Raw genomic sequence first — 43919 nt, 5'->3', positions numbered from 1 at the left:
GTGTGGATCGGGGGGGGGGCGTGCTGCTCAGACGGGGCGGGTGTCTACGATCCGGGGTAGGACGTGATCTGCCTCCTATGGGTGGCATCACATCCCGGACCCTCCCGAGACCCCCGCGGCGCCCTCTTCGGGGACCCGGAGAAGACACCCGCCGAGCCACCCGTCCTCCCACTCGCTCTCCGCATCGGACCGCCCCGCTCAGCCCGACAGCGCCTCCAACGACCGGCCCCGCGTCGAGGTCGACAACGTGACCGTCACCAACACCCCACCGCCAGGACCGCGCAGATCAGGGTGAAGACGCCCGCGAAGTACAGCGAGGCGTACATCGTGCCGATGATCACGGGGCCGGTGATCCCGCCGATACGGCTGAACGCGTCGGAGGTGGCCGCGGCCATCGACCGCAGCCGGGTCGGACAGACCTCGGGCAGATACGTGTACAGCGGGGCGTACAGGCCGTTGAGGAAGAAACCCAGCAGCACGCTCAGGACGAGGACCGCCGCGTCGCTCTGAGCCTGGGAAGGTGCGGGAGCGAGCGCGCGGCTCGGGAACGTGACGGGGTGTGTTCGCCGGCACGCGGCTCAGGTAGGCGGCTCACGCACGCGGCTCAGGGGGTGGCAGGGATCGTGGGCCGGGTGTGCGGCTGCGGGCTGTAGCAGGAGCCGGGGCCGGGCGTGTGACTCAGGGGTGCGGCAGGCGCCGTGGACAGGCCTGTGACTCAGGAGCGGTGCTCAGGGATGTGGCCCGGGACGGGGGCCAGGCAGAGGGTCGGGTGTGCCGGTGGAGCACGTGGCCCGGGACGCGCTCAGGCGCGCAGGCCGAAGGCGGCGCCGTCCAGGCGCAGCAAAGGTTCGATACGGCGGGTCAGGGGACGCAGCACGGCCAGGGCGCCGGTCGGGGTGATCCGCTCGCGCGGACCGTGCACGCTGAGCGCGGCGACGGTCCTGCCGTCCTCCCGGCACAGGGGGACCGCCAGCGCGGCGACCCCGTCCTCGGCGTCGTCGGTCGACGTCGCCCAGCCGGTCGACCGGATCAGCGCCATGTCGTCCGCCGACGGCAGCGGCACACCACGCCGGGCCAGCGCCGCGACCGTCTCCTCGTCGCCCAGCGCGCACAGCAGCCGGCCGGTCGCACTGCTGCACAGGCCGAGCCGGTCACCCAGCAGCAGGGTGGCGTGCAGGGCACGGCCCGGCTCGGCGCGCTGCACCACGCGGGCGGTGTCGGCGTCGAGTACGGCGATGCTCACCACCTCACCGCAGGCGCGGGCGGCCTCGGCGAGCAACGGGGCGGTACGCTCCCCGACACCGGCCTGGCGCAGCGCGGTGTGCCCCAGATGGGCCGGGCGCAGGGTCAGGCGGTAGGCGCCGTCGGGCAACTGTTCCATCCAGCCGGCGGTCTCCAGCGTCACCAGCTGCCGGTGGACCTCGCCGCGCGAGGTCCCGACCGCCCGGGCGAGCGAGGAGACGCGGACGGGTTCGTCGAGGTCGGCGAGGAAGTCGAGGAGCGCCAGCGCTTTCAGTACGGTGCTCAACGGTCGGGTGGCACGGGGCGAGGACGCGTCCTCGCCGCCGCTTGTCACTATATGCATGACACTGTCCTTCTCTGCGAGACGCGGGAACTGTAGGCGTCCGTGCGCGGCGCGACAAGACACCTGCGGTCGATTTCTGCATCCACCGGCGGGCAGCTCCCTGCGCACGGAGTTTCCGATACACGCAGATCCCTGACGCCCGCTCACCCCTTCCGGAGACCACCTGCACCCCGCTCTTCGGCGTGGTGTTGCTTGACATGTGCTCTCCATGTTCGCGGTAGGGTGCAACCGTCCTGTTCAGCTCGAAGGGAGAGCAACCGATGGGAGCCGACGGTCGCATCGGACCGCCCCATTTCGGCAGTGAACGTGAGATGCTGCGAGCCTTCCTCGACTATCACCGGGCAACCCTGGCCATGAAGTGTGAGGGGCTCACCGACGAGCAGCTGCGCCGGCGGTCGATGCCGCCCTCGACGCTGTCGCTGCTGGGCCTGGTGCGCCACATGGCCGAGGTCGAACGGGCCTGGTTCCGCAGGGTGTTCGAGGACCACGACGCGCCGATGGTGTGGTCCGACCGCATCGACTTCCAGGCCGCGTACGACGCGAGCGAGTCGACCAGAGCGGAAGCGTTCGCCGCATGGGAGGCCGAGGTCGAAACCTCGCGCCGCATCGAGCGGGAGGCCGCATCCCTGGATGTGGCCGGGTACCAGCCACGGTGGGGCGAGCAGGTGTCGCTGCGCATGGTGCTGCTGCACGTGCTGCTCGAATACGGCCGTCACAACGGGCACGCGGATTTCCTGCGCGAAGGGGTCGACGGCACTGTGGGTGCCTGAGCCTGCCGCCACCGAGGACGTCGCGGTGGCCGGGTGGCGGTTCCCGCCGCCCCCTCGTCGCCCGGTTCCGTCACCGGTCCCGTCGCCCGGTTCCGTCATCGGTCTCCTCACCCGGTCGGGTGCGCGGGGCTGCCGGTGGAGTCGGGGACGGCCGTGGTCCTGCCCGGCCCGCTCTCCGCTGGTCCTGGGGCGGAGACGGCCGGTGTGCCGGGCGGTGGGCCATACGTGTGGCGGCGTGGACAGGCTCGCCGTGTCTGCCGGGCGGTTCTACTATGACGTGGTAGGCGCGTGACGCTCCGGGTCCCGACCTCTGGTCCTGGCCGGGGCGCACACAGAAGCCCGGCCCGATTACGGCGGGCCGGGATTCTGTGTCATGCCTCTGTTAGCAGGGCCCCGGCCCGATTACGGCGGGCCGGGGTTCTGCGTCACTCGTGTCGCGTCGGTCGGGTGGTGTCGCTGGTGTGATCAGTCGTCGTCCCGGTCGCCCTTGCCGCCCTTGTCGTCGCGGTCGTCGTGGTCGCGGTCGTGGACGATGCGGAGGCTGGCGAGGACGCCGTCCCTGACCTTGACGGCGTCGGTCTTGCCGGGCTTGACGCCGTTGCTGGTGCTCCAGGGGCCGACGGTGGCGATGGGGGCGCCGTTGTCGCAGGTGGCGCCGCGGAAGACCTCGACGGTCTTGCGGCTGTCGTTGCGGATGTTGAAGCTGTCGGAGCCCAGTCCGCTGATGACGGTGATGCAGCCGGTCGGGTGGGCGGAGTAGGAGCGCTCGTTGACGTGGATCCAGCCCTCCTCGCGGTGCTTGCGGCCGTGGTCGTTGCCGCGGTCGTTGCCGTGGTCGTTGCCGTGGTCGTTGCCGCCGTGGTCGTTGCCTTCGTTGCCCTTGCCGGCGCCGCCGTCCATGGGGGCCTGGGCGGGGACCTGCTGGACGGCCGCCGGGACCGTCCGGGCCTCGGGTGCGGAGGCGGCCGCGGCGTAGGTGATGCCGGTCGCGGTCAGTGCCGCGGCGGCCGCGATGCCCGCGGTGACAGCGTGGGAACGGGTCATGATCATGGCACTGTTTCTCCTGTCTCACAGAGAGGCCGGCTCGGCAGCCGACGTGAGACTGAACGTACATATGCCCATCGAGGCTGTCATTTCGGGCTTTTCGGAAGCGCTGAGGACAGGGGGCCGATCGGGGTATCGGGAGGCGTCGCCGACCGACCTGACGAGCTGTCAAAGTCGTCCGGGATTGTGCAGATTGACCGACAATTAGCCCTTCGAGGTGATTTCCTGACACCTGCTCACCCGGGGCCGCGGCGACCCCGGGGCTACTGTCGGCGCGTCGATGCTTGACACGTGCTGGTGCGGGTGCCCACGAGGGCGTGTGGCCGGTGGCGGTGCGCGGCGGGAGCCGGCGGAACCGGGTCGCCCCGGCCGCCGGCTCCCGCGTGGTCGCCCCAGGCCGTCAGTGTTTCGCCAGGAGGCCCTTGAGTGCGATGTTGAGGTCGAGGACGTTCACCCGGGGCTCCCCGATGAAGCCGAGCGTACGGCCCTCGGTGTGGTCCTCGACCAGCTGCTCGACCCGGGCGACGGGCAGGCCGTTCCTCGCGGCCACCCGATGCACCTGGAGCCGGGCGTACTGCCGCGAGATGTCCGGGTCCAGGCCCGAGCCGGAAGAAGTCACCGCGTCGGCGGGAACCCGCGAGGGCTCGACCGTGCACCCGGGCACCGAGTTGTCCCTCGCCACGGCCGCCTTGGCGGCCTCGACCCGCTGGATGAGCACCTTGTTGTCGGCGGCGAGGTTCGTCGCCCCCGACACCAGCAGGTGGTACCGGGTGTTCACGCTGTTGCCGCTCAGACCGGCCGCCGGCCGCCCCTGGAACCACCGCAGATCGGGTTCGGGTGTCTGCTGACCCTTCTTCGACGGCAGGTCGTACGACTGCCCGATCAGCGAGGAACCGACGACCCGGCCGCCCGCCCTGACCTCGGACCCGTTGGCCTTCGCCGGGAACAGGCCCTGGGCGATGCCGGTGACGGCCAGCGGGTACAGGACGCCGGTCACCAGGGTCAGCACGAGAAGGGCGCGCAGGCCCGCCCCGAGCAATCGGGCGGTGTTCGTGACGGAGTTGTTCATGGCGATCAGCACGCCTTTCAGGAATTACAGCCCGGGGACGAGGGAGACGAGCAGGTCGATGAGCTTGATGCCGGCGAAGGGCGCGACCAGGCCGCCGAGGCCGTAGACCGCGAGGTTGCGGCGCAGCATCCGGTCGGCGCTCCGCGGCTTGTAGCGCACGCCCCGCAGGGCGAGCGGCACCAGCGCGATGATGATCAGCGCGTTGAAGACGACGGCCGACAGGATCGCCGAGTGGGGCGAGGACAGGTGCATGATGTTCAGCCGGTCCAGGCCCGGGTAGACCGACGCGAACAGCGCCGGGATGATCGCGAAGTACTTGGCGACGTCGTTGGCGATCGAGAACGTGGTCAGCGCACCGCGTGTGATCAGCAGCTGCTTGCCGATCTCGACGATGTCGATGAGCTTGGTCGGGTCGGAGTCCAGGTCGACCATGTTGCCGGCCTCCTTGGCGGCCGACGTGCCGGTGTTCATGGCCACGCCCACGTCCGCCTGTGCCAGGGCGGGTGCGTCGTTGGTGCCGTCGCCGGTCATCGCGACCAGCTTGCCGCCCGCCTGCTCCCGCTTGATCAGCCCCATCTTGTCCTCGGGGGTGGCCTCGGCGAGGAAGTCGTCGACGCCGGCCTCCTGAGCGATCGCCCGGGCGGTCAGCGGGTTGTCCCCGGTGATCATGACGGTCCTGATGCCCATGCGGCGCAGCTCCTCGAACCGCTCGCGCATACCGTGCTTGACGACGTCCTTGAGGTGGACGACGCCGAGCACCCGCGCGCCCCGGTCGTCCTCGACCGCGACGAGCAGCGGAGTGCCGCCGGCCGTGGAGACGCGCTCGGCGATCCGGGCCGCGTCCTTCGCGACCGTGCCGCCGCGCTCCTCCACCCAGGCGATGACCGCGCCGGCCGCGCCCTTGCGGATCCTGCGGCCGTCCACATCCACACCCGACATGCGGGTCTGCGCGGTGAAGGCGATCCACTCCGCGTCGGCCGCCTCTCCCTGGTGGCGTTCGCGCAGCCCGTACCTCTCCTTGGCCAGGACGACGATCGACCGGCCTTCGGGGGTCTCATCGGCCAACGAGGACATCTGTGCGGCGTCCGCCACCTCGGCCTCCGTGGCGCCGCGCACCGGGAGGAACTCGGCCGCCTGCCGGTTGCCGAGGGTGATCGTGCCGGTCTTGTCGAGCAGCAGCGTGGAGACGTCGCCGGCGGCCTCGACCGCGCGGCCGGACATGGCCAGGACGTTGCGCTGGACCAGGCGGTCCATGCCCGCGATGCCGATCGCGGACAGCAGCGCGCCGATCGTGGTCGGGATGAGACAGACCAGCAGCGCCACCAGCACGACCATCGTCAGGCGGGTGCCCGCGTAGTGCGCGAACGGCGGCAGTGTGGCGCACGCCAGGAGGAAGACGATCGTCAGCGAGGCGAGCAGGATGTTCAGCGCGACCTCGTTGGGTGTCTTCTGCCGGGCCGCGCCCTCGACGAGCCCGATCATCCGGTCGATGAAGGTTTCGCCGGGCCTCGTCGTGATCTTCACGAGGATCCGGTCGGAGAGCACCTTCGTCCCGCCGGTCACCGCGGACCGGTCGCCACCGGACTCGCGGATGACCGGCGCCGACTCACCGGTGATCGCGGACTCGTCGACGGAGGCGACGCCCTCGACCACATCCCCGTCGCCGGGTATGACGTCCCCTGCCTCGCAGACCACCAGGTCGCCGACGCGCAGTGCGGTGCCCGGCACCCGCTCCTCGCGTGTGCGGTCGGCGTCGAGCCGGCGGGCCACCGTGTCGGTCCTGGCCCTGCGCAGGGTGTCCGCCTGAGCCTTGCCGCGGCCCTCGGCCACGGCCTCCGCGAGGTTGGCGAACAGGACGGTCAGCCACAGCCAGGCGCTGATCGTCCAGCCGAACCAGTCGCCGGGGTCGGTGACGGAGAACACCGTGGTGAGCAGGGACCCGATCCACACCACGAACATCACCGGGGACTTCACCATCACCCGCGGGTCGAGTTTGCGGACGGCGTCCGGCAGGGACGACAGCATCTGCCGGGCGTCGAAGAGGCCCGTGCCGGCGCGGGCCTGGGCACGGCTGTGCCCGGTGGGTGCGTCGCGGTGCGGCGCCCGGGGAGGAGTGGCTGTGGACATGGGGTCCTCGTGCGGGTGGGGAGGTGGGGTGGTGGTGTCCGTGTGTCCGGTCATCAGGCCAGCCCTTCGGCCAGCGGGCCCAGCGCGAGGGCCGGGAAGTACGTCAGCCCGACGATGATCAGGATCGCGCCCGTCAGCAGGCCGGTGAACAGCGGTTTATCGGTGCGCAGGGTGCCCGCGGTGACCGGCACCGGCTGCTGCCGGGCGAGCGAGCCGGCCAGCGCCAGGACGAACACCATGGGCAGGAAGCGGCCCAGCAGCATCGCCAGGCCCGTGGTGGTGTTGAACCAGTCCGTGTTCGCGTTCAGGCCCGCGAAGGCCGAGCCGTTGTTGTTCGCGGCGGACGTGAAGGCGTACAGCACCTCCGAGAAGCCGTGCGCCCCCGGGTTGAGCACCGAGTGCGGGGGAGTGGGCAGGGCCATGGACAGCGCGGTGAGGACCAGCACCAGCGCCGGGGTGATCAGGATGTAGGCGGCGGCCGCCTTGATCTCGCGGGCGCCGATCTTCTTGCCCAGGTACTCGGGTGTGCGGCCGACCATCAGACCGGCGATGAACACCGCGACGACCGCCAGGACGAGGGTCCCGTAGAGGCCGGAGCCCACCCCGCCGGGCGCGATCTCCCCGAGCATCATGCCCAGCATGGTGATGCCGCCGCCCAGGCCGGTGTACGACGAGTGGAAGGAATCGACCGCGCCGGTGGAGGTGAGCGTGGTGGACACCGCGAAGAGCGACGAGCCGCCGACGCCGAAGCGGACCTCCTTGCCCTCCATCGCCCCGCCCGCGACCTGCAGCGCGCCCTCGTGGTGGGCGAACTCCGTCCCCATCATCAGCGCGACGAAGCCGACCCAGAGGGTGGCCATGGTGGCGAGGATCGCGTACCCCTGCCGCACGTTGCCGACCAGCACACCGAAGGTGCGGGTCAGGGAGAACGGGATCACCAGGATCAGGAAGATCTCGAAGAGGTTGGTGAAGGGGGTGGGGTGTTCTCGAAGGGGTGGGCGCTGTTGGCGTTGAAGTAGCCGCCGCCGTTGGTGCCCAGCTCCTTGATGGCCTCCTGGGAGGCCACCGCGCCGCCGTTCCACTGCTGCGTGCCGCCCAGGAACCGGCCGACCTCGTGGATGCCCGAGAAGTTCTGGATCACCCCGCAGGCCACGAGGACGACCGCGGCGACGGCGGCCAGCGGCACCAGCACACGGACCGTGCCGCGCACCAGGTCGGCCCAGAAGTTGCCCAGCTCACCGGTGCGCGTGGCGGCCCCGCCCGCAAGGGCGGAGGCGAACGTCCGGGAGGCGGCGAAACCCCGGACCAGCGCGATGGCGACGGCCATGCCGACGGCCGCGGAGACGAAGTTCTGCACGGCCAGGCCTGCGGTCTGCACGACGTGGCCCATGGCCTGCTCGCCGGCGTAGGACTGCCAGTTGGTGTTGGTCACGAAGGACGCGGCCGTGTTGAACGCCTGGGCCGGTGCGATGGAGGAGAAGCCGAGCGAGCCGGGCAGCACGCCCTGGATCCGCTGCAGCGCGTACAGGAACAGCACACCGATCGCGGAGAAGGCCAGCACGCCGCGCAGGTACGCGGGCCAGCGCATCTGCGCGTCGGGGTCGGCGCCGATGCCCTTGTAGATCCACTTCTCGATGCGCCAGTGCCGGTCGGCGCAGTAGACCCGGGCCATCCAGGTGCCGAGGGGAACGTGGACGAGCGCCAACGCCGCGACGAGGGCGATCAGTTGGAGGATGCCTGCGAGTACGGGACCCATGTCGCCCGCCGCAGAGGCAGCTGATGTCACCGTCAGAACCTCTCCGGGAAGATCAGGGCGAGGACGAGATACCCCAGCAGGGCGACGGCCACGATCAGGCCGACGACGTTCTCGGCGGTCACAGCTTCGTCACCCCCCGGGCGACGAGGGCCACCAGTGCGAAGACCGCGAGGGTGGTGGCGACGAAGGCCAGATCGGCCATCGTGAACTCCTGAAAGAGACTCGACAAGAACGGACGGTCAGAGCAAACCGCCTGTTCAGCCGTTTGCGACCGTCGTTGACGGGTCCCTTACTGCGGCACCCGGGGCTTTGACGGGTCTCTTACGCGCCGGCCCGCGAAAGGCGAGCCATGTGCCGGACGGAACGCCCGCTCCCACCGTCCTGACCTCGGCTTTCGTCGGTCGAAGTATCGGACGTGCGCGACTGGTTGACACCCCCGGGGCGCTTCCTATCATCAAAGGTCGTCCGGTCTTTCGTTCATTGTTCGATATAACGAACGTGCATGCTCGGGCGGAGGTGCTTGGCATGCGCATGGCATCAACAGGATCTCCGACCCCCCACTCGATGCGAGGAGATGACCGATGTCCCTGACCCCGACCCGCTCCCGGCGGGTCAGACCGCTCGCCCTGTTCGCGCCGGCGCTGGCCCTGGCCGCGGCCCTGTTCGGCGCCCCGGCGGCCGGCGGCGGCAGTGCCGCGGCCGCCGACGGCAGCGCCGCCGTCAGTGGCACGGCGGCCGCCGGCTCGCTTCCCTGCGACCTCTACGCCGCCGGCGGCACGCCCTGCGTGGCCGCGCACAGCACCACCCGCGCGCTGTACTCCGCGTACAACGGCCCCCTCTACCAGGTCAAACGTGCCTCGGACGGTGCCACCCGGGACATCGGCGTGCTCAGCACCGGCGGATACGCCGACGCCGCCGCGCAGGACGCGTTCTGCGCCCGGACCAGCTGCCTCATCACGGTCATCTACGACCAGTCCGGCCGCGGCAACCACCTCACCCCGGCACCCCCCGGAGGGTTCAACGGCCCCGCCGCCGGCGGCTACGACAACCTCGCCGAGGCCTCCGCCGCACCCGTCACCGTGGGCGGCCACAAGGCGTACGGCGTCTTCATCGCCCCCGGCACCGGCTACCGCAACAACAACACCCACGGCATCGCGACCGGGGACCAGCCCGAAGGCATGTACGCCGTCCTCGACGGCAGCCACTACAACGGCGGCTGCTGCTTCGACTACGGCAACGCCGAGACCAGCGGCCTCGACACCGGCAACGGCCACATGGAGGCCATCTACTTCGGCAACATCAAGGTCTGGGGCTACGGCACCGGCAACGGTCCCTGGGTCATGGCCGACCTGGAGAACGGCCTGTTCTCCGGAGTCAACGCCGGCTACAACGCGAACGACCCCAGCGTCAGCCACCGCTTCCTCACCGCCGTCGTCAAGGGCGGCCCCAACCAGTGGGCGATCCGGGCCGGCAACGCGCAGTCCGGCGGCCTGTCCACCTACTACAGCGGGCCGCGCCCCAACGTCTCGGGCTACAACCCGATGAAGAAGGAAGGGGCCATCATCCTCGGCATCGGCGGTGACAACAGCAACGGTTCCGCCGGCACCTTCTACGAAGGCGTCATGACGTCCGGTTACCCCTCGGACGCCACCGAGAACGCCGTGCAGGCGAACATCGACGCCGCCGGCTACACGGCACCGGCCCCTGCCGGCGGCCTCACCGTGGGATCGAAGGTCTCGCTGCGCGCGACCACCTCCTGCTGCACCAACGACTTCCTGCGGCACAACAGCGCCGACAGCAACGCCGTCATCGCGCCCGTCACCTCCTCCAGCCCGGCCGCCGACAAGGCCGCCGCGACCTGGACCGTGCGCGCGGGCCTGGGCGACGCCTCCTGCGTCTCCTTCGAGTCCGCCGACCGACCGGGGCAGTACCTGCGCCACTACGACTACCGGCTGCGTGTCGACAGCAACGACGGCAGCGCACTGTTCCGGCAGGACGCCACGTTCTGCCCGCAGGCCGGCCACAACGGCCAGGGTGTCTCGCTGAGGTCCGCCAACTACCCGAGCGACTTCGTGCGCCACTTCGACTACAACGCCTACATCGCCGGTGACGGCGGCTCCCACGACTGGGACAGCGCCACCGCATGGGCCGACGACACCAGCTGGGCCGTCGCCTCGCCCTGGGCCTGACCATCCCGCGCGACCCGCACCCCGGCCGTGCCACCGAACCCGGTGGCACGGCCGTCCGCGCGGGGTAACCGGTGTGCCATGGGAGACATACTCATCGGCACGTGTTCCTGGACGGATCCGGCGCTGGTCCGCAGTGGCTGGTACCCGCGCGGGCAGCGCGACGCGGAGGGACGGCTGCGGTACTACGCGCGCCGCTTCCCGCTCGTCGAGGCCGACTCCGGCTACTACGCCCTGCCGCAGGAGCGCACCAGCCGCCTGTGGGCCGAACGGACCCCGGACGGCTTCGTGTTCGACGTCAAGGCGTTCGCACCGCTCACCGGACACCCCGTCAGGCCACAGGCCCTCCCGCAGGACCTGCGGGGCGCCGAGCTGAAGGACCCCGGCGTGCTGGACGACCTGTGGGCACGGTTCGCGGACGGCATCGCACCGCTGCGCCGGGCCGGACGGCGCGGCAGCGTCCTGTTCCAGTTCCCGCCGTGGTTCCGGCCGGGACCGCGGGCGGAGGCCTTCCTGGCCGCGTGCGCGCGGCGCACCCAGGGGTGGCCCGTTGCCGTGGAGTTCCGGCACCCCGACTGGTGGCGGCCGGCACACCGGGAGGCCACCCGGGCACGCCTCGCCGACCACGGGTTCGCCGCCGTCGCCGTCGACATGGCGCAGTCGCCGCCGACCGCGATCCCGCCCATCACCCCGGTCACCACACCGTGCCGGTCCGTCGTGCGCTTCCACGGACGCAGTACGGCGTGGGGCACCGGAAGCAAGGAGGACCGCTTCCGGCACACCTACACCGAGGACGAACTGGCACAGTGGGTGCCGCGGCTGCGGGCGCTCGCCGACCGGGTCCGCTCGCTGCACGTGCTGTTCAACAACTGCTGCGCCGACGCCGCCGTACGCGCCGCGCAGACCATGGCCGACCTGCTTCAGGCTCCCGTCAGGCGAACAGCGACAGCAGCAGGGCCATCGCCAGCCCGAACACACTGACCAGGGTCTGCACGGCGGTCTGGGTCTTCGCGGCCTGCCCCAGATCCATCCCGAAGGACTCCTTGACCAGCCAGAAACCGGCGTGGTTCACATAGTTCAGACCGATGGAACCGGCGCCGATCGCGACCACGAGCAGGGACGCCCGCAGACCGCCGGCGGCACCGATCAGCGGGGCGACGATGCCGGTCGCGGAGACGATGCCCACCGTCGCCGAGCCGGTCGTCAGCGACAGCAGCAGCGACACCAGCCAGCCCAGCAGGATCACGTTGAGATGGGCGCCCCTGGCCGCGGCCGCGATCGCGTCACCGATCCCGGAGTCCTGCAGCACCTGCTTGAAGGCGCCGCCCCCGCCGATGATGAGCAGGATGCCGGCGACCGACTTCAGGCTGTCCGCCAGCGAGGTGCGGATCTCCTCACCCGGGCGGCGGCCCTGGGCCATCGTCAGGGCCAGGGCGAACAGCAGGCCCGCCAGCATGGCCACGAGCGGCTCGCCGGCGAAGGTGAGTGCCGCGCGCAGAGTGCTGCCGGAGTCCAGCAGCGTCTCGGCGAGGGGGCGCAGCAGCATCAGCGCGACCGGCACCAGGACCGAGGCCACGGCCAGGCCCACGGGCACACCCGTGCGCGACGCCGCCTCGGTGCGCGGCCGGGCGCCCGGCCCGGCGGAACCGGTCACGGCCGGGGCCGGCGCACCGCCGGTGAACTGGGCCACCAGCGCGGCGTCCGGGCGGACCTCGGGCAGCCGGGGCGCTATCCAGCGGGCGTAGACGGGTCCGGCGAGGATCACGGTGGGCACGGCGCAGACGAGGCCGACGACGAGGGTGAGGCCGAGGTCGGCGTGCAGGCCGGTCATGGCGGTCAGCGGACCGGGGTGGGGAGGCAGCATGCCGTGCAGCGTGGACAGCGAGGCGATGGCGGGCACACCGAGCAGGACGTAGGAGCTGCCCTTCGCGCCGCCCTGGGCGTCCAGCCGGCGGGCCACGCTGAAGATGAGGGGCAGCAGCACGATCAGGCCGACCTCGAAGAACATGGGGATGCCGATGACGAACGCGGCCGCGGCGACCAGCCACGGCAGTCTGCGCGGGGCCGCGCGGCCGACGAGGGCGTGCGCGAGGGCGTCGGTGGCGCCCGAGTCGGACAGCAGCCGGCCGAGCATGGCACCCAGGGCGAGGGTGAGGCCGACGTCGCCGAGCGTGCCGCCCGCGCCGTCCTCGATCGAACCGGTCAGGTCGGCGACCGGCTCACCGGCCGCGAGTCCGGTGCACACCGTGACGAGGATCAACGCGATGAACGGGTGCAGGCGCAGCCGCGAGTTGATGAGGAGGATCAGGGCTGCGATCGCCACCGCGACGATCAGGAGCAGCCACCAGCTGTGTGCGGTCATGTCTTCCTTTCCCTGACAAAGGGGGCATGGGGGCGAAGGACGCCCACGGGTGCGGCAGGCGTACGGGCGGCAAGGGGCGGACAGGCGTGGACGATCAGGCAGGCGAAGCGCGCCGCGCTGCGGAACGGCGCGCGCGGGCCCGCGGCACGGGCCGCGGTGCGGGAGGTCGGGCGGGGTGTGGGTCAGGTGAGCCGCAGGTGTGCGAGCAGAGCACTCACGGCCTTGTCCTGCCGGGCCAGATACGCGCCGAAGGCGTCGCCCGTGAGGAAGGCGTCCGTCCAGCCGTGCCGGGCCAGTTCGGCCCGCCACTGCGGGGAGGAGTGCACGGCGGTGCGCGCCCCGCCCCCCCCCCCCCCCCCCCCCCCCCCCCCCCCCTCCCCCTCCCCCCCCCCCCGCCCCCTCCCCCCCCCCCCCTCCCCCCCCCCCCCCCTCCCCCCCCCCCTCCCCCCCCCCTCCCCCCCCCCCCCCCCCCCCCCCCCCCCACACCCCCCCCCCCCCCCCGTCCTCCCCAAACCACCCAACCCACCCCCACCGTCGCTGGAACCGTCCGGGATACTGACCCGGCAGGCGGTCGGAGCGGCAGAGCGGCGTGCGCGTCGCCCCGCCAGGCACCGGCGGGCCGGCCGCCGCCGCCCCCGCCCCTCCCCCCGCGCCCGCGCCTGCGCGTGTGCCCGCGCCTGCGCCTGCGCCTGTGCCCGCGCGGCCCCGGGGCGTGAACGGCGTGTGACGGGGCGGGGGCCGTCTTGGGCCGGGCCCGGGATGCGAGGGAGGATGAGGGCACCACCGGCACCCGAGGTGGACCACCAGCACACAGCGGGAGGAACCAGCGTGAGCGAGACGGACACGGCCAGGGGCGTCACCGGCGAGGACGAGGTCGTGGACCTCTGCCGCGAGCTGATCCAGATCGACACCAGCAACTACGGAGACCACTCCGGGCCGGGCGAGCGCAAGGCCGCCGAGTACGTCGCCGAGAAGCTCGCCGAGGTGGGACTGGAACCGCAGATCTTCGAGTCGCACCCGGGCCGGGCCTCCACCGTGGCGCGCATCGAGGGCGAGGACCCCTCCCGGCCCGCGCTGCTGATCCACGGCCACACCGACGTCGTACCGGCCAACGCCGACGACTGGACCCACCACCCCTTCTCGGGGGAGATCGCGGACGGGTGCGTCTGGGGCCGCGGCGCGGTGGACATGAAGGACATGGACGCGATGACGCTGGCGGTGGTGCGCGACCGGCTGCGCAGCGGCCGCAGGCCCCCGCGGGACATCGTGCTGGCCTTCCTCGCCGACGAGGAGGCCGGCGGCACGTACGGCGCCCGGTACCTGGTGGACCACCACCCCGACCTGTTCGAGGGCGTCACCGAGGCGATCAGCGAGGTGGGCGGCTTCTCCTTCACCGTCAGTGAGCAGCGGCGGCTCTACCTGATCCAGACGGCCGAGAAGGGCATGCACTGGATGAAGCTCACCGTGGCCGGCACCGCCGGGCACGGCTCGATGATCCACCGGGACAACGCCATCACCGAGCTGTCGGAGGCCGTCGCCCGGCTCGGCCGCCACACCTTCCCGGTGCGGGTGACCAAGACCACCCGGGCCTTCCTCGACGAACTCGGCGACGCGCTGGGCACCGAGCTGGACCCGGAGAACATGGAGGGCACCATCGCCAAGCTCGGCGGCATCGCCAAGCTGATCGGCGCGACCCTCAGCAACACCGCCAACCCCACCCAGCTCGGCGCCGGTTACAAGGTCAACGTCATTCCGGGCGAGGCCACCGCGCACGTCGACGGCCGCTTCCTGCCCGGCCACGAGGAGGAGTTCCTCGCCGACCTGGACCGGATCCTCGGGCCGAAGGTCAAGCGCGAGGACGTGCACGCCGACAAGGCCGTCGAGACCACCTTCGACGGGCCGCTCGTGGCCGCCATGCAGTCCGCGCTGGTGGCCGAGGACCCGGCCGCGAAGGCCATCCCGTACATGCTCTCCGGCGGCACCGACGCCAAGTCCTTCGACGACCTCGGCATCCGCGGCTTCGGCTTCGCGCCGCTGAAGCTGCCGCCGGAGCTTGACTTCGCGGGCATGTTCCACGGGGTGGACGAGCGGGTGCCGGTGGACGGCCTGAAGTTCGGCGTCCGGGTGCTCGACCGGTTCATCGACGCCTCCTGAGGACGCCGGTCAACCCTGGCTTGACCTCGGTATTCGGCCGCGTGTGCGGGCGTGCCCGAGGGAGAGTGAAGGCGACCATAAGCTCGTATCCCCATTACTCCCTCCTCGTTACATCTCATGCGATCGGCAAGACGAGATCGCACGTGCCAACTAGGAGGAAGAATGCTCAAGAAGGTCGTCGCTGCCGCGGTTGCCACCGGTGGACTGGTTCTCGCGGGCGCGGGCCTGGCCGCTGCCGACTCCGGTGCTCAGGGTGCCGCCGTGCAGTCCCCGGGCGTCGTGTCCGGCAATGTCATCCAGGTGCCCGTGCACGTGCCGGTGAACGTCTGCGGCAACACGATCTCCGTGATCGGGCTGCTGAACCCCGCCTTCGGCAACACGTGCATCAACAAGTGACGTTGTGCCCCGCCCCGTGAGGGTCTGACTCCATCGACTCCGTGGGGGGTCTGAACCCGTCGGCCCCGGAGCGCGCGCCATGCGCTCCGGGGCCGACCGGTCTTTCCGCGCGGTCACGACGGCTCGCACGCCGTGCGCGACCGCGCGTTCCGGAAGGTTCCAGAAGGTCGAAGGCAGGGATTCAGTACATGCGACAGGTCACCCGCAAGGGCCTGATGACCGTGGCGGCGGCGACCGGAGTGATCGCCGCCGCGAGCGGTGCCGCCCACGCCGACGCGGGCGCGACCGGCGCCGCGTCCCGCTCGCCGGGCGTGCTGTCCGGCAACACGGTCCAGGTGCCGGTGCACGTGCCGGTGAACGTCTGCGGCAACACGGTCAACGTCGTCGGGGTGCTCAACCCGGTGATGGGCAACACGTGCGCCAACGGCGGCTCGTCCGGCGGAAAGGGCGGCCCGGGGCACGGTTCCGGGCACGGCGGACACGGCCACGGGGGCTCGGGCGGCGGTGCCCAGGCCGGCGGCCACACCGGCGGCTCGCCGGGTGTCGGCTCGGGCAACCACGTCCAGGTGCCGGTCGACGTGCCCGTCAACGTCTGCGGCAACAGCGTCGACGTGATCGGCGTCGGCAACGCGGCGCTGGGCAACCGGTGCGCGAACGAGGGCGGTTCCGGGAGCCACCACACGCCGCCCGGCGGCCACCAGAACCCGCCCGGCCACCCTGGTAACCCCGGCAACCCTGGTAACCCGGGCAACCCCGGGAATCCCGGTAACCCTGGGAATCCGGGCAACCCCGGGAACCCGGGCACCCCCGGGACGCCCGGCACTCCGGGCCACCCCGGTACGCCGACCACGCCGCCCACCCCGAGCGGGACGACGCCCGGCGGATCCGTGCACGTCAACCAGCCGGGTACGCAGACCGTCACCGCGCCGCGGGGCGGGGCACAGCTCGCCGAGACCGGCAGCGAGCTGCCGCTGGGCATCGTCCTGCCGGTGGGCGCGGGCGCGCTCCTCGCGGGCACCGTGCTCTACCGCAGGGCCCGGACCTCGGCCTGAGCCCCATCCGCCCCGGCGGCGTCCGGGCGCACGAGTGAGCGGGCCCCGCACCGGCGGGGCCCGCTCGCCTGAGCCGCCCGGGGCTCACCGTGTGGCGGGCGTGCTCACCAGGTGGCGCGAACCTGGCGGATGATCCGCCGACGCAACCGCACCCTGCGGCTGCCGTCCCGCATCAGGCTCAGGCGGTACAACTCCCAGTGTCCGTACTCGGCATGGTCGGTCAGCAGACGCGTCGCCTCCTTGCGGGAGACCCCGCGCGGCACGTACACGTCGACAAATTCGTATTCCGGCATCGCATCTATTGTGCGGGCTGGGGCCCGGTACGGATAGCGTCTGCAGTATGTCTGATGCTGCGCAGCCCACCGCCGCCGAGGTACGCGCCGCCGCCGAGGCGGTCAAGACCGCGCTCGACCGCCATCTCGCCGCGGTCGAACGCAGGTCGGGTGAGGACGACCCGGCCGTCTACGAGGCGTTCAACCAGCTGGCAGCCGCCGCCGAGGCGTACGACGAGCTGCTCTACGACCGCTACGACGAGGTCACCCCCTTCGAGATCCCCGGCGACGACTCGCTGCCGCCGTACACGGGACCGGAGGAACCGAACGCGATCAGCGTGCTGATCCGCCGCGACTACGCCGTCGCCGAACCACAGCGGCTGCTGTCCCAGGCCCAGCGGGTCGAGGCCGCGGACGTCGAGACCGGCACGGGCATCGGCCAGGGCGCCACCGGGTCGCTGCACGGGGCGCTCGGCATCCTGTTCGGCGAGTACGAGCCGGACGAGATCGCCTCCCGGCACAAGGAGTTCGGCCTGGAGGAGGGCGACTCCACCCTGTGGGTCACGGCCTCGGAGGAACCCGCCGACCCCGGCGAATGGCTGGAGGCACCCTTCGAGCACGTCGATCCGCAGCACGTGGTCTGCCGCTTCGACGTCAGCGCGGTCTTCGACGACGAACCGGACGACGAGGACGACGATCTCGGCGGGGACGACGGCCTGGACGAGGACGAGGACCTCGACGAGGACGACGACCTGGAGCCGCTGGACAGAGCCTGAGCACACCGGCCGCCCGGGGTGAGCGTGCCGTGCCCGGCGGCGCGCCCCCTCGGGCGCCCGGGGCTGCACGCGCCGCCGCGCCGGCTGTGTTCGCACCCGCACGGCGTGCGAGCCTCGGCCGGGCGGCGTTCAGGCCCGCGGACCTGCGGGTCTGCGGCGGGGCGGTGCGCGCGGTCAGGCCGCCTGCTGCTCCTGGGTGCGCAGCAGGACGGGCAGCCGGGTCGTGCGCGGCTTGGCCGGCACCTCGGCCACGGCCCGGGGCAGCGCCTGCTCGGCACCGTGCACCACGGACATGTGGCGGGTCGCCCGCCCGAACGCCGTGTAGACCCACGGCCGGGTCAGGGCCTGCGCGGCGTCACCGGGCAGTACCACGACCACCGCCGGCCACCGGCCGCCCACGGCCTGGTGCGCGGTCAGCGCCCACCCGTGCCGCACCCGGGTCTCCACCTGCTCCCTGGGGACGACCACGGGCGCGCCCGCACAGGACAGGTGCAGCCCGTCGGCGTCGGCCTTCACCACATGACCGGGCAGCGTACGGCCCGGGACGGGGGAGTAGGCGATCCGGTCGCCCGGGTCGAAGCCGCCGAAGCGGCCCGGGCCCGGGTTGAGGCGTTCCTTCAACGCCGCGTTCAGCACGCGCGTGCCCGCCGCGCCGCCGTGCCCCGGGGTGATGACCACGGTCTGCTCGGCCGGCACGCCGATCGCCCGCGGCACGGAGTCCGAGACGAGCTGGACGGTGCGGTGCACGGCCTCCCCGGCGTCCCGCACCGGCACGATCACGACCTCCTTGCCGGGCGCCTCCACCTGGTTCAGCTCGCCGATGCCGATACCGGAGACCAGCTCGCCCAGCGGCCCCGGGTCCGGCACCCGGGAGGCCACGTGCGGGCACACCCGGGCCGCCAGCAGATCCGCGAACACCCGGCCGGGGCCCACGGACCACAGCACCGCCGGATCCCCGGCCAGCACGAGCCGGGCCCCGTCCGGCAGCGACTCCACCAGCAGGGCCGCCGTCTCCACGTCGAGCTGCGGGGCGTCGAGCACGACGAGGAGATCCAGATCGAGCGTGCCGTCGGCGTCCCGGCCCGGCCCCTCGGCGCCCGATAGCAGCCCGGCCACCGTGGCCACGCCGCCCTCGGACGGTCCCTGCGCCCGTCCGCCCTCCTGCGGCGACTGCTGCCGCAGCAGCTCCGCGAACGCCTCCCGCCCGAGCGGGCTGTGCGTGGCGGCCCAGGCGTGCAGCCCGAGCGCGCGGGCCGCGCACAGCAGCCGCGCCGGGTCGACGCGGGACGCCTCCCCGCCCGTGTACAGCACCAGGCCGTGCGCCGCGACCGCGCGGATCAGCTCGGCGGCGGAGCCTCGGGCCGGGCCCGCGGCCTGCTCCCAGTCCTGCGCGGCGATCGTTCCGTCCGGTGCGGAGTTCACGAGCCGGGCGAGGCCGTCGGCCAGGCTCTCTTCGGCGAGCGCGTACCGCTCCAGGCCGACCAGGACGCGCACCGGGCGCGCGGCGTCCTCGTCCTCCTCGCCGTCCCCGCCGCCCTCGGTCCCGTCGTCGGAAGTGTCCTGGGCGTGGCCCCGGGCGGCCGGTGCGCCGGGCTCTTCCAGGGCGTCCTGGAACACCAGGGCCTCGCCCTCCGCGAGGGTTTCCTGCAGCGCCGCGTCCGGGTCGGGCACACCCCGCCGGGCCAGGGCCTCGACGAGGGCGGGAGCCTCCAGGCAGGTGTGCCCGGCCAGGGCCGCCTGCTCCAGCAGCCAGACGGTGAACGCCCGGCCGCGCCGCGGGTCGCCCGGGCCGCACTCGGCACCGAGCAGGGACCGCGCGAAACCGTCGGCCTGCTCGGGCCGCACCCCGGTCACGCGCAGCAGCTGCCACGGGTCCTCCCGCAGCCGCTCGTGCGCGCCCGGGCCGAGGGCCGCCGCGGCCGGCAGGGCGAGTGCCTCCGGCGCGCCGCCGCCGTCGGCCAGCACCTGCCGTACGGCCTGCACGGTCTGCGGGGCGGGGGCCGCGGGCGCGGCGGCGGCCGCCTCGGCCGACACGGGGCCCGGTCGCCGCACCGGCTGCGGGGCGGGCCTGCGCCGCGCGGCCTGCGGCTCCGGCTCGGCGAAGACGGTGGCCGGGGGAGTGGCCCCGCTCTCCACGGCACGCACCGCCGCGAGCAGGTCGGCCGCCCGGCCGGTGAGCCTGCTCCCGCTCTCGATCCGGCCCTTCCTCTCCGCCTTGCGCCGCTCGATCCGCTCCCGCTCGATCCGCTGGGCGGCGAGTTCGGCCTCCGCCTCCGACATCTCGGACGCGGTGCCACCGCCCTCCGCACCTTCGCCTGCGGCCTCACCGTCCCCCGAGCCTTCGCCCGCGGCCTCACCGTCCCCGGCGTCTGCGTCCGGGTCCTCACCGTCCCGGGCGTCTGCGTCCGGGTCCTCACCGTCCCGGGCGTCTGCTGCCGGGTCGTCACCGTCCCGGGCGTCTGCGTCCGCAGCCTCGCTGCTCCCGGCGCCCGGGACCGCCGCACCGTCCTCGCCGGGTGCCGCGTCCTCCGCGGCCCCCGGGTCCGCACCGCCGCCCTCGGCCCCCTGCCCGCCGGATCCCCGCGCCGCACCGCTGCCGCCGCCGGCCGTGTTGCCGGCATCCGCCGCGCCGCCGCCCGCCGCGCCCGGGCCGCCCTCGGCCCCGGCACCGTCCTGCGCGACGGGTGCGGCGTCCTGCGCCGCTCCGGCGTCCTCCGCCGCAGTGTCCGGGGCCCCCGGCTCGGCGTTCTCCGTGGTCTCCGGCTCCGTGCTCACAGCGTGCTCCAGTCGTGATCGGGATAGCGGTGCACGGGCGCCGACACGTCGTCGAGCGCCCGGCAGATCTCGTCAGGAAGACTAAGCGCCTCCACTGACAGCGCCGCCGTGAGCTGCTGCGCCGTGCGCGCGCCGACGATCGGGGCGGTCACGCCGGGTCGGTCGCGCACCCAGGCGAGGGCGACCTGGAGCGGGGTCACCGCGAGCCCGTCCGCCGCCGTCGTCACCGCGTCCACGATGCGGCCGGCGGCGTCGTCCAGATACGGCTCGACGAACGGCGCCAGATGCTCCGAGGCGCCCCGCGAGTCCGGCGGCGTCCCGTTGCGGTACTTGCCGGTCAGCACGCCGCGGCCGAGCGGCGAGGACGGCAGCATGCCGATGCCGAGGTCGAGCGCGGCCGGCAGCACCTCGCGCTCGACACCGCGCTGCAGCAGCGAGTACTCCATCTGCGTGCTCGCCAGCCGGGTCCGCGCGCCCGGCGCCGCCAGCTGCCAGGTGGCCGCCTTGGCGAGCTGCCAGCCGCAGAAGTTCGACACCCCGGCGTAGCGCACGCGCCCGCTGCCGATGGCCACGTCGACGGCCTGGAGGGTCTCCTCCAGCGGGGTGTACGGGTCGTAGGCGTGGACGTGCCAGACGTCGACGTAGTCCGTGCCGAGGCGGGCGAGCGAGGCGTCCAGCGCGGCCAGCAGATGGCCGCGGGAGCAGTCGAAGCGGCGGTCCGGGTCCGGGACGCTGCCCGCCTTCGTCGAGATGACCAGGTCACGGCGGGGCACCAGGCCCTCCATGAGCCGCCCGAGCAGATACTCCGCCTCCCCGTCGCCGTACACGTCGGCCGTGTCGACGAGGGTGCCGCCCGCTTCCCAGAACACCTTCAGCAGCTCCGCGGCGCCGTGCTCGTCGACGTCCCGGCCCCAGGTGAGGGTGCCGAGGCCGATCCTGGACACGCGCAGGCCGGTACGGCCGAGTTGCCTCTGCTCCATGGACGCCGAGATTACTGGCCAGGGCCCGCCCCGTGGGTTACCTGTGGACAACGGGATCTTCCGCCCCGGCACGCCCGGCGGCGGCGCGATCCGGGCCCGGGAGGCGGCCGTCACACCGGCGGTACCTGCCGCGGGCGGCGGCCCCGCGCTAGTGTCTCCCGCACAGAGCACGTTACTCACCGGTAAGGGGATGCGGATGCGGCTAGGGATCAACCTCGGCTACTGGGGTGCCGGGATGGACGCGGACAATCTGGCCGTCGCGCAGGAGGCCGACCGGCTCGGCTACGCGGTGTGCTGGGCGGCCGAGGCCTACGGCTCCGACGCGGCCCCCGTCCTCGCCTTCGTCGCGGCGAAGACCGAGCGCATCGACGTCGGCTCGGCCATCTTCCAGATCCCCGCCCGGCAGCCCGCGATGACCGCCATGACCGCCGCCACCCTGGACTCGCTGTCCGGCGGCCGGTTCCGCCTCGGCCTCGGCGTCTCCGGCCCGCAGGTCTCCGAGGGCTGGTACGGCGTGAAGTTCGACAAGCCGCTCGCCCGCACCCGCGAGTACGTCGAGATCGTCCGCAAGGCCATGACCCGCGAGCGGCTGACCTACGAGGGCGAGCACTGGACGCTGCCGCTGCCCGGCGGCCCCGGCAAGCCGATCAAGCTGACCGTGCACCCGCAGCGCGAGCACATCCCGCTCTACATCGCCGCCATCGGCCCGAAGAACCTCCAGCAGACCGGCGAGATCGCGGACGGCGCGCTGCTGATCTCCCCCCCCGCCGACCACCTGGAGGAGACCGCGATCCGGCACCGGCGGGCCGGGCGCGAGAAGGCCGGGCAGTCCCTGGACGGCTTCGACGTCTGCCCGACCGTGCCGCTCGCCCTCGGCGACGACAAGGACGTCCCCCGCCTCGCCGACACCTTCCGCCCCTACACCGCCCTCTACGTGGGCGGCATGGGCAGCCGCAAGCAGAACTTCTACAACCAGCTCGCCTGCCGCATGGGGTACGAGGAGGCGGCCGCCGAGATCCAGGACAAGTACCTCGCTGGTGACAAGCAGGGCGCCGCGGCCGCCGTCCCGCAGGACCTCATCGACCAGACCACCCTGCTCGGCTCGGTCGACCGGATCGCGGACCGGATGAAGGCCTACGCGGCGGCCGGTGTCACCACCCTCACCCTGGCGCCCGCGGGCTTCACCCTGGACGAGCGGATCGCCGCGCTGCGCGCCGGCGTCGAGGCCCTGGAACGCGCGGGCCTGGCCTAGGGGGTCGTCGCCCGCCGCAGGGCCTGCCGTATCCCGCGGAGCTTTCTGCGGCCGTGGTGGGGGCTCGGGGGTCTTCCCCGCCACGGCCGTCACGCAGAACAACGCCCGCGCACCCACCCGGTTACGCCCCGCGCCGCGGCGGACCACAGAGGCCCCACAGACGAGAGCCCCGACCGGCTCTACAACCAGTCACGCCGCCGGAACATGCGGTACAGCAGCACCTCCAGCGCGACCATCAGCGCGATCACGGCCGGGTAGCCCCACAGCCAGTGCAGTTCGGGCATGTGGTCGAAGTTCATCCCGTAGATCCCGGCGATCAGCGTGGGCACGGCGGCCATGGCCGCCCACGCGGAGATCTTCCGCATGTCGTCGTTCTGCTGCACGCTGGTCTGCGCCAGATGCGCCGACAGGACGTCCGAGACCAGCCGGTCCAGGCTCTCCACCGACTCGTTCACGCGGGTGAGGTGGTCGCTGACGTCCCGGAAGAAGGGCCGCGCCTTGTCGTCCACGAACGGCACGGCCGTGGCGAAGGTGGACTGGGCGGTGCCGCCCAGGCGGGACATCGGCGGCCCCAGCGGGCCCGTGGCCCGCCGGAACTCGGTGATCTGGCGCTTGAACGTGTAGATCCGCGAGGCGGTGTGCCGCGAACCGCCCCGGTCCGGGGAGAAGACCTCCGCCTCCAGCTCCTCCAGGTCCGTCTGCAGCTCGGTGGCCACGTCCAGGTAGTGGTCCACGACCGTGTCGGCGATCGCGTACAGCACGGCGGTGGGGCCCTTGCCGAGCAGATCGGGCTCCTGCTCCAACCGGTGCCGTACGGCGGTCAGGCCGTCGCCCTCGCCGTGGCGGACGGTGACCACGAACGAGTCGCCGAGGAAGATCATGATCTCGCCGGTCGAGACGGCGTCGCTGTGCGGCTCGTACACCACCGGCTTCAGCACCACGAACAGCGAGTCGTCGTAGACCTCCAGCTTCGGCCGCTGATGCGCCTTCAGGGCGTCCTCCACGGCCAGCTCGTGCAGCGCGAACTCCTGGCTGACCAGGTCGAACTCCTCCGCGCTCGGTTCGTGCAGGCCCACCCACACGAACCCCCCGGCCGCCCGCGCCTCGGCCAGGGCGTCGGAGAAGTCCTCCGGCCCCTCCGTGCGGTGCCCGTCACGGTAGATGCCACAGTCGACGATCACAGAGCGTGTTCTCCCTTCGCCCGGCCGACGCCGAAGCCGCGTGTACGCCTACTCTGGCCGCATGCCCACGCTGATCCTCGTCAGGCACGGACGGTCCACCGCCAACACCGCCGGCGTGCTCGCCGGCTGGTCTCCCGGCGTCACCCTGGACGAACGCGGCGCCGCCCAGGCCGCCGCGCTGCCCGGCCGACTCGACGGCCTGCCGATCGCCGAGGTCGTCACCAGCCCCCTGCAACGCTGCCAGGAGACCGTACAGCCTCTCCTCGACGCCCGTCCCGGGCTGAGCGCGCACACCGACGAGCGGATCGGCGAGTGCCACTACGGCGACTGGTCCGGTCGCAAGCTCGCCGAGCTGAAGGACGAGCCGCTGATGGAGGTCGTCCAGGCCCACCCGTCGGCCGCCGCCTTCCCCGGCGGCGAGTCGATGCGCGCCATGCAGACCCGCGCCGCCGAGGCCGTGCGCGAGTGGAACGCGCGCGTGGAACGCGACCACGGTCCCGACGCGGTGTACCTGATGTGCTCCCACGGCGACATCATCAAGTCCCTCGTCGCCGACGCGCTCGGCCTGCACCTCGACCTCTTCCAGCGCATCTCCGTCGAACCCTGCTCCGTGACCGCGATCCGCTACACCCGGCTGCGGCCCTTCCTGGTCCGGCTGGGCGACACCGGGGACTTCGCCTCGCTGGCCCCGCCGGAGGAGCCCGCGGGCGACGACGCACCCGTCGGGGGCGGCGCGGGCGCACCGTGATCGCGGGCGCAGTAGGGTGAAGCGTCGCCGCCGACGTGCGGCTGCCGGCCGGGCCACCCGACCGCCCGGCCGTTTCCGCCCCCTTCCAGCCCGCTTCAGTTCCTTTCCGCTCCCTTTCTGATTCCCTCCCGATCTCTTCCGACCGACTTGCAGGAGATGGAGACAGGACGTGTCCCGTCAGGTGTTCTTCTACGACCCCCCGGACCGCTTCGTGGCCGGCACGGTCGGACTGCCCGGGCGCCGTACGTTCTTCCTCCAGGCCACCGCCGGCTCCCGGGTGACCAGCGTGGCCCTGGAGAAGACGCAGGTGGCCGCGCTGGCCGAGCGCATGGACGAACTGCTCGACGAGGTGGTCCGCCGCAGCGGGGGCAACGCCGCCGTGCCCGCGGTGGCCCCCACCGAGATCGCCGACACCGCTCCGCTGGAGACCCCCATCGAGGAGGAGTTCCGCGTCGGCACCATGGCGCTCGCCTGGGACGGTGAGGACCAGCGCATGATCGTCGAGGCGCAGGCGCTGGTCGAACTCGACGCCGAGTCCGAGGAGGACCTCGCCGAGGCCGAGGAGCGGCTGCTGCAGGACGAGGAGAACGGCCCCCCGATGCTGCGCGTCCGGCTCACCGGCGCCCAGGCCAGGGCCTTCGCCAAACGCGCTCTCGACGTCGTCAACGCCGGGCGGCCGCCGTGCCCGCTGTGCAGCCTCCCGCTCGACCCGGAAGGACACGTATGTCCGCGCCAGAACGGATACCGCCGCGGAGCGTGAGGCCCGACGTGACCCGTGAGACGACCTCCGAGGCCGCGACCCGTGAGACGACCTCCGAGACGACGCCCGACGCCACGGTCGGCGCGGAGCTGCTCGCCCGCGGCGAGCTGACCGTACGCGGCCGCATCCGCGAGGCGTCCAACGCCGCCCTGCTGTGCACGGTGGCCCTCGACGGCCAGGAGGCGTCCTGCGTGTACAAGCCGGTCGCCGGGGAGCGGCCGCTGTGGGACTTCCCCGACGGCACCCTCGCCGCGCGCGAGGTGGCGGCCTACGCGGTCTCCGAGGCGACCGGCTGGGGCCTGGTCCCGCCCACCGTGCTGCGCGACGGCCCCTACGGCGAGGGCATGGTCCAGCTGTGGATCGAGGCGACCCCGGAGGCCGAGCTGCTCGCGCTGGTCGACGGCGAGGAGCCGTCAGAGGGCTGGAAGGCGATCGGCCTGGCCGAGGTCGGCGAGGGCCGCACCGCCCTGCTCGTGCACGCCGACGACGAGCGGCTGCGCCGGCTGGCCGTCCTGGACGCGGTGATCAACAACGCCGACCGCAAGGGCGGCCACCTGCTGCCCACCCGTGACGGACGCCTGTACGGCATCGACCACGGCGTCACCTTCCACGTCGACAACAAGCTGCGCACGCTGCTGTGGGGCTGGGCGGGCGAGCCCCTGCCGCCAGAGGTGCTGGACGTCCTCAAGGGCCTCAAGGACGCCCTGGGCGACGGCGGCGCCCTCGCCACCCGGCTGGCCGAGCTGATCACCCCGGCCGAACTGGACGCCACCCGCGCCCGCGTCGAGACCCTGCTCACCACCGGCACCCACCCCGAACCGACCGACGAGTGGCCGGCCATCCCCTGGCCACCGGTGTAGTGGGGAGCCCCTCGGGCCGCCCCGCCCGCGACAGCACATCCGCGGGCACACGGCAAGAGTGCCTTCCCGGTCATCCAGGTGGTCCGGTTCGTGGACGGGACCGCGGTCCGGTTACGCTCATGACATGCATGCCTGGCCCGCTTCCGAAGTCCCCGCCCTGCCCGGTCAGGGCCGCGACCTGAGGATCCACGACACCGCGACCGGGGGGCAGGTCACCCTCAGCCCCGGCCCCGTCGCCCGTATCTACGTCTGCGGCATCACCCCGTACGACGCGACCCACATGGGTCACGCGGCGACCTACAACGCGTTCGACCTCGTGCAGCGCGTGTGGCTCGACACCAAGCGGCAGGTGCACTACGTCCAGAACGTCACCGACGTCGACGACCCGCTGCTGGAGCGTGCGCAGCGCGACGGCGTGGACTGGGTGAAGCTCGCCGAGCAGGAGACCGCCCTGTTCCGCGAGGACATGACCGCCCTGCGGATGCTGCCCCCGAAGCACTACATAGGCGCCGTGGAGGCGATACCGGGCATCGTCCCGCTGGTCGAGCGCCTGCGCGAGCTGGGCGCGGCGTACGAACTCGAAGGCGACGTGTACTTCTCCGTCGAGTCCGACCCCCACTTCGGGCAGGTCTCCCACCTCGACGCGGCCGCGATGCGGCTGCTGTCCGCCGAGCGCGGCGGCGACCCCGACCGCCCCGGCAAGAAGAACCCGCTCGACCCGATGCTGTGGATGGCCGCCCGGGACGGCGAGCCCAGCTGGGACGGCGGCTCGCTGGGCCGCGGCCGGCCCGGCTGGCACATCGAGTGCGTGGCCATCGCCCTGGACCACCTCGGCATGGGCTTCGACGTCCAGGGCGGCGGCTCGGACCTGGCCTTCCCGCACCACGAGATGGGTGCCTCGCACGCCCAGGTGCTCACCGGCGAGTTCCCCATGGCCAAGGCGTACGTCCACGCCGGCATGGTCGCGCTGGACGGCGAGAAGATGTCCAAGTCCAAGGGCAACCTGGTCTTCGTCTCGCGGCTGCGGCGCGACGGCGTGGACCCCGCCGCGATCCGGCTCGCGCTGCACTCCCACCACTACCGCTCCGACTGGGAGTGGACCGACCAGGTGCTGCGGGACGCCGTGGCCCGCCTGGACCGCTGGCGCGCGGCCGTCTCCCGGCCCGACGGCCCCTCGGCGGACGCGCTGGTCGAGGAGATCCGCGACGCCCTCGCCGACGACCTGAACGCCCCGGCCGCGCTCGCCGCGGTGGACCGCTGGGTGGCGCTCCAGCAGGAGCAGGGCGGCACGGACACCGGTGCCCCCGGCCTGGTCTCGCGGGCCGTGGACGCGCTGCTGGGCGTGGCACTGTGATCGGGCTCGGCCGGCTCGGCTGACCTGGTCCGGCCGCCGGAATCGCGGCCGGCGGGAACGACGACAGGGGCGGTGCGCTGTGTGCGCACCGCCCCTGTCGTCGTTCCCCGGGCCGGCTCGGGACTCGCTCCCGTCCGTCCGGCCCGTTCCCGGTCGTTCCCGTCGGTTCCGTCGGTTCCGGGACCGCTCAGTCCTCCGAGGAGTCCGGCGAGTCCGGTGAGCCGGAGGAGTCCGGCGAGCCCGGGGTACCGTCGCCGCCCGCGGCGGTGTCCCCGTCGGTCTCCGCGGCGCCCGTCTCCGGCTTCGGTGGCCTGGGCGGTCGCGCACGGCCGCTCGGGGTGTCCCGCAGGAACGTGCCGCCCTCGCCGCCGTCCGCCGTGGCGTGCCCGCCGGAGGCCGCCGGGCCCGCGCCGCCGTCGCGGCGCCGCAGATACCGCTCGAACTCGCGGGCGATCGCCTCGCCCGACGCCTCCGGCAGCTCCGCGGTGTCCCGGGCCTCCTCCAGCGTCTGCACGTACTCGGCGACCTCGCTGTCCTCGGCGGCCAGCTGGTCCACGCCCACCTGCCAGGCCCGCGCGTCCTCCGGCAGCTCGCCGAGCGGGATGCGCAGGTCCAGCAGGTCCTCCAAGCGGTTCAGCAGGGCCAGCGTGGCCTTGGGGTTGGGCGGCTGCGAGACGTAGTGCGGCACGGCCGCCCACAGGGAGACCGCCGGCACACCGGCGTGCGTGCACGCCTCCTGCAGCACCCCGACGATGCCCGTGGGGCCCTCGTACTTGGTCTCCTCCAGGTCCATCCGGCGCGCCAGGTCCGCGTCCGACGTGGTCCCGCTGATCGGTACGGGTCGGGTGTGCGGGGTGTCACCGAGCAGGGCGCCCAGGATGACCACCAGCTCCACGCCCAGTTCGTGCGCGAAGCCCAGCAGCTCGTTGCAGAACGAGCGCCAGCGCATGGACGGTTCGATGCCGCGGACCAGCACCAGGTCGCGCGGCTTGTCGCCGCCGACCCGGACCACCGACAGTCGCGTCGTCGGCCACGTGATCTTGCGCACGCCGCCGTCCATGAACACCGTGGGGCGGTTGACCTGGAAGTCGTAGTAGTCCTCGGCGTCCAGCGCCGCGAACACCTCGCCCTTCCACTCCCGCTCCAGATGCGCGACCGCGGTGGAGGCGGCGTCGCCGGCATCGTTCCAGCCCTCGAACGCGGCCACCATGACCGGGTCGATCAGCTCGGGAACCCCCTCGAGCTCGATCACCCAGTGCCTCCTTCCGACGTGCCCTCGCCTGACCCACCAACCTTACGGCGTGCGGCGGGGGCGCCCGCAGCCCCCTTGCCCGGGGGAGTGAACGCATCACTGCCCCGTCCGAGCCGCTCGAACACCCAAGATCGCCGCCCGGGCCGGGGTCCGCGCCGGACGGCACACACCTCCGACCGGGACGCGGCGGGCGCCGCTCACCTCCGGTCGAGCACGTCCTGCACCTTGGACCGGATCTCGTCGGTGGCCAGGCCGCGGATCGTCAGCGTCGTCCGGCGGCGCAGCACGTCGTCCGGGGTCTCGGCCCACTCGTGGTCGCGGGCCCAGACGACCTGCGCCCAGATCTCCGGGGCGTCCGGGTGGATCCGCTCGCCCAGCTCCGGGTGCTCGTTGGCCAGGCGGACGATGTCGAAGGCCAGCGAGCCGTAGTGCGTGGCCAGGTGCCGGGCGGTGTCGGCGGCCATGCGCGGGCCGGGCGCCGGACGGTCCACCAGCAGCCGGTGGGCGACCGCGCGCGGGTTGGCGATGCCCGGCAGCGGCAGCTTCTTCGGCAGCGTGGAGATCGGCTCGAAGTCGTCGCCGAGCGGGTGGCCCGGCAGGGACTGGAGCTTCTTCATCACCGTACGGCCGATGTGCCGGAAGGTGGTCCACTTGCCGCCCGCCACGGACAGCATGCCGCCCTTGCCCTCGGTCACGACCGTCTCCCGCTTGGCCTTGGCCGTGTCGCCGGGGCCGCCCGGCAGGACCCGCAGACCCGCGAAGGCGTAGGTGATCAGGTCCCGCTGGAGCTGCTGGTCGCGGACGGAGAAGGACGCCTCGTCGAGTATCTGCGCGATGTCCTTGTCGTTGACCGCGACGTCGGCCGGGTCGCCCTCGTACTCCTCGTCGGTGGTGCCCAGCAGCAGCATGTCCTCCCAGGGGAGGGCGAAGGTGATGCGGTACTTGTCGATCGGGGTGGCCAGCGCCGCCTTCCACGGCGAGGTGCGCTTGAGCACCAGGTGCGCGCCCTTGGACAGGCGGATGGACGGCGCCGCGCCCGGGTCCTCCATCTTCCGCAGGTGGTCCACCCACGGGCCGGTGGCGTTCAGCACCAGACGGGCGTTCACGCCGAACTCCTCGCCGGAGAGCCGGTCCTTCAGCTCGGCGCCGGTGACCCGGCCGCGGGTGAAGCGCAGGCCCGTGACCTCGGCGTGGTTGAGCACGACCGCGCCCGCCTCGACGGCCGCGCGGACCGTCATCAGCGCCATGCGGGCGTCGTTCATCTGGTCGTCGCCGTAGACGGCCACGGCCTTGAGGTTCTCGGTGCGCAGCTCGGGCACGTCCTGCTGGGCCTTCGCCGGGGAGAGCAGGTGGCCCACGCCGTCGCCGAAGGCGGACAGCGCGGAGTAGGCGAACACGCCCGCCCCGAGCTTCGCCGCCCCGTGCGGCCCGCCCTTGTACACCGGCAGGTAGAAGGTGAGCGGGTTCGCCAGGTGGGGCGCCACCTGGCGGGAGACCGCGCGGCGCTCGAAGTGGTTCTCCGCCACCAGCTTCACCGCGCCGGTCTGCAGGTAGCGCAGGCCGCCGTGGAGCAGCTTGGAGGAGGCGGACGAGGTGGCACCGGCGAAGTCGCCGGCGTCGACCAGGGCCACCCTGAGCCCGGACTGCGCGGCGTGCCAGGCGGTGGAGATGCCCAGGATGCCGCCGCCGATCACCAGGAGGTCGTACGTCGCCTTGGAGAGCTGCTCCCGGGTCTCGGCGCGGCTCGGCTGGGAGCCGGAGGCCGGGTGCGTCCCCAGGGCAGGCACGGACTGCAGGGTGGACAGACTGGTCATTGCGGTTTCTTACTCCTCGTCCTCGAGCCAGCCCATGGTCCGTTCGACGGCCTTGAGCCAGTTCTTGTACTCACGGTCGCGGGTCTCCGCGTCCATGCGGGGGGTCCACTCGGCGGCTCGGCGCCAGTTCTGGCGCAGATCGTCGGTGCTGGTCCAGAAGCCGACGGCGAGGCCGGCGGCGTAGGCGGCGCCGAGGCAGGTCGTCTCGGCGACCATCGGGCGCACCACCGGGGCGTCCAGGAAGTCCGAGAGCGTCTGCATCAGCAGGTTGTTGGAGGTCATGCCGCCGTCGACCTTCAGCGCGGTCAGCTCCACGCCGGAGTCCTTGGTCATGGCGTCCGCGATCTCGCGGGTCTGCCAGGCGGTGGCCTCCAGGACGGCGCGCGCCAGGTGCGCCTTGGTGACGTACCGGGTCAGGCCGGCGATCACCCCGCGGGCGTCGGAGCGCCAGTAGGGGGCGAACAGGCCGGAGAAGGCCGGCACGAAGTAGGCGCCGCCGTTGTCCTCCACCTGCATCGCCAGCGTCTCGATCTCGGCGGCGGTGGAGATCAGCCCCATCTGGTCGCGCATCCACTGCACCAGCGAGCCGGTGACGGCGATCGAGCCCTCCAGCGCGTAGACCGGCTTGTCGTCGCCGATCTGATAGCCGACCGTGGTCAGCAGGCCGCTGTAGGAGTTGATGATCTTGTCACCGGTGTTCATCACCATGAAGGTGCCGGTGCCGTACGTCGACTTGGTCTCGCCCTCGGAGAAGCAGGTCTGCCCGAACAGGGCCGCCTGCTGGTCGCCGAGCGCGGAGGCCACCGGGATCCCGCCGAGCAGCTCGCCGAGCCGGCCGCCCTTGATCTCGCCGTAGACCTCGGCGGAGGAGCGGATCTCGGGGAGGATCTGCTTCGGCACGCCGATCGACTCGCAGATCCGCTCGTCCCACTGCATGGTGTGCAGGTTCATCAGCAGGGTGCGGGATGCGTTGGTGACGTCGGTGACGTGCCGGCCGCCGTTCACCCCGCCGGTCAGGTTCCAGATGACCCAGGTGTCCATGGTGCCGAACAGCAGGTCCCCCGCCTCGGCGCGCTCGCGCAGGCCGTCGACGTTGTCGAGCAGCCAGCGGGCCTTGGGTCCGGCGAAGTAGGAGGCGAGGGGCAGGCCGGTCTCGCGGCGGAAGCGGTCCTGGCCGACGTTGCGGCCCAGCTCCTTGCACAGGGCGTCGGTGCGGGTGTCCTGCCAGACGATGGCGTTGTGGACGGGCTCACCGGTGTTCTTGTCCCACAGCACGGTGGTCTCGCGCTGGTTGGTGATGCCGATGGCCTTGATGTCGTCCCGGGTGATGCCGGCCTTCTCGATCGCCCCGGCGACCACCTCCTGGACGTTGGTCCAGATCTCGGCGGCGTCGTGCTCGACCCAGCCCGGCCGGGGGAAGATCTGCTCGTGCTCCTTCTGGTCGACGGAGACGATCCGCCCGTCCCGGTCGAAGACGATGCAGCGGGAGGAGGTGGTGCCCTGGTCGATGGCGGCGATGAAGGGCCCGTGGCCGTGGGAGGCGATGGCGGCGGTGTGGGCGTCGGTCACTGTGTGCTCCTGAAATCCTGTGGGGTCCGTGGTCGGTGGGGCCGCACGTGCGGCGGGGTCCGGCGCTCGCCGCCCGGGGCCGCGAGCGCGTCGGTCGTCAGGCGAACGCGACGTTGTAGACGCCTGCGGCGATCGCACCGCCGATCAGCGGGCCCACCACCGGGATCCAGGCGTAGCCCCAGTCGGAGCCGCCCTTGTTGGGCAGCGGAAGCAGCGCGTGCACGATGCGCGGGCCCAGGTCACGGACCGGGTTGATCGCGTAGCCGGTCGGGCCGCCGAGCGAGAGGCCGACGGAGACGACCACGAACGCGGTGATCAGCGCACCGACGACGCCGAGACCGTTGCCCTTGTCGTTCAGGCCCTGGGTGAGGATGGCGAGGATCAGCACGAAGGTGCCGATGATCTCCGTCACGAGGTTCTGCACCACGTTGCGGATCTCCGGACCGGTGGAGAAGACACCGAGGACGGGACCGGCGCCCTTCTCCTGGGCCTCGACCGCCTTGGCGGAGGTGGCCTGCGCGCCCGGACCGCCGACGATCTCCTTGTCGGTCAGGTGCGCCTGGAACTGGCCGTAGTACGCGGCCCAGACCAGCACCGCGCCGATCATGGCACCGAGCAGCTGACCGGCGAGGTAGATCGGCACGTCGGTCCAGTCGCCGTCCTTGATGGCGAACGCGAGTGTCACGGCGGGGTTGAGGTGCGCGCCGGACAGCGGCCCGGAGATGTACGCGGCCGTCATCACGGCGAAACCCCACCCGAAGGCGATGGCGAGCCAGCCGGCGTTGCGGGCCTTGGAGGCCTTGAGGGTGACGGCGGCGCAGACGCCGCCGCCGAGCAGGATGAGTATGGCGGTCCCGATGGTCTCGCCGATGAAGATGTCGGAGCTGGACACCCGCGACTCCTTTGTCCTTCGTCCAGGGGTAGCCGAACCCCGGGTCCCTCCGGGGGTCTGGCGCCCTCAGGGGTGAGAGCGTTGCCGGTCCCTTGGCCTTGTCACACTCTAACGCGTATTGCCGCAAGGTGTTCGACAATGCCGACCGATGGACGGGAGTCTCACGCGGTCGTCACACGGGCGTCAAGAGTTCTGTTGCCGAAAGCACGATCGTTACTGATCGTCCTGCCGCACGGCGCACGGTCCACAGCGCACGGCGCACGCCGCAGGGTGCACGGCGCGCGCCGCGGGCAGCCGTAGGTCGCGGTCCGCGGGCACGCCGGAGGGCCGGCACGTCGGTGACGCACCGGCCCTCCGGGGACCTCAGGGGGAGGCGGACCGCCTGCGTACGCCGCTCATGGGCAGGCGTGCCGCCTGTGGGTGCGGGGCGCGCTCAGAACCGCCCGGCGCCCAGGTCCCGCGAGACCGCGCGGGCGCAGTCCCGCACCGCCGCGATCAGCTCCGGGCGCAGCTCGCCCTCCCGGCACACCCGCTCCACGGCGCCGGTGATGCCGACCGCGCCGACCGGCATGCGCCGCCGGTCGTGGATGGGCGCCGCGATGGAAGCGACCCCCTCCCAGGTCTCCTCCACGTCGGCCGCGTAGCCGCGGGCCCGGGTGAGGTCCAGGATCCGCTCGAAGTCCTCGACGCCGCACACCGTGCGGTCCGTGAACGCCTTGCGCTCGGCCTCCACCGCCTCGCTGTGCGCGACCGGGTCGTAGGCCGAGAGCACCTTGCCCAGCGCCGTGGAGTGCAGCGGCTGCATGGCGCCGATCTCCAGCACCTGCCGGCTGTCGTCCGGCCGGAAGACGTGGTGCACGATCAGCACCCCCTGCTGGTGCAGCACGCCCAGGTAGACGCTCTCCCCGCTGGAGCGGGCCAGGTCGTCCGCCCACACCAGGGCACGCGCCCGCAGCTCGTGCACGTCGAGGTAGGTGGTGCCCAGGCGCAGCAGCTCCGCGCCCAGCTGGTAGCGGCCGGAGGCGTCGTCCTGCTCGACGAACCCCTCCTGCTGCAGCGTGCGCAATATGCCGTGGGCGGTGCCCTTGGCCAGGCCCAGCGACGAGGCGATGTCCGACAGACCGAGCCGCCGCTCGCCGCCCGCGAGCAGGCGCAGCATCGCGGCCGCCCGTTCGAGCGACTGGATGTTCCGTGCCATCGCCGTCCTGCCTCCGTCCCCTTCGACCGTCGCCGGGTGGCGGTGGTCCGGCCGTCGTCCGCCGACCGTCACCACCGTTCGGCAATGCCGAACACTACCGGTCCATGTCGACTCACCGCCAATGGCCGGACCGGATCTGTTACATCACCCGTTTCCGCGCAGGTGACGTGCTCGTCATCATCGTCCGGGTGATGGACGCCCTGACCATCGGGTGCCGGTCCCGGCTACTCTGGCGGCGTGCGCCCTCCCCGGGAAGCCGTCGGACCGCTCCGCCGCGAGCCGTCCCCAGCGGAGCGGGGAAGGCGCAAAGCCGACAGCCGTCGCACCTCCAGGGAGCCCTTTCATGGCCGCGTTGCCGCCCACCCCCACCCCCGACGCCCGTACCCGTGTCTCCGCCCTGCGCGAGGCACTGGCCACCCGTGTGGTGGTCGCCGACGGGGCGATGGGCACGATGCTCCAGGCCCAGGAGCCCACCCTGGAGGACTTCCAGCAGCTGGAGGGCTGCAACGAGGTCCTGAACGTCACCCGCCCGGACATCGTCCGCTCCGTGCACGAGGCGTACTTCGCGGCGGGCGTGGACTGCGTCGAGACCAACACCTTCGGCGCGAACCACACGGCCACCGCCGAGTACGAGATCTCCGACCGGGTGCACGAGCTGTCCCTGGCGGGCGCGCGGATCGCCCGTGAGGTGGCCGACGAGCACGCCGCCCGCGACGGCCGCACCCGCTGGGTGCTCGGCTCCATGGGCCCCGGCACCAAGCTGCCCACCCTCGGGCACATCGGCTACGCCACCATCCGCGACGGCTACCAGGCCAACGCCGAGGGCCTGCTCGCCGGCGGCGCCGACGCGCTGATCATCGAGACCACGCAGGACCTGCTCCAGACCAAGGCCGCCGTGCTGGGCGCCCGGCGCGCGATGGAGGCCACCGGCGTCGAGGTCCCCCTGCTGTGCTCGATGGCGTTCGAGACCACGGGCACCATGCTGCTGGGCTCGGAGATCGGCGCGGCGCTGACCGCGCTGGAGCCGCTGGGCATCGACATGATCGGCCTGAACTGCTCCACCGGCCCCGCCGAGATGAGTGAGCACCTGCGCTACCTCACCCGCCACTCGCGCATCCCGCTGCTGTGCATGCCGAACGCGGGTCTGCCGGTGCTGACCAAGGACGGCGCGCACTTCCCGCTGGACGCCGAGGGCCTGGCGGACGCGCAGGAGAACTTCGTCCGCGAGTACGGCCTGTCCCTGGTGGGCGGCTGCTGCGGCACCACGCCCGAGCACCTGCGGCAGGTGGTGGAGCGGGTGCGGGAGCTGACCCCGCCCGCGCGCGACCCCCGCCCCGAGCCGGGCGCGGCCTCGCTGTACCAGACGGTGCCGTTCCGGCAGGACACCTCCTACCTCGCCATCGGCGAGCGCACGAACGCCAACGGCTCGAAGAAGTTCCGCGAGGCCATGCTGGAGGGCCGCTGGGACGACTGCGTGGAGATCGCCCGCGAGCAGATCCGCGAGGGCGCGCACATGCTCGACCTGTGCGTGGACTACGTCGGCCGCGACGGCGTGGCCGACATGGCGGAACTGGCCGGCCGGTTCGCGACCGCCTCCACACTGCCGATCGTTCTGGACTCCACCGAGGTCGACGTGATCCGGGCCGGCCTGGAGAAGCTCGGCGGCCGTGCGGTGATCAACTCGGTGAACTACGAGGACGGCGACGGACCCGAGTCCAGGTTCGCCAAGGTCACCGCCCTGGCCAAGGAACACGGGGCGGCGCTGATCGCGCTGACCATCGACGAGGAGGGCCAGGCCCGCACCGCCGAGCGCAAGGTCGAGGTCGCCGAACGGCTCATCGCGGACCTGACCGGCAACTGGGGCATCCGCGAGGAGGACATCCTCGTCGACTGCCTGACCTTCACCATCTGCACCGGCCAGGAGGAGTCCCGCAAGGACGGCGTGGCCACCATCGAGGGCATCCGCGAGCTGAAGAAGCGCCACCCGAGGGTCCAGACCACCCTGGGCCTGTCCAACATCTCCTTCGGCCTGAACCCGGCCGCCCGGATCCTGCTGAACTCCGTGTTCCTGGACGAGTGCGTGAAGGCCGGCCTGGACTCGGCGATCGTCCACGCGAGCAAGATCCTGCCGATCGCCCGCTTCGACGAGGAGCAGGTCACCACCGCCCTGGACCTGATCTACGACCGCCGCCGCGAGGGCTACGACCCGCTGCAGAAGCTGATGCAGCTCTTCGAGGGCGCCACCGCCAAGTCGCTGAAGGCGTCCAAGGCGGAGGAGCTGGCCGCGCTGCCGCTGGAGGAACGCCTCAAGCAGCGGATCATCGACGGCGAGCGCAACGGCCTGGAGCAGGACCTCGAGGAGGCCCTGAAGGAACGCCCCGCGCTGGACATCGTCAACGACACCCTCCTGGACGGCATGAAGGTCGTCGGTGACCTCTTCGGCTCCGGGCAGATGCAGCTGCCGTTCGTGCTGCAGTCCGCCGAGGTCATGAAGGCCGCCGTCGCCCACCTCGAACCGCACATGGAGAAGACCGACGAGGCCGGCAAGGGCACGATCGTGCTGGCCACCGTGCGCGGCGACGTCCACGACATCGGCAAAAACCTGGTGGACATCATCCTGTCCAACAACGGCTACAACGTGGTCAACCTGGGCATCAAGCAGCCCGTCTCGGCGATCCTGGAGGCCGCCGACGAGCACAAGGCCGACGTCATCGGCATGTCCGGGCTGCTGGTGAAGTCCACGGTGATCATGAAGGAGAACCTGGAGGAGCTGAACGCCCGCGGCCTCGCCGCCCGCTACCCCGTCATCCTCGGCGGCGCCGCCCTGACCAGGGCCTACGTCGAACAGGACCTCCACGAGCTGTACGAGGGCGAGGTCCGCTACGCCCGCGACGCCTTCGAGGGGCTGCGCCTGATGGACGCCCTCATCGGCGTCAAGCGGGGCGTGCCCGGCGCCAAGCTGCCCGAGCTGCGCCCGCGCCGGGTCCGGGCCACCGCGGTGGTGGAGGAGCCGCGCCCGGAGGAGGGGCACGTCCGCTCCGACGTCGCCACCGACAACCCGGTGCCCACCCCGCCCTTCTGGGGCACCCGCGTGGTCAAGGGCATCCAGCTCAAGGAGTACGCCTCCTGGCTCGACGAGGGCGCCCTGTTCAAGGGCCAGTGGGGCCTGCGCCAGGCCCGCACCGGCGACGGGCCGACGTACGAGGAACTGGTCGCCACCGAGGGCCGGCCCCGGCTGCGTGGCCTGCTCGACCGCCTGCAGACCGAGAACCTGCTGGAAGCGGCCGTCGTCTACGGCTACTTCCCGTGCGTGTCCAAGGACGACGACCTGATCGTGCTGGACGAGCAGGGCAACGAGCGCACCCGGTTCACCTTCCCGCGCCAGCGCCGCGGCCGACGGCTGTGCCTGGCGGACTTCTTCCGCCCGGAGGAGTCCGGCGAGACGGACGTGGTCGGCTTCCAGGTCGTCACCGTCGGATCGAAGATCGGCGAGGAGACGGCCCGGCTGTTCGCCTCCGACTCCTACCGCGAGTACCTGGAACTGCACGGCCTGTCCGTCCAGCTCGCCGAGGCCCTCGCCGAGTACTGGCACGCGCGGGTGCGCGCCGAACTCGGCTTCGCCGACCAGGACCCGAGCGCGATGGAGGACATGTTCGCGCTGAAGTACCGCGGTGCCCGTTTCTCGCTCGGCTACGGGGCCTGCCCGGACCTGGAGGACCGCGCCAAGATCGCCGGCCTTCTGGAGCCCGAGCGGATCGGCGTCCACCTGTCGGAGGAGTTCCAGCTCCACCCCGAGCAGTCCACCGACGCCATCGTGATCCACCACCCGGAGGCCAAGTACTTCAACGCCCGGTGACGCCGCCCGGACGGCGCGTGTTCACCCTCCGGTCGGGCGCCGCACCTGTGCGCGGAAGGCGTTCGCCGCGCCGGCGTCGTACACTGGTCGATCCACTACAGGCCGGTTCCCACGTGGGAACCGGCCTGGCCGTCCCTCAAGGAGGTACGTCCGGATGACCAGTACGGTCCCCGCGCGCGGCACCCATTCCCAAGCTCTCGGCTCCGCTCGAGCAGGGAAGACCCCGAAGGCCGAAGGCTCCGCCCTGCAGGCCGTGCTCCTCGACATGGACGGAACCCTGGTGGACACGGAGGGTTTCTGGTGGGACGTCGAGGTGGAGGTGTTCGCCGCGCTCGGACACACGCTCGACGAGTCCTGGAGACACGTCGTCGTCGGCGGCCCGATGACCCGCAGCGCCGGCTTCCTGCTGGAGGCCACCGGCGCCGCCATCAGCCTCGCCGAGCTCACGGTGCTGCTCAACCAGGGCTTCGAGGACCGCATCGACCGCGCCGTGCCGCTCATGCCGGGCGCCGCGCGGCTGCTGGCCGAGTTGTCCGCGCACGCGATCCCCACCGCCCTGGTCTCCGCCTCCCACCGGCGCATCATCGACCGCGTGCTCGCCGCGATCGGCCCGCAGCACTTCGCGCTGTCGGTCGCCGGTGACGAGGTGGCGCGCACCAAGCCCCACCCCGACCCCTACCTGCTGGCCGCCTCCCGGCTGGGTGCGGATCCGGCCAGGTGCGCGGTCGTCGAGGACACCGCCACCGGGGTGGCCGCCGCCGAGGCCGCGGGCTGCCACGTCGTCGCCGTGCCCTCCGTCGCCCCGATCCCGCCGGCGCCCCGGCGCACCGTCGTCACCTCCCTGGAGGAGGTGGACCTGCCGTTCCTGCACGGGCTCATGGCGTGCCCCAACTAGGGCGTTGGACGGATCGTGCCGCGGACCGGCACGCACCCCCTGCGGTACGCCTCGGTCCACCTGTCCGAGCCCGTCGCGGTAGGCGTCGGCCCGTCGGCACGCGCCCGCCCGTTGCGTCCGTGGCCGAATCGCGGTACACCCGGCCGCCGTTGTCCATGTGACGTTCGCCACTCCAGCGGGTGACCGCAGGGGGATCGCCGGGCCTGTGCCGCCCCCCGGCGGCCGTCTTTGTGTCCTGGTTGGTGGGACGCTGCACGAATCATTCCAGTGGCACGTTTTCCGTGCGTCGGCAACCGGTTCCGCTGCGTGATGGCAGCCCGGCTCCGGGGGCCGCGAACCCTCCCGCGGGCGCGGACTAATCTCGACGCGACAACATCGTCCCCCCACCCGTGAACGGCCGCACCACCCCTGCACGCCGGGTACACGGACATCACAGCCCTGGAGAAATTCGAGCATGAACCGCAAGACTTTGGTGCTGCCGGCTGTGGTCGGCCTGCTCGCGCCGGTGCTCGCCGCCTGCGGCGGTTCCGGGAGCGGAAGCGGCACGGACGACGCCATCGTCGTCGGCACCACGGACCGGTTCACCGCCTCCAAGGCAGCGCCCGCGCCCCTCGACCCGGCCTACGCCTACGACGTCGGCCTCTGGAACATCCTGCGCCAGACCGTGCAGACGCTGATGATCCTGCCCAAGGGCGACGGCGACCCCGTCCCGGAGGCCGCCGAGCGGTGCGGCTTCACCGACAGCGGCAACGAGCGCTACGCCTGCACCCTGCGCCAGGGCCTGAAGTTCGCCAACGGCGACCCCGTCACCGCGGCCGACGTGAAGTACTCCATCGACCGCGCCCGCGCCATCAAGGCCGACACCGGCGTGGCCGGCCTGCTCTCCACGATCGACACCGTCGAGACCCAGGGCGACCGCGAGGTCATCTTCCACCTCAACACCGCCGACGCCACCTTCCCGTACAAGCTGTCCACGCCGGTCGCGGGCATCATCGACCCCAAGGACTACGAGAAGGACAAGCTGCGCGCCGGCTTCCAGGTGGACGGCTCCGGCCCCTACACCATGAAGGCCGAGGTCAAGAACGACGAGATGGTCCAGGCCGTCTTCACCAAGAACCCCCACTACAAGGGGTCGTTGCAGCTCAACAACGACAAGGTGGAGATCCGCTCCTTCGCGGACGCCGACGCCATGGACGCCGCCCTGAACAAGGGTGACATCGACGTCATGACCCGCACCATGACGCCCGAGCAGATCCAGAAGCTGTCCACCGCCGCCGACGGCAACGTCGACCTCGTCGAGATGCCCGGTCTGGAGATCCGCTACCTGGGCTTCAACACCAACGCCCCGACGGTGAAGAACAAGGCCGTGCGCCAGGCCATGGCCCAGCTCGTCAACCGCAGCGAACTGGTCTCCAAGGTCTACGGCTCCCAGGCCGAACCGCTGTACTCCCTGGTCCCGGCGACCATCACCGGCCACTCCAACTCCTTCTTCAACACCTACGGCGACCCCAGCGTCGCCAAGGCCAAGTCGCTGCTGGAGAAGGCCGGCGTGTCCACCCCGGTGAAGCTGACGCTGCACTACACCACCGACCACTACGGCGCGGCCACCCAGCGGGAGTTCGAGGTCCTGCAGCAGCAGCTCAACGCCAGCGGGCTGTTCGACGTCGACATCCAGGGCACCCCCTGGACGCAGTTCCGTCCCGCCCAGCAGAAGGGCGAGTACGACGTCTACGGCATGGGCTGGTTCCCCGACTTCCCGGACGCCGACAACTTCATCGCGCCGTTCCTCGACAAGGACAACTTCCTCAGCTCGCCGTACACCAACAACGAGATCCGCGACCACCTGATCCCGCAGTCCCGCCGTCAGGCCGACCGGATGTCCGCGTCCTCCAGCCTGACGAAGATTCAGGACGAGGTCGCCGACGACGTCCCGGTGCTGCCGCTGTGGCAGGGCAAGCAGTACGTCGCCGCCCGCGACGACATCACCGGCACCGCCTACACCCTGAACTCCACCTCCTCGCTGCAGCTGTGGGAACTCGGCCGCGGCGTCAGCGGCTGACCCCGGCACCGGCCGCACACGGACGCGGACCGCACACGAGGGCGCCCCTCCCGGATGGCCGGGAGGGGCGCCCTCGTGGCGTGCCGGTGATCGTCGGCGGGCCCGTGGCCGCCTGTGGTTGCCGGTGTGCCGATGGTGTCGGCGTGCGGTGCGGGCCCGTCGGCCCGGCCTACTGCGCGCCGGGCCGCACCAGACCGCTCTCGTACGCGTACACCGCCGCCTGCACGCGGTCGCGCAGCCCCAGCTTGGTCAGCACATGCCCGACATGCGTCTTCACCGTCGTCTCGCTGACGAACAGATCCGCGGCGATCTCCGCGTTCGACAGCCCGCGCGCCACCAGCTTCAGCACCTCCACCTCGCGCTCGGTGAGCGTGTGCAGCGTGTCCGGCACCGGCTCGTCCCCGGAGGGCAGATGCGTGGCGTACTTGTCCAGCAGCCGTCGCGTGATGCTCGGCGCCAGCATCGCCTCACCGGCCGCCACCACCCGGATCGCCTGCACCAGCTCACCCGCCGGGGCGTCCTTCAGCAGGAAGCCGCTCGCGCCCGCGCGCAGCGCCTCCACCACGTACTCGTCGAGATCGAACGTCGTCAGCACCAGCACCTTCGCCGGGCCGTCCCGCCCGGGCCCGGTGATCTGCCGGGTCGCCTCCACGCCGTCCATCCGCGGCATGCGGATGTCCATCAGCACCACGTCGGGCTGCAGGGCGCGCACCTGGTCCAGGGCCTGCAGGCCGTCTCCGGCCTCGCCCACGACCGCGATGTCCTGCTCCGCCTCCAGGATCATCCGGAACCCGGTGCGCAGCAGTGGCTGGTCGTCGACCAATAGGACGCGGATGGCCACGTGAGTCTCCTTCGCTGGGGCCTTGAGGACCGGTCCGGCCCCATTCTGCCCTGCGCCGCCCGGCGCTTACGGGCCGGTCCGGACCAGGGGCAGCGGATAGGGCGGGGGAGTACCGCCGAACTCCGGGCAGTGCGCCTGATGGTCGCACCAGCCGCACAGCTTCGTGGGCTGCGGCCGCCAGCCACCGGTCTCCGTCGCCTGCCGGAGCGCCTCCCACAGCGCCAGCAGCTTGCGCTCCACCCGCCGCAGGTCCGCCGGCACCGGGTCGTACGTCAGCACATCGCCGCTGCCCAGGTACACCAGCTGCAACCGGCGCGGGACGACCCCCTTCAGCCGCCACACCACCAACGCGTAGAACTTCATCTGGAACAGCGCGCCCTCGGCGTACTCCGGCCGGGGCGCCTTGCCCGTCTTGTAGTCGACGATCCGCACCTCGCCCGTGGGCGCCACGTCCACCCGGTCGATGATGCCGCGCAGCCGCAGCCCCGAGTCCAGCTCCGCCTCGACGAACAGCTCCCGCTCGGCCGGCTCCAGCCGCGTGGGGTCCTCCAGCGTGAACCAGCGCTCCACCAGCTGCTCCGCCTGAGCCAGCCAGCGCGCCAGCCGCTCGCCGTCGGCGTCGTCGGCGAACAGCTCCACCAGCTCCGGGCGGGCCTGACGCAGCCGGTCCCACTGGCCCGGGAGCAGAGCCTTGGCCCGGGGCACGGTCCGCTCCGCGGCCGGCGCGTCGAAGAGCCGTTCGAGCACGGCGTGCACCAGCGTGCCCCGGGTCGCCGCCTCGCTCGGCTTCTCCGGCAGCCGGTCGATCACCCGGAACCGGTACAGCAACGGGCACTGCATGAAGTCCGCGGCCCGGGAGGGAGACAGCGAGGCGGGCGGCGCGGCCGGCCGCGCCACCGCACCCGAGCCGTCGACCGGCCCTTCGCCGGGCCCGTTCACGACGGGCGCACCGACCCCCGCGGCGGGCGTTTCGGTCCGCGTGGCCGACCCGGCGGCAGGAGTTTCGGTCCGTGTGGCCGGTTCGGCGGCGGGCGCGGCGACCTGCGTGGCCTCATCGGCGGTGGGCGCAGAGACCTGCGTGGCCTCTTCGGCGGTGGGCGCGGTGACCTGCGCGACCGGTTCGGCGGCGGGCGCGTGAGCCGCCGCCTCGGCCGGCGCCGCCTGCGTGCTGTCGGCCTGCGGGCCGTTCGGCCGGGCATCAGCCGATGCCGGGAGCCCCTGCGCAGCACCAGGGGCACCAGGAGCACCGACCGGCGGGGCCGCGTCAGGGCCGGCCGCCACCCGCGCCACGGCGGCAGCCTGCGAGGGTGCCGTCCGGGCCGCCCCCGGCACGGTGGCGCCGACCTCGGGCGGGGCCGCCTGCGCAGGCACCGCGCCCGTCGCCGCCCCGCGCGCCGGCACCCCGTCCACCGGCACCGCGCCCGTCGGAGCCCCGTCCACCGGCGCCCCGTCCACCGGCGCCACGGCCGTCGGCACCTCGCCCCCCCGCGCCCCGTCCGCGCCCGCCGGCGCCGCGTCCGCCCGCACCGGCACGGCCGACGCCCGGGGCGCCCCCGGCTCCGGCGCCGAGGCCGGCCGCCGGGCCGGCGCCGTCTCGCTGCCGCGGGAGTCCTGTGCGCCCTCCGTGCTCGTCTCCATGCCCACAGACCTTACGGCCCGCCACTGACAGTGACCCAGCCCGACGGTGATCCACCCACGGTGATGACGGGCACAGTGGCGGGGAAGACTCAGGGGTACCAGGCGGAACCGCGGGCCACCGCCGCATACCATCGACCCGAGAGCTTCTGGCCCACAGGCACGGAAGACGCGTATCTGACGAGGGGACACCGTGGACGTGAGCGGCGGGAGCGGGCAGCCGCGACCCGGCAACGACGAGTCGGCCGAGCCCCACACGGACCCCACGGCGCCGGCCGGCGGTCCCGTACGCCCTGGCGACGACCCGACCGCAGGGCGCCCAGAGCCCTCACAGGCCCCTGAGCCGCGTGAGGACCCGGACCGCACGGAGGATCACAAGGAACCCGGCGGCCACGAGAACACCCCCGGCCCCGGGAATCCCGGCAACCGCAGCAACCAGGGTCCCACTG

The 43919-nt window shown here is 72.5% G+C and carries 33 protein-coding genes and 3 pseudogenes; 16 read left to right on the top strand and 20 right to left on the bottom strand.

Going from position 1 to position 43919, the window contains the following annotated elements:
* Positions 1–254: 254 nt before the first annotated feature.
* Positions 255–497 (bottom strand): annotated as a pseudogene (locus GV126_RS07945) (hypothetical protein); the annotation flags it as partial.
* A gap of 305 nt (positions 498–802) precedes the next feature.
* Positions 803–1585 (bottom strand): IclR family transcriptional regulator, encoded by a 783-nt coding sequence (locus GV126_RS07940; protein WP_159663940.1) that lies wholly within the window; start codon positions 1583–1585, stop codon positions 803–805.
* 260 nt (positions 1586–1845) lie between these two features.
* Between GV126_RS07940 and GV126_RS07935 the strand changes: the two genes are divergently transcribed.
* Positions 1846–2355 (top strand): DinB family protein, encoded by a 510-nt coding sequence (locus tag GV126_RS07935; RefSeq protein ID WP_159663938.1) that lies wholly within the window; start codon positions 1846–1848, stop codon positions 2353–2355.
* A gap of 465 nt (positions 2356–2820) precedes the next feature.
* Here the strand turns inward: GV126_RS07935 and GV126_RS07930 are convergent, their stop codons facing one another.
* The 5 genes and pseudogenes from GV126_RS07930 to kdpF all read right to left on the bottom strand — a co-directional run bounded on the left by GV126_RS07930 (position 2821) and on the right by kdpF (position 8473).
* Complete coding sequence (locus GV126_RS07930; protein WP_202035342.1) at positions 2821–3405, bottom strand: hypothetical protein; 585 nt, start codon at positions 3403–3405, stop codon at positions 2821–2823.
* Between the two features lie 394 nt (positions 3406–3799).
* Positions 3800–4468 (bottom strand): potassium-transporting ATPase subunit C, encoded by a 669-nt coding sequence (locus GV126_RS07925; protein ID WP_185947070.1) that lies wholly within the window; start codon positions 4466–4468, stop codon positions 3800–3802.
* Positions 4469–4492: 24 nt separating this feature from the next.
* The gene (kdpB, locus tag GV126_RS07920) at positions 4493–6595 is read right to left on the bottom strand and encodes a potassium-transporting ATPase subunit KdpB (RefSeq protein ID WP_159673443.1); all 2103 of its coding nucleotides are present in this window, start codon (positions 6593–6595) and stop codon (positions 4493–4495) included.
* A gap of 53 nt (positions 6596–6648) precedes the next feature.
* Positions 6649–8351: pseudogene (gene kdpA, locus GV126_RS07915) on the bottom strand (potassium-transporting ATPase subunit KdpA).
* Positions 8352–8383: 32 nt separating this feature from the next.
* Positions 8384–8473, bottom strand: coding sequence for a K(+)-transporting ATPase subunit F (kdpF, locus tag GV126_RS07910; protein ID WP_018566520.1), 90 nt, complete (start codon positions 8471–8473; stop codon positions 8384–8386).
* Positions 8474–8932: 459 nt separating this feature from the next.
* On the opposite strand from kdpF, the gene GV126_RS07905 reads away from it, so the two are divergent.
* A complete protein-coding gene (locus GV126_RS07905; protein WP_159663934.1) occupies positions 8933–10540 on the top strand; it encodes an alpha-L-arabinofuranosidase B in 1608 nt (535 codons plus the stop codon).
* Between the two features lie 78 nt (positions 10541–10618).
* Positions 10619–11518, top strand: a complete 900-nt coding sequence (locus GV126_RS07900; protein ID WP_159663932.1) for a DUF72 domain-containing protein — start codon at positions 10619–10621, stop codon at positions 11516–11518.
* Here the strand turns inward: GV126_RS07900 and GV126_RS07895 are convergent.
* Together GV126_RS07895 and GV126_RS35680 are read right to left on the bottom strand one after the other, a co-directional pair.
* A complete protein-coding gene (locus GV126_RS07895) occupies positions 11469–12899 on the bottom strand; it encodes a GntP family permease (RefSeq protein WP_159673441.1) in 1431 nt (476 codons plus the stop codon). The two genes, GV126_RS07900 and GV126_RS07895, sit on opposite strands and share 50 nt — an antisense overlap.
* Before the next feature lie 182 nt (positions 12900–13081).
* Positions 13082–13225, bottom strand: coding sequence for a hypothetical protein (locus tag GV126_RS35680; protein WP_201299813.1), 144 nt, complete (start codon positions 13223–13225; stop codon positions 13082–13084).
* A 502-nt stretch (positions 13226–13727) separates the two neighbouring features.
* On the opposite strand from GV126_RS35680, the gene GV126_RS07885 reads away from it, so the two are divergent.
* The 3 genes from GV126_RS07885 (at position 13728) to GV126_RS37270 (ending at position 16501) form a co-directional block, all read left to right on the top strand.
* Positions 13728–15053: a M20/M25/M40 family metallo-hydrolase gene (locus GV126_RS07885; protein WP_159663930.1), complete on the top strand. Its 1326-nt coding sequence runs from the start codon at positions 13728–13730 to the stop codon at positions 15051–15053.
* Between the two features lie 162 nt (positions 15054–15215).
* Positions 15216–15449: a chaplin ChpH gene (gene chpH, locus GV126_RS07880; RefSeq protein ID WP_159663928.1), complete on the top strand. Its 234-nt coding sequence runs from the start codon at positions 15216–15218 to the stop codon at positions 15447–15449.
* A 188-nt stretch (positions 15450–15637) separates the two neighbouring features.
* Positions 15638–16501 carry a chaplin gene (locus GV126_RS37270; protein ID WP_159663926.1) on the top strand — a complete coding sequence of 288 codons (864 nt, stop codon included), beginning with the start codon at positions 15638–15640 and terminating at the stop codon, positions 16499–16501.
* A 104-nt stretch (positions 16502–16605) separates the two neighbouring features.
* Here GV126_RS37270 and GV126_RS07870 read toward each other — a convergent pair whose 3' ends face one another.
* On the bottom strand, positions 16606–16794 hold the full coding sequence (locus GV126_RS07870) for a DUF5703 family protein (protein ID WP_028422893.1): 189 nt from the start codon (positions 16792–16794) through the stop codon (positions 16606–16608).
* Positions 16795–16841: 47 nt separating this feature from the next.
* Here GV126_RS07870 and GV126_RS07865 point away from each other — a divergent pair, with 47 nt between their 5' ends.
* Positions 16842–17549, top strand: coding sequence for a hypothetical protein (locus tag GV126_RS07865; protein ID WP_159663924.1), 708 nt, complete (start codon positions 16842–16844; stop codon positions 17547–17549).
* A gap of 174 nt (positions 17550–17723) precedes the next feature.
* On the opposite strand, the gene GV126_RS07860 is transcribed toward GV126_RS07865, so the two are convergent.
* The gene (locus tag GV126_RS07860; protein WP_159663922.1) at positions 17724–20324 is read right to left on the bottom strand and encodes a helix-hairpin-helix domain-containing protein; all 2601 of its coding nucleotides are present in this window, start codon (positions 20322–20324) and stop codon (positions 17724–17726) included.
* Entirely contained in the window at positions 20321–21304 is a 984-nt protein-coding gene (locus GV126_RS07855; RefSeq protein ID WP_159663920.1) for an aldo/keto reductase, read from the bottom strand. Before GV126_RS07855 ends, GV126_RS07860 begins: the two co-directional genes overlap by 4 nt.
* A gap of 196 nt (positions 21305–21500) precedes the next feature.
* On the opposite strand from GV126_RS07855, the gene GV126_RS07850 reads away from it, so the two are divergent.
* Entirely contained in the window at positions 21501–22556 is a 1056-nt protein-coding gene (locus GV126_RS07850) for an LLM class F420-dependent oxidoreductase (protein WP_159663918.1), read from the top strand.
* 179 nt (positions 22557–22735) lie between these two features.
* On the opposite strand, the gene corA is transcribed toward GV126_RS07850, so the two are convergent.
* Positions 22736–23737, bottom strand: coding sequence for a magnesium/cobalt transporter CorA (gene corA, locus GV126_RS07845; protein WP_159663916.1), 1002 nt, complete (start codon positions 23735–23737; stop codon positions 22736–22738).
* Positions 23738–23798: 61 nt separating this feature from the next.
* Here corA and GV126_RS07840 point away from each other — a divergent pair, with 61 nt between their 5' ends.
* The 4 genes from GV126_RS07840 to mshC all read left to right on the top strand — a co-directional run bounded on the left by GV126_RS07840 (position 23799) and on the right by mshC (position 27459).
* Positions 23799–24485, top strand: a complete 687-nt coding sequence (locus GV126_RS07840) for a histidine phosphatase family protein (RefSeq protein ID WP_159663914.1) — start codon at positions 23799–23801, stop codon at positions 24483–24485.
* Between the two features lie 169 nt (positions 24486–24654).
* Complete coding sequence (locus GV126_RS07835; RefSeq protein ID WP_159663912.1) at positions 24655–25245, top strand: DUF3090 domain-containing protein; 591 nt, start codon at positions 24655–24657, stop codon at positions 25243–25245.
* Entirely contained in the window at positions 25209–26105 is an 897-nt protein-coding gene (locus GV126_RS07830) for an SCO1664 family protein (RefSeq protein ID WP_159663910.1), read from the top strand. The genes GV126_RS07835 and GV126_RS07830 overlap by 37 nt, the downstream gene beginning before the upstream one ends.
* Before the next feature lie 124 nt (positions 26106–26229).
* Positions 26230–27459 carry a cysteine--1-D-myo-inosityl 2-amino-2-deoxy-alpha-D-glucopyranoside ligase gene (gene mshC, locus GV126_RS07825; protein ID WP_159663908.1) on the top strand — a complete coding sequence of 410 codons (1230 nt, stop codon included), beginning with the start codon at positions 26230–26232 and terminating at the stop codon, positions 27457–27459.
* 187 nt (positions 27460–27646) lie between these two features.
* On the opposite strand, the gene GV126_RS07820 is transcribed toward mshC, so the two are convergent.
* From GV126_RS07820 to GV126_RS07800, 5 genes are all read right to left on the bottom strand, one after another.
* Entirely contained in the window at positions 27647–28711 is a 1065-nt protein-coding gene (locus GV126_RS07820; RefSeq protein WP_159663906.1) for a PAC2 family protein, read from the bottom strand.
* 197 nt (positions 28712–28908) lie between these two features.
* Positions 28909–30525, bottom strand: coding sequence for a glycerol-3-phosphate dehydrogenase/oxidase (locus GV126_RS07815; protein ID WP_159663904.1), 1617 nt, complete (start codon positions 30523–30525; stop codon positions 28909–28911).
* A 9-nt stretch (positions 30526–30534) separates the two neighbouring features.
* Positions 30535–32094 (bottom strand): glycerol kinase GlpK, encoded by a 1560-nt coding sequence (gene glpK, locus GV126_RS07810; RefSeq protein WP_159663902.1) that lies wholly within the window; start codon positions 32092–32094, stop codon positions 30535–30537.
* 97 nt (positions 32095–32191) lie between these two features.
* On the bottom strand, positions 32192–32986 hold the full coding sequence (locus GV126_RS07805; RefSeq protein ID WP_159663900.1) for an MIP/aquaporin family protein: 795 nt from the start codon (positions 32984–32986) through the stop codon (positions 32192–32194).
* Between the two features lie 433 nt (positions 32987–33419).
* Complete coding sequence (locus GV126_RS07800; protein WP_159663898.1) at positions 33420–34184, bottom strand: IclR family transcriptional regulator; 765 nt, start codon at positions 34182–34184, stop codon at positions 33420–33422.
* A gap of 343 nt (positions 34185–34527) precedes the next feature.
* On the opposite strand from GV126_RS07800, the gene metH reads away from it, so the two are divergent.
* From metH to GV126_RS07785, 3 genes are all read left to right on the top strand, one after another.
* Complete coding sequence (gene metH, locus GV126_RS07795) at positions 34528–38040, top strand: methionine synthase (RefSeq protein ID WP_159663896.1); 3513 nt, start codon at positions 34528–34530, stop codon at positions 38038–38040.
* Between the two features lie 154 nt (positions 38041–38194).
* Positions 38195–38935: an HAD family hydrolase gene (locus GV126_RS07790; RefSeq protein WP_185947570.1), complete on the top strand. Its 741-nt coding sequence runs from the start codon at positions 38195–38197 to the stop codon at positions 38933–38935.
* 454 nt (positions 38936–39389) lie between these two features.
* Positions 39390–40994, top strand: coding sequence for an ABC transporter substrate-binding protein (locus tag GV126_RS07785; RefSeq protein WP_159663894.1), 1605 nt, complete (start codon positions 39390–39392; stop codon positions 40992–40994).
* A gap of 169 nt (positions 40995–41163) precedes the next feature.
* On the opposite strand, the gene GV126_RS07780 is transcribed toward GV126_RS07785, so the two are convergent.
* Positions 41164–41835, bottom strand: a complete 672-nt coding sequence (locus tag GV126_RS07780; protein WP_028422911.1) for a response regulator — start codon at positions 41833–41835, stop codon at positions 41164–41166.
* Between the two features lie 32 nt (positions 41836–41867).
* Positions 41868–42774 (bottom strand): annotated as a pseudogene (locus GV126_RS07775) (RecB family exonuclease); the annotation flags it as partial.
* 394 nt (positions 42775–43168) lie between these two features.
* Between GV126_RS07775 and GV126_RS07770 the strand changes: the two are divergent.
* Positions 43169–43501: a hypothetical protein gene (locus GV126_RS07770; RefSeq protein WP_159663892.1), complete on the top strand. Its 333-nt coding sequence runs from the start codon at positions 43169–43171 to the stop codon at positions 43499–43501.
* Positions 43502–43919: the final 418 nt, after the last annotated feature.

Source organism: Streptomyces mexicanus (assembly GCF_902506575.1).
GTDB lineage: Bacteria > Actinomycetota > Actinomycetes > Streptomycetales > Streptomycetaceae > Streptomyces > Streptomyces mexicanus.
The sequence above is the reverse complement of the archived record's forward strand: the minus strand, read 5'-3'. Positions and strand labels throughout refer to the sequence as shown.

What these genes read in the sequence shown, in the direction of transcription:
- kdpB (WP_159673443.1), bottom strand. Translation starts at nt 6,595, where the DNA reads ATGTCCACAGCCACTCCTCCCCGGGCGCCGCACCGCGACGCACCCACC.
- GV126_RS07930 (WP_202035342.1), bottom strand. Translation starts at nt 3,405, where the DNA reads ATGATCATGACCCGTTCCCACGCTGTCACCGCGGGCATCGCGGCCGCC.
- GV126_RS07865 (WP_159663924.1), top strand. Translation starts at nt 16,842, where the DNA reads ATGTCTGATGCTGCGCAGCCCACCGCCGCCGAGGTACGCGCCGCCGCC.
- GV126_RS37270 (WP_159663926.1), top strand. Translation starts at nt 15,638, where the DNA reads ATGCGACAGGTCACCCGCAAGGGCCTGATGACCGTGGCGGCGGCGACC.
- GV126_RS07870 (WP_028422893.1), bottom strand. Translation starts at nt 16,794, where the DNA reads ATGCCGGAATACGAATTTGTCGACGTGTACGTGCCGCGCGGGGTCTCC.
- GV126_RS07790 (WP_185947570.1), top strand. Translation starts at nt 38,195, where the DNA reads ATGACCAGTACGGTCCCCGCGCGCGGCACCCATTCCCAAGCTCTCGGC.
- metH (WP_159663896.1), top strand. Translation starts at nt 34,528, where the DNA reads ATGGCCGCGTTGCCGCCCACCCCCACCCCCGACGCCCGTACCCGTGTC.
- GV126_RS07895 (WP_159673441.1), bottom strand. Translation starts at nt 12,899, where the DNA reads ATGACCGCACACAGCTGGTGGCTGCTCCTGATCGTCGCGGTGGCGATC.
- GV126_RS07900 (WP_159663932.1), top strand. Translation starts at nt 10,619, where the DNA reads ATGGGAGACATACTCATCGGCACGTGTTCCTGGACGGATCCGGCGCTG.
- GV126_RS07850 (WP_159663918.1), top strand. Translation starts at nt 21,501, where the DNA reads ATGCGGCTAGGGATCAACCTCGGCTACTGGGGTGCCGGGATGGACGCG.
- GV126_RS07815 (WP_159663904.1), bottom strand. Translation starts at nt 30,525, where the DNA reads ATGACCAGTCTGTCCACCCTGCAGTCCGTGCCTGCCCTGGGGACGCAC.
- GV126_RS07785 (WP_159663894.1), top strand. Translation starts at nt 39,390, where the DNA reads ATGAACCGCAAGACTTTGGTGCTGCCGGCTGTGGTCGGCCTGCTCGCG.
- GV126_RS07840 (WP_159663914.1), top strand. Translation starts at nt 23,799, where the DNA reads ATGCCCACGCTGATCCTCGTCAGGCACGGACGGTCCACCGCCAACACC.
- GV126_RS07935 (WP_159663938.1), top strand. Translation starts at nt 1,846, where the DNA reads ATGGGAGCCGACGGTCGCATCGGACCGCCCCATTTCGGCAGTGAACGT.
- GV126_RS07855 (WP_159663920.1), bottom strand. Translation starts at nt 21,304, where the DNA reads ATGGAGCAGAGGCAACTCGGCCGTACCGGCCTGCGCGTGTCCAGGATC.
- GV126_RS07830 (WP_159663910.1), top strand. Translation starts at nt 25,209, where the DNA reads ATGTCCGCGCCAGAACGGATACCGCCGCGGAGCGTGAGGCCCGACGTG.
- GV126_RS07940 (WP_159663940.1), bottom strand. Translation starts at nt 1,585, where the DNA reads ATGCATATAGTGACAAGCGGCGGCGAGGACGCGTCCTCGCCCCGTGCC.
- chpH (WP_159663928.1), top strand. Translation starts at nt 15,216, where the DNA reads ATGCTCAAGAAGGTCGTCGCTGCCGCGGTTGCCACCGGTGGACTGGTT.
- GV126_RS07925 (WP_185947070.1), bottom strand. Translation starts at nt 4,468, where the DNA reads ATGAACAACTCCGTCACGAACACCGCCCGATTGCTCGGGGCGGGCCTG.
- GV126_RS07800 (WP_159663898.1), bottom strand. Translation starts at nt 34,184, where the DNA reads ATGGCACGGAACATCCAGTCGCTCGAACGGGCGGCCGCGATGCTGCGC.
- mshC (WP_159663908.1), top strand. Translation starts at nt 26,230, where the DNA reads ATGCATGCCTGGCCCGCTTCCGAAGTCCCCGCCCTGCCCGGTCAGGGC.
- GV126_RS07905 (WP_159663934.1), top strand. Translation starts at nt 8,933, where the DNA reads ATGTCCCTGACCCCGACCCGCTCCCGGCGGGTCAGACCGCTCGCCCTG.